Origin of the sequence: Microbulbifer aggregans (assembly GCF_020524005.1) — a bacterium.
GTDB lineage: Bacteria > Pseudomonadota > Gammaproteobacteria > Pseudomonadales > Cellvibrionaceae > Microbulbifer > Microbulbifer aggregans_A.
On sequence record NZ_JAIVKK010000009.1, the window covers coordinates 1 to 57,671 of the forward strand.

The window sequence follows — 57,671 nt, forward strand, 5'->3', positions numbered from 1 at the left end:
TCGATACCCAGTGTTGTAATAGCCATTGTGGCTCCTCCTATCCGCAAGTGTTTGTGTGGTAACTTCACTTTGGCACATTGCGATGCCGTCGGGGTAGGGGGAGTCCATAACATTCGTTACGTGATGGTAGCTAAGAATTGAAAATTGTATTTCTACCAGGAATGGATGGAACGGGGTTGCTCTTCAAAGAGTTAATTCTGAATATCCCGAAAGAAATAGACCGAGAAGTTGTTTGCCTTAATGAAATACAGGGCGTGAGCTACCGTCAGCAAGCTGAGCAGATTGCCGAAACAATTGGATCGTCAAGCGTTGTAGTTGTCGCTGAATCATATTCCGGAAGAATTGCGTATGAATTATGCAATATCCTAGGCGGCAGAGTTTCGAAGGTAGTTTTTATCGCTAGCTTTGTTTCCTGCCCCGGAAGGCTCGCAAAGCTTGCTGCCGTCTTGCCGGAGTATTTTCTTATGCCTAATCTGTTTCCAAACTGGCTTATGAGAATGCTATGTTTTGACGGCCGTGGTAGCAGGGCGCTAATGGACCAAGTTCGCCAAGCTATTGCACAGGTCGGGCCAGGCGCTTTAAAGCAGCGTCTATTGAATATTGCTGAACTTGATGAGCCAAAAGGTCATCAATCAACTGCAGCCGTGTATATCCGGCCAACAAATGATCGCTTGGTTGCATATGATGCAATCAAAGTTTTGGGTAATATTTATCCCCAGTTAAGTATCGAATCTGTGGAAGGCGGACACTTCATTGCACAAACGGCCCCCGAATCATGTGCGAGAGTCATAGTCCGTGCCACAACCACGTAACAAGGTGCTGCAGGGGACGTCTTACTTTATGCACCTTTTGCGCAGTCGCTGCGCTCCTATTTTCGCGCAAAAGGCGCATAAAGTAAGCCGTCCCTGAGCACGGCGTTATGTGTCAGTAGAGATATGGAAATCGAAGAGCATTTAATAAGTTACAAGCAGAGCATTAAAGTTGTTGGGTGGGGGCTGGTGGGCCTTTCAATATTCTTTTCCCTATCCAATAAATCAATAAACCCAGGGAATTTCGGAGAGTTCTGGTTTACGTTCTGTGTCATTAATGGCGCCTCCCTTTTGTGGTTGCTACTAGCCTTAGTAAGGCCAGGCTTTCGGAGAAGATCCGTAATTTCTGTCTTTACGCCCTTTTTAGGTGGTACCGTTATTTGGTTTGGCCTACTAGCTATCATATTTATCGGAGCAAACACATAACAAGCGGCTGTTATCGCCCCTTCGGGGCTGGGACGGCCTTTCCGCTGCTTTGCAGCTACAAGCCCGCCCCAAAGCCGGGCGTTATGGTGCCGGTCGGTAAAAATTAGTGTTTGTGTTGCTGGTATTTCTGCGCATTGTTTTGGGAATCCAGTACTCGGCTTTTTGCCAGTCACATTCAAGCAGTTTCGTTCCTAGAGCGTTCGCTTGGATTCATTAGAGGAGGGCACTCCGCTGCAGTATTGTGGAGTGCCAATAAGATATAAATAGGTTGGGGAAAGTGCGGTATTCTTTCCTCGTTTTTAAGGAGCTTCGGCGCATTCTGTGCATGTAGGTAGTTCGGAGCGCGTCAGCCATAACCAGGCGCTGCAGCCGACATCTTACTTTGAGCACTTTGTTGCGCAGTCGCTACGCTCCTATTTTCGCGCAACAATGCGCCCAAAGTAAGCTGCGGCTGAGCGCGGCGTTAGGCATAAAAATGCAGTCACCAATAATTCATTACATCTGCAATTTTACATTCTTGGTGATTGGGGCCTTTGGTCTTATGGACTGGTATACATTTGACGGAAAGGTTCCAGAAGATCTTACCCCGTATGAAGGAAGCGTTGCTTTTACAAAAGCTCTTGCAACTAGAAATAGTTACTCGGTTCAGTTCTCTCTTTCCGGAAGCTCAAGGGTTTTTTTGTATCCTAGTATTCTTCCCAACCCACAAGGCATAAAAATCAAGTTGGATTCATCAAGCAAGGTTTTTCTATTAGCCAAAGATGGTGATGTGTGGTCGCTAGCAATTGACGGAATCAATGTGCTAACAGAGGAAGAGTCGCTATCAGGTAGAGCTTCCAATAGCAGGATAGGTTTGTGGCTTGGGCTAGTTTGTCTAGGCTTTGCAAGCTACCTGCTACTAAGGAAAAGGAGACACAGGTAAATGCCTAACAAACAGCGGCAGAGCGACAGCCAACGCTACGCACATTTTGTGTTACTCGCTGTCGCTCAAACATTAACACAAAATACGCTCCGCGCTGGCTGCGCCTGCACTGGGCGTTATGTGTCCAAGTTACCCACGAGAAGTAGACACCTCACTACTACCAAACGAGGGTCTAACTATGAAAAAGAAAACGAAGAACAAGTACGGTCATTATCCCGAGGATTTCAGAAGAGAAGCAGTTCGCCGTTCTAATGATCCAAACACAAGTGCCGTCGAGGTCGCCAAAGAGCTCGGAATCCATCCTGGCCAGATTTACAACTGGCGGCGGCAGTATAAGCGGTTGTCTGAAAAGCAGTTCAACAGTCTTAATGGGGTGGATTACAGCATGGAAGAAAGTGAAGAAGTCCGTAAACTTCGACGGCAGATCTCAGATCTTAAAGAAGAGAATGAGTTCTTAAAAAAGGCGACGGCGTACTTCTCCAAAGAGAAGTGGTGAAGTACGCCTATGTTGATTCGCTCAAGGGTGAGTATTCGGTAGTTAAGATGTGCCGCTGGTTATCTGTGAGCAGAGCTGGCTACTATAAGTGGCGAAATCGTGGCCTGAGCCCACGAGCTCAACGAACGCTTCTGGTCGAGAAGGCCGTGGTAACAACGTTCAAGCAGTTTAAAGAGCGCTATGGTGCTCCACGATTGGTCGTAGAGCTGAATGAGGCTGGTATCCCTTGCAGCGCCAATCATGTTGCACAATTGCTTGCTAAGAATGGCCTGAAGGCCAGAAATGGCAAAGGTTACAAGTACTTTCCGAGCCCCAATGCCACTAACCACGTGAGTGACAACCTATTGGTAAGAGATTTTACTGCCAGTAAGCCGAACGAAAAGTGGGTGTCTGATATCACCTACATCAAAATCGAGAAGGGATTTGTCTACCTCGCGGTTATCATGGACCTATTCTCGCGTAAGATCATTGTCTGGTCGCTTGATAATACCATGACCAACCAGTTGATAATGGACGCATTCGAGATGGCGGTTACTAGTCGCAAAGTTGAGCCCGGATTGATACTGCACTCGGATCGAGGAGTCCAATACCGCTCCAGAGAGTACCAAGAGCTATTGCTCAATGAAGGTGTTCAGCCAAGTATGAGCCGAAAAGGTAACTGCTGGGACAACGCAGCCATGGAGTCATTCTTAGGTAGGATGAAGGTCGAGTCTATCTATGCAGAAGAATTTGCCAGTAAGCAGGAGGCCCTTTCCTGTATATTTGAATATATTGAAATGTTTTACAACACGGTGCGTAGACACTCGGCCAACGACCAGGTTAGTCCAAATGAATTTGAAGGGGCGTATTTTGAAAATTGCGCATAAAAAACTGTCTACTTTTCGTGGGTAAGACCAATTTTAAAGAGGGGAAATCGTGAGAGTATCTTTATTATTACTGATTCTGGTTTATTTGGTAGGGTGTAACGCATCGACACCATCTAAGTCTCAAGCAGAGACCAAACCCCTTAGCGATGTTGAGATGGGCGGTCTTAGAACTGTAGAAAAATTGGGCCGTATAATCTATGAGAAAGACGTACATGCCGCCAATGCAACCGATCTTTTATTGGGTAGTATCAACCCAGCCGATTACCCCAATTTTGTTGGGTGGGTGACTTATCCTAATGAATCAGGCTATACCGTTTCATTTTATAGCCGTGATGCCGATTCGTATTCCGTAATTTCAGATGTGGTTTATGGCTTATCATCAGAGCCCGAACTTATAATTAACCCTGATAGAAGTATTTCTTATCAAGAAAAATCCATGATTGATGCACGAATCAGAGCTTTACAGGTAGGAAAAAGTGACTGCTCAGATAGATTTAATTCTGTGGTGTTAGAGGGCGAAAATCCTAACCAATGGGATGTATACATTCTAGCTGCTACAACAGACCCAAATGCTGTGATGGTGGGCGGCAATGCTAAGGTATCCATATCAAAAGATACTGGAGAAATTGTTTCCTCGACGCCGCTTTCTAAGTCTTGCCTTGTTTTAAATAAAAAACCTGACGATATGCCGGAAGGCGCATCATTAGCAATGCTTACAATGACGCACATCGTTAGCGATTACCCAGTTGCGATACATCCATACTTAAATTTGATGCATGAAATTCCTTTTGCTGTTATGACAAAAAGGGGCTTATGGATAGTTGAGAACGGAAAAATAGAACTCAACGATCGAAAATAAAGTTAACAAGGCACTGCTGTCGGAAAAGTTTTCCCCTGCGCTCCAAACTTGCCGCAGAGCGCGGCGTTAAGTGTCCAAGGCAGAAATGACAAAATTAAAAATAGGAAACTTCGAATTAGGCCGTTGTGATGAAAGAGCCGCAGAATGGATGCATAGGCACGGCCAAGTTTTTCTTCGTTACTCCCTGGGGATAGTATTCATCTGGCTGGGAGCGCTAAAGCCGCTGGGACTAAGCCCGGTTAATACATTAATTACCAATACTGTATTTTGGTTTCCATCGGATGTTTTTATTCCGTTTTTGGGGTTCTGGGAAGTTGCGATTGGAGTTTGTTTGATATTCCGGCCTTTGCTCCGAGTTGCTCTGACCCTCCTATTTTTACAGTTATTTGGTACTGTGCTGCCATTGGCAGTGGTTCCTGAGGTTTGCTTTACCACGTTTCCATATGGATTATCTTTAGAGGGGCAGTACATAATTAAAAATATCATCATTTTGAGCGCAGCAATTGTGGTGGGTGGCGGCTTAAGCGAACAAAGTTCCCAGTATGCGCAGTTCAGTGCATCAAGCACTTAATAAGGCCGGGCAGTTTGTTCCTGGCCTGCAGCCCTCCGCGGGACAGTCTGCCCTGTACATATTTTGTGCAGGCGCGCGAGTGTCGGCGGGCATAATAAGTTTGTAAAATCAGGTTCAATTTTAGATAGTACTCAATATGTAAACGAGGAATTCTTGAATGACACCTGATACTTCCAATTTTGAATATTCGTGCTTTGACGTGTCCATTGCCGATCACGTAGCCCATATTCAGCTTTCCCGTCCAGATCAGATGAACACAATGAACAAGGCGTTCTGGAAAGAGCTGCCCAGACTGATTGATGCCATTGACGGTCAGTCGCTGGCCCGGGTCATTGTTATTTCATCAACCGGCAAGCATTTTTCTGCGGGGATGGATCTTTCGGTATTTTCCGACCCGAAAGCTGTTCCTATGACCGGTGACCCGGGGCGTATGGGGGAGAATCTGCGGCGGGTTGTAATGCAACTTCAGGACAGTTTGAGTTCCCTGGAAAGGTCCAGAGTTCCTGTACTGGCTGCTATTCACGGTGGTTGCATTGGCGGTGCGCTGGATATGGTGTGTGCGGCAGATTGCCGTTACGCGTCGGAGGATGCTTTTTTCACCATCAAGGAGACGGAGTTGGGCATGACGGCCGATGTCGGCACTTTACAGCGTTTTCCCAAGCTTGTTTCACAGGGGATGGTGCGGGAGCTGGCGTATACCGGACGGAAGTTCAGTGCTGCTGAGGCTGAGGCCATGGGGTTGGTGAATAGAGTGTTTCCTGATCAGGATTCATTGGTTGCGGGGGTATTGGAAATAGCGGCGCAGATTGCGGCAAATTCCCCTCTAGCTGTGGTTGGTTGTAAGGAGATGCTGAACTATAGCCGGGATCATTCGGTGGAAGACAGCCTGCGGTATATGGCAACTTGGCAGTCGGGTATGTTTCGTCAGGACGATATGATGAAGTCTTTTGTGGCGAAATCCGAGAAAAGCCAGCCCGCTTTTGAAGAGATTTGGCCTGTGTCACCACTGTTTGCCGAGTGACGGGTTGGCGGTAGTCTTACTATCCGTGCAGACTCAGCAGTTGTCTGCGATAGGTTCGGGGCGTGGTTCCGAACCAGTCTTTACATGCCCGGTTGAAGGCGGACTGTTCGGAGTACCCGAGCAGCCCGCTGATTTGGCTGAGCTTTAAGTTGGGTTCCAACAGGTAGCTCTTGGCCATAGCCTGTCTTTCTGCTGTGAGTAACTTTTCATAGCTGGTGCCCTCTGCGGCCAGCCGTCGTTGCAGAGTGCGCTTGTGTAGGGAAAGGTGTGCAGCTATCGCATCATTGCTGCACTGGCCGGTGGGCAGTAGGCCCCTTATCAGCCTGGTGACATCTTCAGAGAGTGATTCTGTATAGGGTGTTTGCTGAGAGTCCAGGTACAGCTCCGCAAGCTGCCACGTCTGGTGGTCCACGCTTGATAGTGGGATGGAAGAAATGGCGTCTGGTAGTAGGAAGCCGCACCAGCTCTGGTTGAACTCGACGGGGCTGTTGAATACTTTGCGGTAGGTTTCTTCACTGCCCGACTGTGTGTGGATGAAATATGTACAGGTCGGGGCGTGGGCTTCGCCGAGCAGTAGTTTCATGACTTGCATGGCGTTCGCCAGTCCCAGCTCATACGCCTGAACAGAGTAGGCTGTGGCTCCATCTTCTATCCAGTATTCAAGCTTGGTATAGCGTGAGCGACCCTGTGTCTCGGTACTGCTGCGTATCCCCAGCGCGGGGCAGTGCAGATGTAGATACCGGGCAATAGAATCGAGCGCTTCCCCGACCGTGGCAGAGCTTCGTGCAATCACAGATATCGGGCCTAGGATATCCATGCCCTGATATTCGGCCAGTACCAGGCCAAACTCCGGATACTCGAGTGTTTTGGCGGTGTCCTCGAATAGGGCGGCCATATTGCGGTAGATCACGAATGCGTTGTCGTCACGATTGGCTGCGCTGGGAATCTTGTGTCTGGCGAGCAGAGCTGCCGGGTCTCCGCCCAGTTTTCTGACAAGCTCGTCGAATCCCCACAGGTTGGTCGCTCTGATCAGGCTGGGCACCGGTGCTCCGTTTTCTGGCTGATGGGTATGGTCGCCGGTTTCTGGCGAGCGCGCTGTCGCAATTCGTCAAAAAATAGTCGTCATCTGTCAATATTGTCAAGCGACATTTCTGAAATATTGGGTTTGTCTGGTCATCAATACATATAAAAAAGGAGACCACCATGACAGCGATGCATTACGACACCATTATTATCGGTGCCGGGCTTTCGGGCATTGGTACTGCCTGTCACCTTGCGGCGGAACACCCGCAGAGAAGCCTCACCATTCTGGAACGCCGAGAAAGAATGGGGGGGACCTGGGACCTGTTCCGTTACCCCGGTATCCGTTCCGATTCAGATATGGCGAGCTTTGGCTTCGACTTCAAGCCCTGGTATTCCGACCAGGTGTTGGCAGAAGGTACGAATATCCGAAACTATGTGGGTGAGACCGCAAGGGAATTCGGCCTGGAAGAGAAAGTGCAGTACGGCCTGGCGATTACGTGCGCGGACTGGTCTGAGGCCAAGCAGCGCTGGACGGTCACCGCGTTGCACGAGGGCACGGGTGAAAAGAAAACATTTACCTGCGCGTTTTTGGTGAATTGTGCCGGCTATTACAATTTTGACCAGGGGCACCGACCCCACTTTGCGGGAGAGGAATCCTTCAAAGGTGAGATCGTTCACCCGCAATTCTGGCCAGAAAATTTCGACTATGCCGGAAAGAAGGTGGTAGTAATCGGCAGTGGTGCAACGGCCATTACCCTTGTGCCGAGCATGGCTGAAAAAGCCGCCGGTGCGACGATGCTGCAGCGCTCGCCCAGTTATGTGATGTCGGTGCCGGGCACTGACAAATTCTCCATGCTGCTCAATAAAGTCCTGCCGAAGAAATGGGTTTTCAATATCGCCAGAAAACGCAATATCCTGCTGCAACGAGGGCTGTATCTGGCCTGTAGAAAATGGCCAAATGCCATGCGCAAGCTATTGCTTTCGCATGTTCGCAAGCAGGTCGGTCCCGATTTCGATATGCGTCACTTTTCACCAAACTATAACCCCTGGGAGCAACGTCTGTGTGCGGCTCCTGATGGTGATTTTTTCCAGTCTCTTCGCTCCGGCAAGGCGGATATTGTCACTGATCATATTGATCACTTTACTGATAGCGGCATTGTGCTTAAGTCCGGCCAGCACCTGGATGCGGATGTGATTGTTACGGCTACCGGTCTGGATGTGCAGCTCATGGGTGGCATGGAATTCCGACTGGATGGCAAGCCGGTTAATGTACCCGGACAGATGATCTACAAGGGATTAATGGTGCAGGATATCCCCAATTACGGTTGGATTTTCGGCTATACAAATGCTCCCTGGACCCTCAAGGCGGATATCGGTGGGCGCTATCTGTGTCGACTGTTCACATACATGGAAAAACACGGGCTTGCCGTAGCGCGGCCAGTTGACACTGAGAATAATGCCAGCGGTACAGGAATGCTGGATGGCTTTGCCCCCGGCTATATGGACCGGGCCAAGGACCGAATGCCTCGGCAAGGGCGAGGCGCACCCTGGGTGGTGACCATGCACTATGGCAAAGACAAGAAAACTCTGACGCAAGACACCATTGACGATGGTGTACTGCAGTTCGAGCCTGCGGCTATGGGGGCCAAGGCTGATACTCAGAATTTCACGGCCACGGCTTAGCTGCCGTGGAGTGAATTTGGGATAACGCATATGAGTACAGTCGAGAGTGTTAGGCCGCCGGTGGTGCTGATCCATGGTATGTGGAGTACGGATGTTGCGCTGTCTGAGGTAAGGGAGGCTTTCGAGGAAAAAGGCTATGAGGTTGACGCGGTTTGCCTGCCTTTCCATAAAGCAAAAGCCGAGTATGACAAAGGGGATAAGGCTCGGTTAGCCCGGGCTTCCTTGCAGGACTATGTGGATTTTATCGTTACCCGGGTTGCGGCGCTTGAGGCGCCGCCCATTCTGGTGGGGCATTCGATGGGAGGGTTGCTGGCACAGCTGGTAGCGGCAAGAGTACCCGTCGACAAGCTGGTGCTGCTTTCTTCTGCAGCTCCGGGCGGCATCAATGGCTGGAGCTGGTCCGTCATTCGCACCCTGGGACGAAACCTGTTTTTGTTTCCGCTTTGGAAGCATGTTACAGAAATCAGGGCAAGCAACATCCGCTACGGTATTGCCAATTCCCAAAGTTCCGCTGTTCAGCAGCATATACTCGATATGGCTACTTACGAGTCTGGTATGGCGACATTCCAGCTTGGTGTTGGCGGTTTTTTCCCCAGTGGGTTTTCCCGGGTTGATGCCGAGGCAGTGCAGTGTCCGGTGCTGGTGATTGGTGGCGCTGCTGATCGTATTACGCCCATTAAAATACAGCGTGGCATTGCTAAAAAATATGCTTCACGTGCCCAGCTGGTGGAGTTGCCAGGAGTCTGCCATTGGACCGTTGGGGGAAGTAATTTTCCGCGAGTTAAATTCGCTATGTTCCGTTGGTTGGGTGATGATGTGGAATAGGGAGTAGATAGTAGTTGGCAGCTTTTAAAGCTGCTAGTGGCGCTGATGTTCCTGTTTTTTCTGGCTGCCTCGGTGTGCCGATTTGTCGGTCAACTAATAACTTGAAGATTTTTTTGACAGTATTTGCGCGTTTTTGTACGCCAGATTTGTCTGGTTTTGAAGTTGGTTACTTTTAATGTTTCAGTTTTGGTGGCACATTCTGCTTGAGTAAAAATGGCTAATGGTTGTGGCTTGCCGTGGTTAGGGTCGGGTTGTTAGCGTAGTTTAATGTTTTTGTAATATTTGTATTTGAAACCGCAGTACAACTTCTGATGTATTCCATTTTACAGGTGGGAGTTTGGCGGGCGAATATAAGCGTGAGTTTATGTTGGCTCCATTGCAGGGTGTTTTCTGTAAATAACGTATTTCTTTGTCAGGGAATATTCGAATAACTATTGCATTCCATTGCATGAAAACAGGGAGGTTTTTATGGGAGTGTTGCTTCTGCTTGGTAAGATCATGGGGTCGCTATTTTCGGTAGTGGCGATAGTCATTGGGTCTGCCAAGGCTAATCCAAGTTGGCATGTGCCTGCCTACAGCCCGATCGCGGAGTTTGTCACCGGATTCTTTTTGTTTTTTGTTGGCGTGACAGGCCTATTCTATATCTGGTGGTGATGCTGTTCAGACTTAGATGTAGCTGGAGCTATATTTTCCTGGGTAAAAAACAGTACGCGATCCTGAACCTGAACTCAGAACCCTGAATTGTTGCGCAGGTATGAAACCACCTCCCGTTGAGTACCTCTAAATTCGATACGTTCTGCATTGTCTTTAAGTTGATAGGCGTACATTGGGTCGTAGTAATCGTGTAAGAGCGCATAAATCCAGTTTCTGTGTAGATCAACACAACCTTTTTCGGCCTGTTCCTTCAGTGCTGTACGCATTACCTTGTCCAACTCTGCATAGCGCAGACCTCCAAGACGTTTGGCAATATTGGCCAGGCTTTGGGTGAGGGCGTCCGCGAACTCGGCCAGGCCCACATCCTGGCCATGGAGTTCGATAAATTCCTGGCTGAGATCAATCACGTAGGCTTTCAGTATGCGTTCGACCCGGCTTTCCAGGCTGTCTTCGAGCCAGACCAGCGGGTAGCTGCGCATGTTCTGGTGCAGGGAATAGGGCAGTGAGCAGCGGCCAATCAGGCGGCTTTCGTCTTCCAGGACAAACCGCTGCTGCCCGCGAGCCCGGCGTTTCAGGAAATCGATGGCCAGCGCATTTTCAAAGCTGATCTGTGAAGGCTGTGGGGTGGCGCGTTTACCGAAGCTGGAGCCGCGGTGATTGGCGTGGCCTTCGAGGTCGATGGCGTTGTCCAGTTGCTCCAGTACTTCTGTTTTGCCCGTGCCGGTCATGCCGCCGACCACTGTAAATGCGCAGTTGGCCACTGCGCTTTCGATCTCTTCCAGTAAAAAGGTACGCATCGCCTTATAGCCACCCACAATGCGCGGATAAGCGATGCCAGCTTCTGCAAGCCACTGTTGGGTAATCTGCGAGCGCAGGCCGCCGCGGAAACAGAACAGGTAACCCTCTGGGTTGGCTCGGGCGAATGCCGCCCAAGCGGCAATACGCTCTTCTTTTATTGGTCCACTGACCAGGTCGTGCCCGAGCGCGATGGCCGCCTGCTGGCCTTTCTGTTTGTAACAGGTGCCCACCCTCTGGCGCTCGTTATCCGTCATCAGCGGCAGGTTGAGGGCGCCGGGGAAGGAGCCTTTATTGAATTCCACTGGCGCACGGGTATCCATCAGAGGTAGATCGCGCAGGAATATGTGTCGGAAGTCGTCACTATCAGGGCGCGGCTTGCTATCAGCGGAATGATTGCGGGCTTTGCTTTTGGTAGTCATGCGATGGTTACCGCAAATTGGTTTTCTGCGGGGCTGCCTTCTACCTCGCGTGTCCTCAGTTCGCCAATTGCCTGTAGTTCGAGCCCGAGTTCTGCGGCGGCGGCAAGAAACTCCCCTGTGCCGGCTGGGTCCACTGCGATGAGCAACCCGCCACTGGTTTGGGGGTCTGCGAGCAGCTGTTTCTGTGACTCGGTAATGGGACCGATGCGGTGCCCAAAGCTGGCGAAATTGCGGCCGGTGCCTCCCGGTACGCAACCCTGCTGTAAATAGTGTTCAACACCTTCAATACGGGGTACGGCGTCGAAGTTGATACGGGCGCAGAGGCTGCTGCCATCGGCCATTTCTACCAGGTGGCCGAGCAGGCCAAACCCGGTAACGTCGGTCATCGCCTTGACCGCATCGATACGGGCAAAGCGGCTGCCGGCGCGGTTCAGGCTGCACATCAGGTCGCGGGCCACACCGATATCTTCAGGGCGCAATTTTCCCTGTTTTTCCGCCGTGGTCAGAATGCCGATGCCGAGGGGCTTGGTTAGGTAAAGCTGGCAACCAGCAGTGGCGGTGTCGTTGCGTTTCAATAAGCGCTTTTCCACTACACCGGTGACGGCAAGGCCGAAAATGGGTTCGGGGGCATCGATGGAGTGGCCCCCGGCCAGCGGAATACCTGCGGCGTCGCATACGGCGCGACCGCCGCGAATAACTTCTCGGGCTACTTCCGGCGGGAGCAGGTTTACCGGCCAGCCGAGGATTGCGATCGCCATCAGCGGATCACCGCCCATGGCGTAGATATCGCTGATGGCATTGGTGGCGGCAATGCGCCCGAAGTCGAACGGGTCGTCCACAATCGGCATAAAGAAGTCCGTGGTGGAGACCACGCCGCGCTCGTCGTCCAGCGCATAGACGGCGGCATCGTCGCGCGAGGCGTTGCCGACCCAGAGTTTTGGATCGGCCAGCTGTGAGCCGCTCCCGGCCAGGATCTGGTCGAGCACTGCGGGAGAAATCTTGCAGCCGCAACCGGCGCCGTGGCTGTACTGGGTCAGGCGAACCGGTGGGGTGGAGGTGGCAGTGTCGCTCATTATTGCTCCCGGGTTTGTTGGTGGGGAGATTCTAACAAGGATCAAATCGCTGGCGGTGTTTTCCTTGTCTGGTGGATACGTCGGTTGGCCTGATTATCATCTGGCCCGTACCCGCACCGCCATGACCAGTTTCAACGAAACTGTCTCCCCAGTCAGTAAAATCCCATGTTATGGCTTCTTGAAAACAAGAATGTTTATCAATAACATTTGCCACCAATAAATCTGGTGCAGTAGTGCCAGTTTGATAATCACCCGGTGCTAAATGGAAGCCCCTGATATGTCCAGCCTGCGTGCAACGAACACTTCTTCTCTGTCCCTTAACGGCCTGAGCGCAGCGATCAAGATCGCCTGTTTTGGCGTAGCTGGTTTGCTGGCTGGTACGGCCTGGGCTCAGACTGCTGATCCGGCGGTTGAGCCAGCCGCAAAGCCTGAAGCGATGGAAGAGGTCGAGGTTACCGGCGATGGTTCCCAGGTTGTGCTGTCCGAGGCGTTTGCCGGCGGTCAGGTGGCCCGTGGTGGGCGTGCCGGTATTCTCGGCAACCTGGACATGATGGATACGCCGTTTTCCAGCACCAACTACACCAGCGACCTGATGCTGAATCAGCAGGTAGTGAGCGTGGCGGATGTGCTGCAGAACGACCCCACTGTGCGCGTGGCCAAGGGCTTCGGTAACTTCCAGGAGCTGTACATGATTCGCGGCTTCCCGGTGTACTCCGACGACATGACCTACAACGGCGTATACGGCATCCTGCCGCGCCAGTTCGTGGCCAGCCAACTGCTGGAGCGGGTGGAAGTGTTCCGTGGCGCCAGTGCATTCCTGAACGGCGCTGCGCCTGGCGGCAGCGGTCTGGGCGGCGGCGTGAACCTGGTGCCGAAGCGCGCACCGGAAGAGGCGCTCAATCGTGTTACCGCGGGTATTGAAGGCAACACTAACGTATACGGCGCCGTGGATATTGCCCGTCGCTTTGGCGAGGACAACAGCTCCGGTATTCGCGTGAACCTGGTTGAGCGCGCCGGTGAGACCGCAATCGAGGATCAGGAGCGCGACCTCAGCGTCTTCTCGCTGGGTTACGATTACAGTGGTGAGCGCCTGCGCCTGTCCGCGGATCTGGGCTACCAGAATCATCATATCGATGCGCCGCGTCCGTCCGTTACCCCATACGGCGAAATCCCGAAAGCACCGGATGCCGACAGCAACTTCGCGCAGCCCTGGACGTATACCGACGAAGAACAGTTGTTTGGTGTGGTGCGCGGTGAATACGACCTGACCGATACCGTTACCGCCTGGGTAGCCGCCGGCATGCGCGATGGCAGTGAAGCCAATGTGCTGGCCAACCCGTCTACCGATGCTGACGGCGTAACTTCGGCTTACCGCTTTGACAATACCCGTGAAGACAAGGTGCTGTCCGCTGAAACCGGTATCCGCACCAGCTTTGATACTGGTTCTGTGGGCCATACGCTGACGGTTTCCGCTGCGACTTTTTCACTGGAGTCTGGCAACGCTTATGCGTTCTCCAACTTCTTCAGCGGCATTGTGGGTGACCTCTACAATCCGGTGGGCGCTGAAATCCCGGCCGCAGATTACTTTGTTGGCGGTTCGCTGGCGGACCCTGGCATCACAGAGAAAAGCGACATTTCCAGTGTGGCAATTTCCGACATGCTGTCGCTCCTGGACGATCGCCTGCTGGTGACGCTCGGCCTGCGCCAGCAGGATATCCAGACCCGCTCCTTCAACTATAACTCCGGTGATCGGCTGGCCAGCTACAACGACAGTGCGCTGACTCCGGTGGCGGCTGTTGTGTTCAAACCGAGCGAACAGGTTTCCGTATACGCCAATTACATCGAAGGCCTGATGCCCGGCGAAACAGCGCCGGAAACCAGTGGTGGCACCTTGGTCGCCAACGCCGGTGAAGTTCTGGAACCCTTCAAGAGCGAGCAGGTGGAAGCGGGTGTGAAGTACGACGGTGGCGCTATCGGCGGTAGCCTGAGTGCCTTTACCACCAGCAAGCCCAGCAGCTTTGTAGAAAATGGCGTGTTCGATACGTTTGGTGAACAGCGCAACCGTGGCCTGGAGCTGAGCGTTTTCGGTCAGCCATTGGACACTGTACGTTTGATTGGCGGCGCGACCCTGCTGGATGCGGAGATGACCAATACCGCTGGCGACGTATACGAAGGTAAAGATGCCGTGGGCGCGCCGCGCCTGCAGTTCAACCTTAACGCCGAGTGGGATCTCACCGCGGTGCCGGGCCTTACTCTGGAAGCCCGCGGTGTGCACACTGGTTCCCAGTACGCTGACGCAGCCAACACCATTGAGGTGGACAGCTGGAACCGCGTTGACCTCGGTGCGCGTTACCTGACCGAGGCGGCGGGTAAAGACCTGACCCTGAAAGCGCGGGTACAGAACGTGGCCGACAGCAACGACTGGGTTTCCGTGGGCGGTTACCCGGGTGCCAACTACCTCGTGCTTGGCCAGCCGCGTACTTTCCTGCTGTCTGCATCACTCGAGTTCTGATCCATGGGACTGGCTTTCTCATCCCTGCTGACGGGCGCCGGTGTGCTCTGCCTGTACGGCAGCTGGCGTAACTGGGTATCGCTGCAGCGGTGGGGAACCGCTGTGGGCTGGGCGTTGTTGCTGATATCCGGTATCGCCTGGGCACTCAGTCCGGCGAGTATCGAGCTGGGTATCAGTTATGCGCTACTGGCGTTAACCGCGGCGGCGTGGGTCGTGGTCGGTTTCAACCGTGAGCAGCGTCCCCTGCGAACCCCGGCACTTCCTGCAGTGAAAATTGCACTGCCAGCCCTGCCCACGATAGCCAGGCAAATCCTGTTACTTGTGGCTGTAGTGCCGCTGGCTGGCGCCGCGGCGATGTACACCAGTACCGCGCTGACGGCTTTCCTGCCGTGGCAGCAGGGCAATGCATTGGCCCTGGCCATGCTGCTCGCACCGGTCCTGTGGGGGTGCGCCGCTTACTGGCAATGCGCGGACTCCCGCCCACTGCGCCCGGCGGCCACGCTGCTTGTGCTGCTGGCGGCGAGTGCCGGCATCCTGAATCTGTAATACCGGTTAACCATGAAATTCAGTCTCTCCCCCTCACTGGTCAAAAGCTCCCTCGCCAGCCACTCCTGGATTGGCCTGCTGGTCGGCTTCCTGATGTACCTGATCTGCGTGTCCGGCAGTCTTGTGGTTTTTTCCGGGTACATGAAGCGCTGGGAACAGCCGGCCGTGGCCGAATTCCAGACCCTGGCGCCAGAGGCCGCCGCGCGTGCTTACAGTGATCTTCTTGCGCAGAAACCGGATATTTCCGGCGACATCCTGTCGATGCTGCCGCGGGAAAATCAGCCCCGTGCATCACTGGTTTCCGCCGGTGGTGTTTACTTCCTGAATGAAGATGGCAGCCCCGGTGGCAGTATTTCCACACCCTGGAGCAATTCCATGGTGAGTCTGCACGATGCGCTGCATATTCCCAGTGACTGGGGGCTGATTCTGGTCAGCGCCATTGGCGCCATGCTGTGCGGGCTGATTATTTCCGGTTTTCTTGCGCACCCGCGGATTTTCCGCGACGCATTCAATTTCCGCCTGGGCGGTTCGCGTCATCTGGAACAGGCCGATATTCATAATCGCCTGAGTGTCTGGGGGGCGCCATTCCATCTGGTGATCGCGGTGACCGGCGCCTGGTTCGGCATGGCGATGCTGATGTATACCCTGTTCGGCAATACGTTTTTCGATGGCGACCGCGAAGCGGCCATTGCCGCTATTCATGGGTCGTCCCCGGAACTGGAACAGCAGGTTGAAGTGGCCAATATTGGCCGGGCGATTTCCTCCATGGCCGACATCGCGCCAGGTGCACGCCCGATATTCATCAATGTGGAAGCGGCCAATTCCCCGCAGCAATATATCCTGCTCGGCGCTTATCACCCGGAAGCGCTGATTTACGCCGAACAGTACCGCTTCGATCAGGCCGGTAATTTCCTCGGCAAGGTGGGCTATACCGACGGCGAGCCCGGTAAACAGGTGATTTTCTCGCTGTACCGCCTGCACTTCGGGCACTACGGCGGCCTGCCGGTAATGGTGCTGTATGTGATTTTCGGTATCGCCCTGGCGGCGGTATCTTTAACCGGCATCAATATCTGGCTGGTGAAGCGCCGCAAGCGGGATTTCATTAATAACATCTGGGCCGGGCTGGTCTGGGGTACGCCTTTGGCCGTCGCGGTATCGGCACTGGCGGCAATCACACTGCACAGCGGCGCACCGGGCTATTTCTGGCTGCCGCTGTTGGCCGCAGTGTTATTCGGGCAGTGGCTGGATGATGAAGTACGGACCAAGGCATGGCTGCTGTGGATCAGTGCCGCATTGCTGGTATTGGTGACGCTTGTTCATGTCTTCTTGTTCGGTAGCGCGGGGCTTTCCGGTGCGTCGTTAGTGATCAATATTGCGCTCCTGTCGTTTGCGATTTTGTTTGCCTGTCTCGGTATGCGCACGGCCCGCAGGGGACAGCGTGTTTATTCGGACTCGCAACCGGTGCGTATCGCCTAACGTGCTTGCGGTTGCCCCGCCAATCCTTTTGAATGGTCTTCATCCTCTCTGGACGATAGTGAAGACCATTCAATGTCTGATCGCCTTTCCTGTTCACAAAGCACTCGTAGACAACTCAGTGGTGTATTACTGGGTCTGTTGATGTTTTTGCTGTTTGTACCTGCCGTCTCCGCACAGCCCACCGCGAGTGGGGATCATGTTTCGGTGCGCTGGCTAGCGCCGGAGACGTTTGCCCAGGGGCCGGAGACGATCGGTTTTTATTTCGAGGTGGATCCCGGCTGGCACGTGTACTGGCGCAATGCCGGCGATTCCGGTGCGGCACCGCGGTTTGACTTTATGGGCGCCAGCGGTGATGTGGGCGAAATACAATGGCCATTTCCACAGCGCCTGCCGATCGAGCACCTGACCAATCTCGGGTACGAGGGCAATGTTGCCTATCTGTTTACGGTGACCCCCAATGCACCGCGTATGGAGCTGGTGGTCAGTCTGGAATGGCTGGTATGCAAGGTCGATTGTATTCCCGGCTACGGCAACATGACGCTGTCGCGACCGGTTTCCACCAGTGCCAACTGGCTTTCGCAGGACCTGGAGTTGCGGGATCAATTTGCCGCTCGTGTGCCGCAGCCGGGCACGGCATCTACTCCTCTGTGGTCAGTGACTTCGGTCAGCGCGCCGGAGCGGGAAGAATCCCTGCAACTGGTACTGGCCGCAGAAAGCACGGGCAAGGATCCGGCCGCACCGGAGGTGTTCCCCCTTGATGGCGCGCTGCTGACGGCGGCGGCGCCACGCGTTGAAAAGAACGCCCGGGAAATTCGCTATACGTTCGAGCGGGTACCCGGCGCAGCAGTGCCACCAGCTACCGGGTTTGTCATCAGTGACGGCAGGCGCGCCTGGCAGCTCGACGATTTACCTGTTGAGGTGTCTGCGGGTGCGGGCGTTCCCACCCCGGTCGACACTGGCCAGCCGCTCTGGCTGCTGTTGCTGGCTGCGGTTGCTGGCGGCGCAATTCTTAATTTGATGCCCTGCGTTTTCCCCGTATTGTCGATCAAGCTGCTCGGGCTGGTTGGCCCGGGAGAGACTGTGTCCGGGCGTGTCAAAGAAGGGCTGCGCTATGCGGCCGGTGTACTGGTGACGTTTGCCGCGCTCGGTGCGCTGTTACTGGTACTGCGCGCCGGTGGCGCCGCCATAGGCTGGGGATTTCAGTTACAGTCGGCAACGGTGGTGCTGGGGCTGATTTTACTGTTCTGGGTCATGGCGCTTTCGTTCAGTGGCGTCTATGAATTCGGGCATCAATTGATGAACCTGGCGGGGCACAGTCGGGGCGGTGCTTTTGCGACAGGAGTGCTGGCGGTTTTCGTCGCCGCGCCCTGCACAGGTCCGTTTATGGGGGCGGCTTTAGGGGCTGCTACGCTGTTGCCGGCCTATGCTGCCATGGCAATTTTTATCGGACTGGGTGTGGGCCTGGCGCTGCCATTTGTATTGCTGTGCGCGTTCCCGGGGCTACTGAACCGATTGCCTGCGCCGGGACCGTGGATGGAAACCCTGCGCCAGCTACTCGCGTTCCCGCTTTATGCCACCGTAATCTGGCTGCTGTGGGTACTGGGGCGTTTGGTAGGCGAAAGCGGCTGGTTGATCGGTACCCTGATGATGCTGGCGCTTGTGTTTGCGCTCTGGCTCGGGCGGCATCACTTCCGCTCAAGCAAGTGGTTGGCGTGGGCCCTGGTGGCGGTGGCGTTGGTCGCCAGCTTTGGCGCAGTGCATCGACTTCAGCAGAGCACGCCTGCCGCGCAGAATAACCCGGTGCAAACAACAGAGGGCTGGCAGCCATATAACCGGGTTGCCATTGGCCAGGCGCAGGCTCGAGGTCAGGCTGTTTTTATCGACTATACCGCTGCCTGGTGTATCACCTGTCAGGTGAACAAAAAGCTGGTGCTGGAGTCGGATGATGTTGAGGCACTGTTCCGCAAACACAATGTGTATCTAGTGCGGGCCGACTGGACGAACCAGGATCCGGAAATCACCCGGGCGCTGGCAGAACTCGGGCGTAACTCGGTGCCGGTTTACGCATGGTACCCGCCTGGTGCGCAAACGCCGGAGCTGCTGCCACAGATACTGCAGGCAGACATGATCGAAGCTCTGTTCGCGGAGGATGAGAGTTCGGAACGCTAATTCAACCAAAGAGGAAGCAATCGTGAAGGCACAGGATACCCGTAGTAAACGTTCGGTTCGCAGCTGGTTTGGTCAATGGTTTGGCAGTGTGGTTCTTTTTGCGATGCCGGCATTGGCCCTGGCGGTGGCGACACCCGGTGAAAAGGCGCCGGACTTCAGTGAGGTGGATGCGACGGGAGAAACCCGGTCACTGAAGGACTACGCAGGGCAGTGGCTGGTGCTGGAATGGTTCAACAAGGACTGCCCCTATGTGCGCAAGCATTACGGCAGCGGCAATATGCAGGCGCTGCAAAAAAAGTACACGGATAAAGAGATTAACTGGCTGACAGTGATCTCGTCGGCCAAAGGTAAGCAGGGATATCTGGAACCGGCACAAGCGCTGGAGGTGGCTGAAAGTCACAAGCTTAACGCCAGTGGCCCTTTCCTGCTGGATACCGATGGCAACATGGGGCGAGCCTATGGTGCCAAGACCACGCCGCATATGTTCATCATCAATCCTCAGGGCGATGTCGTTTACGCAGGTGCCATCGATGATAACGATTCAGCCAATCCAGCGGTGATTCCGAAGTCCAATAACTTCGTTGCAGCGGCATTGGATGCCTCGCTGGCCGGCCAGGCGGTGCCGGTGACTTCCTCCCGCGCCTATGGTTGCAGTGTGAAGTACTGACGGGATGGATGGGCCGCAGAGCGGGCGGCAAGGAATGGGATGGGTGAGTCTGAATTCCCTGCCCGGATATACCTTACCGCCCGTTTTTTTTAGGTGGTACCTACTGGAGGTTGCCGAGCACCTCGACCATGGTTGAGGTGAGCTGGCTCAGGTCTTCTTTGCTGATGACATAGGGCGGCATGGTATAGACGAGCTTGCCAAACGGGCGCAGCCATACACCCCGCGCGATCAGCTGTTCCTGCAGCGTTTTATTGTCCACTGGATTTTTCATTTCCACCACGCCGATGGCACCGAGCACGCGTACGTCGGCCACACCTTTGGCATTCTTCAGTGGTGCCAGTTCTTCCCGCAATTGCGCTTCGATATTGTTCACCTGCTGTTGCCAGTCGCGCTGGAGCAGCAGTTCGATACTGGCATTGGCTACGGCACAGGCGAGGGGGTTACCCATGAAGGTTGGGCCGTGCATGAACACGCCGGCTTCGCCACTGCAGATGCCATCGGCGACTTTGTCGGTGCACAGGGTGGCGGCGAGGGTCATGGTGCCGCCGGTCAGGGCTTTTCCGAGCGTCAGGATGTCTGGGGAAATTCCGGCGTGTTCGCAGGCAAACAGTCTTCCGGAACGGCCGAAGCCGGTGGCGATTTCGTCAGCGATCAGCAGCAGGTCATATTGATCGCAGAGTTCACGCACTTTACGCAGGTATTCCGGGGAATAAAAACGCATGCCGCCAGCACCCTGGACGATGGGTTCGAGGATCACGGCGGCGAGCTGCTGGTGATTTTCTTCGACGATTTTGGCGAGCTCGCCGATATCTTCATGGCTGCAGGGTTCGTCGAATTTTGGCTGTGGCGCCGGGGCGAACAGGTGCTGGGTAAGCTGGCTGGCAAACAGGTGGTGCATGCCGTTGACGGGGTCGCAGGTAGCCATGGCTCCGAAGGTGTCACCGTGGTAGCCGTTACGCAGTGCGAGCAGTTTGCTTTTTTCCGGTTTGCCCTGTGAGTGCCAGTATTGCAGCGCCATTTTGATGGCGACTTCGACGGAGACGGAGCCGGAATCGGCGAGGAAAACCTTGCGCAGCGGTTCCGGTGTCAGGGCGACGAGCTTTTTGCACAGTTCGATGGCCGGCTCATGGGTGAGTCCGCCGAACATGACGTGGCTCATTTTTTCCATCTGGCTTTGCATGGCGGCGTTTAGTTCGGGAACGTTATAGCCGTGCATGGTGCTCCACCAGGAACTCATCCCATCGATCAGCCCGCGTCCGTCTTCCAGATAAATCCGCACGCCTTCGGCGCGGGTAATTGGATAGACGGGGGGCGGGTTGATCAGCGAGGAATAGGGGTGCCAGATATGGTTTTTATCGAAATCGAGATCCATCATGGTTCTGTGGGTGGTGTTCTATTGCAGGTTTGGGGGCGGCCGGTCGCCGGGGATTTATTTTCAGAACCGGGCTAGGCGCCCCCCTCTGAACCCATCCCTGGGCGCTGCGTCGCAAACATCCTGTTTGCGACGCTTCTGAAAATAAATCCCCGGCGCCCGACCTTCACATTAGAGTTTTTTACTTCGTAAATAGGTTTTATATCGTCATTTTGGCGCGAAGAGCCTGTGCCGGACTTGATCCGGTACCGGAATCCAGCGCCTCACGGCGCTTATCAAGCCAACTCTCGCAAAACCTTTAAAGGAGGCTGGCTCACCGCACTTCTGCACGCCAGCGTGCCAGCAGTACCTACCAGCAGTGCGCCTGCCAACGGCCCCAACAGCCACAGGCCTGGATGCAGGTTAAACGGCAGATCAAACACGCGCTGCGACAGTACCGCCAGCGATGCCTCGGTGCCAGCCGCGGCGAGTAAGCCGGCGGCGATACCGATCAAACCGAATTCAATCATCAGGCTGCGTACCAGCAGCTGCCGGCGGCCGCCCAGTGTGCGGATTACGGCGGCTTCTTGCAAACGCTCGGCGATGCTGGCGCGCACGCCGGCGATCAGTACCAGTACACCGGCCACCAGCATCAGGCCGAGGACGGATTCGATGGCGATGGCGACCTGGCTGATGGTTTCGCGGATGTTATCGATGATTTTATCCAGCTCGATAATGCTGAGGCTGGGGAAGTCTTTTACCAGTTCGTTCACGAACAGTTTGTCTTCCGGCGGCAGGTAGAAACTCTGGATGTAGGTCGCCGGGAAGTTGTCGAGGCTTCCGGGGGCGAACAGCATGAAGAAGTTGGGGCGCATGCTGTTCCAGTCGAGGGTACGGAAGCTGGTAATCGGGGCTTCGGTTTCTAGGCCGCCGATGGAGAAGCGCAGTACATCACCCATTTCAAGGCCGAGGCGGGCGGCGACTTCGACTTCCACCGAGACACCGTCGCGATTGCTTTCATTCCACCAGTCGCCGGCGACGATTTTGTTGTCGGCGGGCAGGGTGTCCGTCCAGCTGAGGTTGAGTTCGCGGCGGATGGAGCCGTCTTTCTGTTCGCGCTCGGTTACTTTGGTGCCGTTTACGGCGATCAGGCGTCCGCGCACCATAGGATAGAACTCGGTCCCTTCGAGCTTTTCATCCGCGATTTTGCGCTTTACCTGCTCGAGCTCAAAGGGCGCGATGTTCATCAGGAAGTGGTTGGGCGCGTTTTCCGGCAGCTGCATTTTCCACTCATCGATCAACGCCGTGCGCGCGTAGAACATGGCGAGCATGGCCAGCAGGCCGGTGCCAAAGGCGGCGATCAGCAGGGTGTTGAAGCTGGCGCGGCGTTGCAGGCTGCCCAGCGCAATACGCCAGCTGCCACCGAGCGCGGCGAGCCGGCCGCGGACCAGCAGGCGGTTGACCAGCGCGCTGCCGGCCACCAGCAGGGCGAGGCCGGTAAGCAGGGCGGCGGTGATGGCAAGGCTGCCGGAGAGCCACCAGATCAGAAGCAGCATGCTCAGGGGCCCGGGAATCAGGCCGAACCACTCGCGCTTGTCCGGGTTGCTCCAGTCCTGGCGCAGGGTCTGCATGGGATCGGTCTGGGCGAGGCGGAACAGTGGTGGCAGGGCGAAGCCGATCACGCAGGCGAGGCCGGTGGCGATGCCGACCAGCAGCGGTTGCCAGCTACTGGGCGGCGGCGTAACCGGGAAGAAGCCCTGCAACAGGTTCACCGCTTGTGACTGCACAAGGGAACCTATGGTGAGGCCGACTGCGGTGGCGATCAGGGTCAGCGCGGCCATCTGGCCGAAGTAAATGGTGAGAATTTTGCGCTTGCCCGCGCCGAGGCTTTTCATCACGGCGACGTAATTTGCATGGCGCAAGCCGTAGCGGCGCGCGGCGAGACCGACGGCGACGCTGGCGAGCAGCACGGCGAGGCTGGCGGCGAGGTACAGGAAACGCTCGGCACGATTCAGAGCCTGCGCGACGCGCGGCTGTCCCTGCTGCAGGTCGATGATGTGCTCATGCAGGGTCAGTTTGGGCTTTAGCCATTTGAGGTAGCGATCCAGTGCGGCATCGTCTCCGGCCAGCAGGTAGCGGTAAGTGACGCGACTGCCGGGCTGGAGGATGTTGGTGGCGGCCAGGTCGTCGGTATTCATCATCAGCCGGGCGCCCATGGAAAACAGGTTGGCGCCGCGATCCGGTTCATGGTCGATGATGCCGTCGATAAGGAAGCTGCTGTCGCCGAGCTGCAGCTCGTCGCCGATATCCAGTTGCATGAGTGGCAGCAGGCGGGCTTCCAGCCAGACTTTACCGGGCTCCGGTCCCTGGCGTGTTTCCCGGGATTGAGCCTCTGTTGTGGGGCGCATCTCGAGGTGGCCCACCAGCGGGTAGCCGTCACTGACGGCTTTCACGGAGGCGAACTGGAATTCATCCCCCGCCGACAGCATGGAGGCGAAGGTGACGGTCTCGGCCCGCTCGAGCCCCAGTTCGTCGGCCTTTGCGAGCCACTCTGCCGGCACTTCCTTGCTGCTTTGCAGTACCCGCTTGGCGGCGAGGAAACTCTGGGACTGAATGTGCATGGCACGGGTGAGGCGGTCGCTGAAGTGCGCGATGGCGGTGACACAGCTGACCGCGAGAATAAGCGCGGTGGCGATGAGGGCCAACTCGCCGCCGCGCCAGTCACGGCTGAGCAGTCTGAGGGGCAGCATCAGGCAGATACCTCCGAGAGGTTACCGGGCAGCTCTTCGGTGGTAATTTCACCGGCCGCCATGCGCAGATGGGCGCCACAGCGTTCGGCCAGGCGCTGTTCGTGGGTTACCAGCACCAGGGTGGTGCCGGTTTCGGCGTTGAGGTTGAATAGCAGGTCGATGACCTTTTCGCCATTATGCGCGTCGAGGCTGCCGGTGGGTTCGTCGGCGAACAGGATGCCGTTACTGGTGGTCGAACCGCTACTGGAAGTACTGTGGTCGATAGGGGCAATGCTGCAAAACGCGCGGGCCAGTGCGACCCGCTGCTGTTCGCCGCCGGATAACTGGCGCGGGTAGTGTTGCAGGCGGTGACCGAGGCCGACGCGGTCGAGAAATTCTTCCGCCCGTTTGCCGGCATTGCGCTCGCCACGCAGCTCGCTTGGCAGCATGACGTTCTCTCGTGCGGTAAGTCCGGGGAGTAACTGGAATGTCTGGAATACGAAGCCGACGCAGCGGGCGCGGAGTTCGGCACGCTGTTCTTCGTCCATGGCGGTAATTTCTTGGTTGGCGAGCCAGATCCTGCCTTCGGTGGGGCGGTCGAGGCCGGCCAGCAGGCCCAGCAGGGTGGATTTGCCGGAGCCGGAGGCGCCGGTAATGGCGAGGCTTTGGCCGTGGGGCAGTTGCAGTGAAATGTCGTTCAGCAGTGTGAGTGGCCCTTCACTGGTGGCGACTCGATGGTGAAGGTGTTCAGCTTTTAGCATGATCGACATGGCAAGTCCCTGTAATTCCTGCAAAATGCGGTTCAAGTTTTATCTGGAGAGTATGACATGGCGGCAGATTTTTTCCGGTACTTGGCGGGCGGTTTTGTCCCGCGCTGTTTGCGGTTCGTCGCGTTGATCCCGTTACTCATGGTTGTTTACGTTGGCCAGGTAGATGCGGATGAATCGAGGACGCTGGTGGTGCTGGGGGACAGTATCAGTGCGGCCTATGGCATTGATGAGCGCGAGGGTTGGGTACAGTTGCTGCGCAACCGGCTGGCGGAGAAAGATCTGGATATTTCGGTGGTGAACGCCAGTGTGAGTGGGGAGACCTCGGCGGGTGGCCTGGCGCGTCTGCCGCGTTTGCTGAGTGAGCACAGCCCGGATTGGGTGGTGGTGGAGTTGGGCGGCAATGACGGTCTGCGTGGATATCCGCCAAAGGCGTTGCAGAGCAATCTGTTGCGGATGGTGAAGTTGGCGCGGGACGGTGGTGCAGAGGTATTGCTGCTGGGTATGCAGATGCCGCCAAATTACGGCAAGGCGTATACGCGGGCGTTTGCGGCGGTGTATCCGAAGGTGGCGGAGAAGGAGAAGGTGCCGCTGGTGCCGTTTTTCCTGGAGCCGGTGGCGCTGGAGGAGGGGACTATGCAGTCAGATGGCATTCACCCTACGGCCAAGGCCCAGCCGGCACTGCTGGATCACGTGTGGCCCTGCCTCGAGACCATATTGAAAGGCAATGGGGATATCCGGTCCGATAGCCTGTGCACTTCATGATCGAAAAGCGTACAATCGCGCCCTGATTTTTAGACCCTACTCCTTGGTTGGTGGGGCTCTGAGGTGTTTCGCTTTGTAGCTGGTTCGGTGGCGGCACTGCCGCCGCGCAAGCCATTGCGGGACACGCTACGAGTTCATCCCTGAACGCTCGGCTGTGGCCGTCCATGGCCACAGACGGTCCCGCAATGGCTTGCCCGGCGTCAGCGCCTTCGCATTTGCGTTTGAGCTTCGTAGTTAATTTTTTGTAGGTTGAGCAAAGCCGCAGGCGTGCCCAGCTTCTTGATGGTTCTGTATTTGAGATTTACCCATGTCTGACCTGGAAAACCGCCGCGACCGGCTGGAATTCAACAAGCTGCAAAAGCGCCTGCGCCGCAATGTGGGCAAGGCGATCGCCGACTTCAACATGATTGAAGAGGGCGATAAGGTGATGGTGTGCCTGTCCGGTGGTAAGGATTCCTATGCGATGCTGGAAATCCTGATGAACCTGCAAAAGACTGCGCCAGTTAATTTTGAGCTGGTGGCGGTCAATATGGATCAGAAGCAGCCGGGTTTCCCGGAGCATGTGCTGCCGGAGTACCTGCAGTCCGTTGGGGTGCCTTACCACATCGTCAACAAGGATACGTACAGTGTGGTGAAAGAGGTGGTGCCGGAAGGTAAGACTACCTGCGGTCTGTGCTCGCGCTTGCGTCGCGGTACCCTGTATGGCTTTGCGGAGGAGATCGGTGCGACCAAGGTGGCGCTGGGGCATCACAAGGACGATATCGTCGAGACGTTGTTCCTGAATATGTTTTACGGTGGCCGCCTGAAGGCGATGCCGCCGAAACTGCGCGCGGATGATGGGCGCAATATTGTGATTCGTCCGTTGGCGTACTGCCGCGAGTCAGACCTGATTGCGTTTGCGGAGCACAAGCAGTTCCCGATTATTCCGTGCAACCTGTGCGGCAGTCAGGAGAACCTGCAGCGCCAGGCGATCAAGGGCATGCTGAATGACTGGGAGCGTAAGTTCCCGGGGCGCAGCGATAATATTTTTGCGGCGCTTACCCGGGTGTCGCCGTCGCAGCTGGCGGACCGGGATCTGTATGATTTCGAGAGCCTGGAGCTGGATCGGTCTGAGCCGGCGCGTGAGGTGGATGCGCGTTCTATCGAGCAGTCTGTGGATTCCTGGATTCCTGAGGATGCTCGCGAGGAGGAGCAGGTTGAGGCTGCGCAGCCAATGTATATTGAGGCTCGCAATCTTTAACTGCACCTTCTTGAGCCACGCTCTCTTTGCTTAGCGCTTCATTCACTGCCGTGGCATTTGCCGCGGCAGTGTCGTTTTGGGGCAGGCACTTTTCCGCGGGTTTGATTAGCCGGCAGTAGCTGTCGACGAAGTCCCGCAGGCTGGCGCTGGGGCCGTGGTGGAAGTATTTTTTCCACAGTTTGGCCATTCTGGGCAGATCTTCACGCTCCACTTGGTCGATGCCTGCTGCGCGGTAGATGAGCCAGGCGATGGCGGTTGCGTAGCGCAAGTTGGTGGCCAGTTCGGCGTGGGGGTGTTGCAGGAAGTCGCGCTGGCTGGCGAGACCGCGTACCTTTGACGCAAGCGCTGGGAAGTTGATCAGGTATTCATCCCAGATCTGTCGGTGGGTAGTGGGCTGTATCTGGAATATACCCATGCCGTGGCGCCGGCCGAGCTTGAGGTGAAACCCGAGTTCGGATTCCTGGGCTGCGGTGCCGAGGAGCAGGGCTTCCATACCCGGTGACCAGGCGCGTAATTGCTTCAACGTGGGACGAACTACCAGTAACCGCAGTTCGTCTAGACAAATACCCATAGTGTTGTCGATTCTTCCCTACAGCCGGCATGTACTACCGGGATGGTGAGGCGCATGAACATTCCGTTTTCTGCGTCCTGTTACACCCAATGTGTAGTTTGCGGATTGAGCAAACGCCAGCAAATCGGTAGATTTGCGCGCAATTAAGACCAATAACAACAGGCAGAGCCTAAAATTTCGCCTCAAAAGGCTATCTCTGCCAAAACAGACGGGGATCTCTACATGTCCGGACAATGGCTTGTCGCTCTAACCTTTATCGCCTATCTGGCGTTCATTCTGGCGATTGGTGTCTACGCCTATCAGCGCACCAAGAATGCGAGTGATTACTTTCTTGGCGGGCGCTCGCTGCCGCCTGCGGTGGCGGCGCTGAGTGCGGGGGCGTCGGATATGAGTGGTTGGCTGCTGCTGGGACTGCCCGGTGCGGCTTACGCCACGGGGCTATCTTCTGCATGGATTGCCATCGGTCTGTTCAGTGGAATTCTGCTGAGCTGGATCACCATGGCCCGCCGCCTGCGGATTTATTCTTACGCGCTGGATGATTCGCTTACGGTACCGGCCTATCTGCATCGGCGCTTCAATTTGGCGCACCCTTACCTGCGCACGATCAGCGCATTTTTCATCCTGTTGTTTTTCCTGTTCTACGTGGCGTCCGGCCTCATTGCCGGTGGCAAGTTGTTCGAGACGGTGTTCGGGTGGGATTATCAATGGGCAGTATTTATCGGTGCTGCGGCAGTGATTTCCTACACGTTGTTCGGTGGCTTCCTCGCGGTTTCCTGGACGGATGTTTTCCAGGGACTGCTGATGAGCCTGGCGCTGGTTATTGTACCGGTGATGGTTATTTCGGATGAGGGCGGCCTTGGTAATGCCTGGTCCACCATGCAGCAACAGCACCCGGAACTGATGCACTGGATGAGCGATAACACCGGCGCAACACTTACCACTGCCGCCATTTTGAGTTCGTTGGCCTGGGGGCTGGGTTACTTTGGCCAGCCGCATATCCTTGCGCGTTTTAAGGCGCTGCGGCACCCCGATGACATGCCGGCTGCAGCTACCGTGGCGGCAGTCTGGTCACTGGCAGGATTTCTCGGTGCTATGGCGGTGGGGTTATTCGGGCATCTGGAACTTTCGCAGACGCTGCCAGATGGCGAGCGGATTTTTATGGCTCTGGTCGAGGCACTTTTCCATCCGTTGGTCGCAGGTATTCTGCTGGCTGCGATTCTTTCGGCCATTATGAGTACGGCGGACTCGCAGTTGTTGGTATCTTCCGCCGCGCTTGCCGAAGATATTTACCATGTGTGGTTCGGGCGCGAGCTTTCGTCCGAGCGCCTGGTGGTGGTGGGCCGCTGGGCGGTGATCGGGTTGTCCCTGATCGCGGTCGGGATCGCAATGGACCCCGAGTCCAAAGTGCTGGATGTGGTGGCTTATGCCTGGGCCGGGTTGGGGGCAGCGTTTGGTCCGACGATTCTGATCAGCCTGTACTGGTCGCGTATGACTGGCGCCGGTGCCATTGCCGGTGTAGTGGTCGGCGGGCTTACCGTTTTGATCTGGAAACAGCTTTCCGGTGGTATCTTCGATGTCTACGAACTGCTTCCGGGCTTCATACTCTCTGCAACTGCTATTGTTTTAGTTAGTGCTGTGACGCATTGCCCCGATCAAGTATCAACGCGCCACCGTCAATTGCTGGGGCAGTAGCACTCTAAACTCACAGTGTTTGGCGTGAATATTCACGCCTGACCGGTGGTGCCGCGGTTGGAGTATCTGGAGTGATCGAAGTACACCTCGGTGATATCACTCGGTTACATGTCGATGTAATCGTCAACGCAGCCAACCAGCGGCTTTTGGGCGGGGGTGGTGTTGACGGCGCCATTCACCGTGCCGCGGGCCCTGAATTGCTGGAAGCCTGCCGCCAGATTGGCGGCTGCCCGGTGGGTGACGTGCGTGCAACCCCGGGTTTCCGATTGCCGGTAAAGCGTATTTACCACACCGTAGGACCGGTGTGGCGGGGCGGTAATCTGGGTGAACCGGAGTTACTCGCCAGTTGCTATCGCCAGTGCCTGGCACTGGCCCGCCGGGAAAATATTCACACCATCGCCTTCCCCGCCATCAGTTGCGGAATTTACGACTACCCCCCAGAGCAGGCCGTGGAAATTGCGGTCGAACAGGTGCAACAACACCTGGATCGGGATGGTGGGCCGCGCCATATTATTTTCTGCTGTATTGATGACGACATGGCTGAGCTCTACCGCCTGCAGCTGGATGCGGTTGTGCGTCGGTAGTTAAACGCCGGTTAATTGGTACGCACACGCATTGTTTGAGCTACGCGAGGGAGCAAATAGTGCGTGTTGCACGGTTTTTTTTGAGACTTAATTAGCACTGCCGTAACAGTCACGCCCGCGAGCAAAAAATTATTCAAGAAATTATGCAATAAATGGAGTTCATCACAGCACTTTGCTTTGCCGTGCTGTGTACATCTTTTAGAATTTCGCCCCTAAGGATTCACGTGGCAAATGATGGCCGCGTACTGAAAGGGAAAATTCATGCAAATTCTTGTTGAGAACCAGCGGGGGGACCGCTTTAGGGTTAGTGAAGGTTGGGCGACCGCCCCCACTTCATTTGATAACGACGCTGCTGCGGGTCTTCTCGCCTCTTTTTCCCCATCGATTCTTGATCAGATCTACGATCAGTTTCTTGCCTCACGATCCCTTGCTCTCGCTGTTCAGCATGGGCAGGATCAGCTGCTCGCATTGCACGGCTCTGATGCCCCGTCTCATTTCAGTGAAACGCATCGCGCGGTGTATGTCGCGGTTCGCCAGCATCGCCTGCTGGTCGAGGTGGCGCCATTGCGAGAGGAAGAGCTGGATGCTCGCTTGTCCAAACTGCGCAATGGCATCCGTATGGGACTGCAGAAAGTCATCGCCGAAGAGCGTGCCGAGGCCGCGCGAATCCAGGCTGTACATGAAAAGCGCAACAACTTGGAAAAAACTGGCGCATACGTGGCGCACACGGCCAAGGCTCTGGGGCAGGCGGCCTGGGGGCTCGCGGTATGGACCAAGGATGTTGCCGACGTGGCGGCGCTGGTCAACCCGGTGCGTCAGCAAACCGCGCTGTTGAATGCGACCTACGACTACTACGTACACGACAAGAGCTATGACGACTCCGGCAGGGAGTATCTAAGCAAGATCAAAAAAGAGCTGGTGGAAGCGCTGGGGTTTGATCCAACCACGATCACCGCAGAGCAATTGGAGCAGGCCTTTGATATTGCGCATCTGATTTACGATGACCCGACGCTGCGCAGCGATATCAGCCGCTTTGCCAAAGACTATGCCAAAGCCCAGCATAGCCTTGAGATCGCCGAGTTTATCGGGGGCGGGCTATTTGAAATCATTCTTACCATTATCCTCACCGCAGTAACCGGGGGCGTCGGCGCCGTCGCCGCGATGGCCAAAAATGCCCGTCTGTTGACCCTGTTCAAGGGCATCGGCGATTTAATGGTGGAATTTGCCCGCTACCTGCGCCGCCGCAAGGCGCTGGCCAAAACCCGCGGGGCAAAATCCGGCGGTGCCTCGCTGTCTGATCTCAAGTCTACCGAGGCCACGGTGCCGGCGGTTGCCGATGCAACCAGCGGTGGAGGAAAGTCTTCCGGAAAATCCGCAGCCGCCAAACAGTCTGACGGCAAGGCGTCTCAGCAACCGGCCGGTGATCCCAACGAGCCGGATAAAAACAGCACTGATACCGGCCGCAACCACAACGGCGACAGCTCGCAGTGCAATGGCAATACCTGTTCGGGCGGTGATCCGATTAACTTAAAGACCGGCGAAGAGTTCCTGACGCTGGTCGATGCTGTGCTGGATGGCCCGCTGCCGCTGACCATGGCGCGCACCTACCGCAGCAGCAACCACAATGACTTCGGCCTCGGGTACGGCTGGACCCATACCCTCGGCGAGCGCCTCGAATACCGTGGTGCCGGAAACCCGCTGCATTTTCACGACAACGAAGGCCGGGTCATTGCGCTGCCACATCCGGGCGGCAGCGGACTCAGCCACAACGTAGTGGAAAAGCTGAGCCTCAAACGCATCGCTGACAACCACTGGGTCATCACTCCCTACGGTGCACCGGCCGGCTTGCAGAAACACTTCAAGGCGCTGAACCCCGGTGACAACCGCTTGGCTCTGTCGGAAATCCGCGACGGCTACAACAATTTTTACCGCTTCCACTACGTCGAGAAGCAGCTGATCTGCGTCGAAAGCAGTCTCGGCGAAGCGCTGCATATTTCCCCCATCGATGGCCGCATCGGCGAACTTAAAAAAGAAACCCGGGACGGCCGTATCCAACTCCTTGCGCGCTATGAATACAGCGCCGAGGGCGACCTGATTCGCGCGACCGATGCGGAGGGCTTCAGTGAGGCTTATGCGTACCAGGGCCACGTGATCAGCAAGCGTACCCTGAAGACCGGTTACAACTTCCACTTTGAGTGGGATGCCGAGGGGCCCGGCGCGCGCTGTCTGCGCCAGTGGGGTGACGACATCAATGGCCAGCCCACCTATAACTACCGTTTTGTATGGGATGACGATGGAAAGGGCGTAAATGTCATCGATACCCGCGGTGGCGAGGAACGCTACCGCTTTAACGAGCGCGCGCTGCCGATCTACCATCGCGACCAGGAAGGGGGTGAGACCCTCTACGAATACAATGCACTCGGCCAGCTCACTGCAGCGCAATTGCCGGCCGAAGAAGGCCAACAGCGGCAAGAGCGTTACGAGTACGACGATTACGGGCGCCTGGTCGCCAAGACCGACGCCAGCGGCGGTATGCACCGTATCGAGTACAACGCCGAAGGGCTGCCAGCCAAGATCACTGACGCCGGCGGTCGTGTTTGGAAACGCGAGTACAACACCAGCGGCCAGATCACCGCGTCGACTGATCCGCTCGGCCACAGTACCCAGTACACCTACAACCCGATTGGCCTCGTCGGTAGTGTCACCGACCCATTGGGCAATACCACCCGCTACCTGTGGAACCCCCAGGGCAAACTGGCTGCGGTACACGACCCGATGGGGCGCTCGCAGCACTACCGCTACGATATTGCCCAGCGCCTGACCGAAGTCCAACACGCGCCTGAACTCAGCACCCGCTACGAATACGACAGCCAGGACCGGATCAGCGCAGTGATCGCCCCGGACGGCGGGCGCACGGAATACCGCTATAACGCCCAGGGGCTGGTAGCGGATATCACCGATGCCGAAGGCCGCAGCACCCGCTATGACTATGACGGCCTCAGCCAGGTCACCGCGCGTACCAACCCGGATGGCAGCCGCCTGCAATATCAGTACGACGGCGAGCGCAACCTAGTTGGCCTGATCAATGAAAACGGCGAGCAATACCAGCTCAAATACGACCTGAAAGAACGCCTGATTGAAGAGGTCGGCTTCGATGGCCGGGTCACCCGTTATGCCTATAACGCCGCTGGCCATCTCGTCGGCAGCCGCGCAGTCACCGATAGCGAGTCAGGCAAAGGTATCGACACCCTGTTCGAGCGCGATGCGTTCGGCAGGCTGTTACAGGAAACCACCCCGGACGGCGTAACCAGCTTCCGCTACAACCGCATAGGCCAGGTGACCGAAGCGGAAAACGCCCACCGTAAACTGCGTTGGGAATACGACGCCTGTGGCCGGGTAATTGGCGACTGGCAGGATAACGCCGAAATCCGCCACCGCTACGATGCCGCCGGCAACCGCATCGCCAGCGTACTCCCCGATGGCGAAGAATTGCGCATCGGCTACAACGCTGCCGGCCAGTTCGAAAGCCTGCACCGCCGCCCGGCAGGTGCAGAGGCAGAACAGCTACTGGCGCAGATCAGCCGCGACGAGCTGGGCCGCGAAACCCATCGCCAGCACGGCAATGGCCTTGCCACCGAAAGCCAGTACGACCCCCAAGGCCGTCTGCAAAAACTGCGCCTGGGCAAGGGCGAAGGCCCGGTAGAAAACCCCATCCTCGAACGCGCCTACGGCTACAACCGCAGCGGCCAGCTCACCCATATCGGCGACAGCCTGCGCGGCGACCGCCAGTACCACTACGACGCCCTCGACCGCCTGACCCAGGTCGAAGGCCCCAACCCCGAACACTTCGTTCACGACCCGGCACACAACATCCTCGCCGCGGCCGGTAGTGCTGATGAGGCAAAACAAGAAGCCGGCTCGACCCAGGTTAGCGGCAACCGCCTGAAGTTCCGTGGCGACACCCATTACGAATACGATGTCCACGGCAACCGTATTGCCGCGCTGCGGGGCAAGGGCCAGAAGCTTCAAACCCGCTACCGCTACAATAGCAAACACCAGTTGATCGCGGTTGCCCACTACCGGGTAGACGACAAGGGCGAAGCGCAGCTACAGAACGAAACCTGTTATCAGTACGATGCACTCGGTCGCCGCATCAGCAAAAAGGGACTGGCGCAGACGACTGATTTCCTGTGGGATGGCGACGTTCTTCTACAGGAGCGAGCCCGGGATACGGAGACTGGGCAGGATCTGAAATCCCGTAACTATTACTTCGAACCAGCCACATTTAAGCCTATCGCTTTGAGTGAAGGTGGTGACGTTTACAGCTACCACCTCGATCAGCTGGGAACCCCGGATGCGCTAACCGATGCGGATGGGGGAGTAGTTTGGAGTGTTAGCTATAAGAGCTATGGCAACGTAGCTATTGCCCACAAGGAAGAGATATTCCAGCCAATCCGGTTTCAGGGGCAGTATTACGACGAGGAAAGTGGATTTAGTTATAGCCGGTTCCGGTACTATGATTCAAATTTGGGGAGTTTTTTAAATCAAGATCCCATAGGCCTGTCAGGCGGTGTTAACTCTTATCGATACGTGCCTAACCCCCTCTCTTGGATTGACCCATTTGGATTAACCTGTAAGCAAGGAGTTGCGAATATCAAAATGTACAAAGAGGGGCGGCAGGTTCATTTTGTTGTAGAGGTGCAGTATAACGGCCAGAAGATGGTGACAGAACAGCAAAGTAGTGGAAGGCAGGGAGGTCCAACCGAGATTCAAAATGAAGACTTTTCTGAAATTTTGGGGATGAAACCGGATAAAATAATTTCTACGATACTTCCTGACGCGCAGGCAGCAATTGATTATCAAGTGCGTAGGTCGAATAGTCCTGATGGTCCCTATTGCGTAGATAATAACAGTTGTCTTACACATGTTTTTGATGTTTTGCGCGAAGGAGGGAAGGAAGGGGTTCCAAATAATTCCAAAAGGCTAGTGGCAGGGAAGTATTTGAAGAAATTGGAGGTGGAGTAATGGATAATAAGTGCCAATATGAAGAGTTGGTTTTTATGGGGGGGAAGATAATTTCCAATTTCCGAGGGAAAATTTCGCAAGGAGGAGACGTCTCGTGGCGAGAAGAGGCTGTAATTTCCTGTGAAATTTTGCTTGATTATTTGAGTGAGCGCCGGAATCTTGAGAAGGCGCTTCTTTTATCTAGAATTTTTGAAGACAGGTATTCTGAGTATAAGCCGCCTGTTATTTCACATTGGTGTAGGAAGGTTAGAGAGACTCTGGAAAACGATAGAAAGCTATAAATTATTAGTGGTATGCAGGTTTTTTTGGCTGGAGTTGGCTTCATTCATATCCTGGGTTTGGTGTTATAAGGTTAAATTGTGTGAATCTTAGATCATTGGTTCGCTTTTATTGGTCTTACCCACGATAAGTAGGCACCCTAACTATGCACTTTTGTGCTCATAATCCGCAGGACTAATATGCCCAATAGCGGAGTGCCTGCGTACTCGGTTATAGAGCACTTCGATGTACTCGAAGATGCCGATCTTCGCGTCCTCGATACTCTCGTACCGTTCCGCGCATATTAGTTCGACCTTCACATATGTTCAGAGTCCAGTGGGTTGGATTGACCCTCTTGGTCTAAAGGTTAAAGAAGAAGGATGTTCAGTTACTTCTCGGCCTACGCATACTGCGAGCGGGGAAAGAATTGTTTATTTTAAAAAAGAAGATATTAAGTTCAAGAGGATGTATGGGGCAGAATATCAATTCTATCTGGATGCTGAGGAAGACTATTTGGAGTTAGCTTTCACATCGGTGGGTGTGGATTTAGAGTCATTGGAGTTTTATATAAATAATAGATTTAATCGGGGTGTTTTGCTTAAAGGAGATGGTTTTGGTCTTGCGAATGAGATTATTAGCAAATCTATAGATATATATACGAAATGCCACGGTTATCCCCCGAAGTTTCTGGATGGGGCAATAATTAAGAAGAATCTACAAAATTTTCAAAAAGAATTTAGCGAAATTCGTGCTTCTGGAAGCGTTGCAGGTGGAGAGGCTAATATGCACTCGGAAGCCATAAAGCGAATTTCGTTCGGGCGTGAGAGGGTAAAACTGGGTTATGATGATATAGAAGTAACTGCGTGGGGAAATCAAAATGTCGAAGTGGATGGTGAGGTGTTGTTGGATGTTCCGACAAAAGTGAAAATAACGGCAAATAAACGAGATGTTGGCAATGGGTAACTTGGTTGGTTATTTAGATGGTTGGTAAAGTCGAGTTGGTGGAAATATTGTTGGGGGCCATGTGTGAAGACCCCCATTATCTTGAATTAAGAAATATGGCCGCTCAAAGAAAAATAGCGCTTTGGTTAAAAGAGGAGTGGGTTTGGGTTAAGGATCTAGAAGTCACATTGAAAAAAATAAAATCAGAGATTGGAGAGAGTGAGGAAGTTCAGAAGGTGGTTGTTGATTTGCTCTTTAATAGTAATGCATGCCTTATGCAGTCTGATAAAAATGAGTTAAATAGTCTTGTTGGTGAAGCTAAAAAAGCTTTAGGTGAGTTAAGTAATCCAGTTTGATTATATTTTCTTGGTGTGAAATATCGGGCTTGGTCAAGCGAGCTTGTGATTCTTTTTATATCGATAAAGTAGAACGTGCGGGTGCATGGATTCGACACATTCTCTTCCGTGAAGTTGGTAGAGGCCTTTTTAACTGCTCGATTCCGAGTTGTTATTGGAGAGCTATCCCTTAGCGTCACAACCCAATAGCAACTAGGGTTCGGATTCGGCGTGCGTATTGTGGGCCAGTGGTTCAACGAGTACGGCGAGAACCACCAGAATGCCAATAAAAGATCATCCGTTATGTGATGGTTTCAGTGGTATCTGCAACGGCAGGGGGCCTTGACAGGTCTATTTTCCAGTCAGAGAGGGTGGCCAAGATTGGCCGGAGGTGGCGCTGGTGCCGACGAAGTTATTTTACCTGCTGATGTCTGGACTGCTAGCAGGGTATCCAGTACGAGACCCGGTTTGCTTGAGTTGCTGACATGGTGCCAGAGAATCGGCAGCAGGCGTCTTGATAACGATAACCTGTGCCGTTCGTATAGTTTAGACCCCCTTTAACTCCTTCCGCTTGTCACACTCTTATTCTGCTACTTTGTCATGGCAGTGCTCTTGCCTATCTCGCTGATGCAGTTTGGCAGCTCCTCCTGTTTTTGGTGTGCTTAGGGTCGCTGGAGTTTGTGATGAACCTAAAACTTCAGTTCTTCGTAACTGAGATACAAAAGAGTTTATGGTTGGGTGGAGCCGATAGTCTAAGGCTGATTTTCCTGATTTGGAGTGAAATTCATGAACCGAGAAAGTTTGTTTAAAAAGGATTTTCAGCGTAAAGAGAATGTCTGCTCTCATTTGAGTTCTGCGAGGGATTCTAATTCTCTGCAAGGACATAGGGCTTACCCTTTGTGTGTTCAGACATATGATGATGGTTATGAACTATTTTGGTATTGCTCTAAATGCATTAAAGAGTATGGTCTTTCGACTTCTGGGGTGTATGTCTACGACGAGGAAGATGATCTGTTTGGTGTTATTGGGGCTATAGAAGGTTTTGAAGTTGGTGATGACCTTGATATGAACCCGTTCAAACGATTTTTCGATGAGCAGTCGGGTTCCATGCTGAGTCTTGAGGAGTTTAATCTGCTGGAGTATGACTTTGATGACCGTCAGCCTTTAGCTGAATCTAGGTTGTTAAAAATCCCATTTGGAGCAATTAAAAGGAATTCATGATTGATGAAATGAATACATGAATAGAGCTGACTCAGCCAACCCTGGTCAAGGGAACTCCACCTAAAGTGAGCATTGTGACTGCTCGGTTCTTTTCAATTCTTGAAGTACTATCGTTCCATAGCCAGCCCAAATAACAACTAAGGCGAGAATCCAACATGCGCACAGCAGATCAATGGTTCACCGAGTACGGCGAGAGCCACCAGAATGCCACCAACAAGGCCATCCACTGGGTGGCGGTTCCCCTGATCTACGCGACAGTCGTGGGCCTGTTCTGGTCTATTCCCCAGCCCGAGTGGATGGCCCAGATTGCATGGTTGAACTGGGCGGTGGTAGCGCTGGTGCCGACGATGTTGTTTTACCTGCTGATGTCTATGCCGCTGGCGCTGGGTATGGCTGCGCTCTCTGCCATTTGCCTGTGGTCCTGCAGCGCGCTTCAGGCGGCCGGGCAGAGTGTGCTCTGGTGGTCGGTTGGGGTGTTTGCTCTGATGTGGGTGTTCCAGTTCATCGGACACCACGTTGAAGGTAAAAAGCCTTCGTTTTTTAAAGATGTGCAATTTTTGTTGGTCGGTCCGGCCTGGGTGATCGGTTTTCTTTATCGTAAGGTCGGGATCAGGTACTGAGTTTACCCCTCCAAATGTCGTAAACCTGACGCCAGTGAATCGATCGCTGGCGCCAGGATGGCGATGTCATTCTTAGGGTGGTGGCGGAAAATCCCGTCCTTCTATCTTCTCTATTCTGCCTCTGTATCATGACCATGGTCGTGACTTTTTGGCTTTTCGAGCTTCGCCGCTTCTCCTGTTTCCCCTCTGTGCACTTTCTCACGCAGCCCCTGTACGATCTTGAAGAAGATCGGGACCAGCAGTGTGCCGGCGACGCACGCCATTATGGTGCCGCCCATGATGGCAGTGCCGAGTGATATCCGGCTGGCGGCGCCGGCGCCTGATGCAATCACGAGAGGGATGGAGCCCACCACGAATGAAAGGGTTGTCATGATGACCGGGCGGAAGCGCAGTTTTGCCGCGGTCACCGTTGAGTCGTGCAGTGATAACCGCTCCACTTCCCGCTGGGTTTTCCCAAACTCGACAATAAGGATCGCGGTTTTTGCTGCCAGTGCTACCAGCAGTACCAGACCAATCTGGCCATACAGGCTGAGGGGTTCCTTGGCGATCAGCAGCGCGGCGATGGCGCCGACGATGGCGATGGGCACCGAGAGGATAATCGCAAGCGGCGTCAAAAAGGATTCGTACAGGGCCGCAAGGAACAGGAAGGTAAATATCAGCGACAGCACCAGCGCGATTGTGGAGGCATTGCCGGATTTGCGTTCCTCGTAGCTGGAGTCGGACCAATCGTATTTGAAGCCGTCGGGCAGTGTCTCTATCGCCACACGTTCAAGTGCGTCCATGGCGTCACCCGAACTGAAGCCACCGGCGATATTTGGGCCGCCACTTACTTTAGCTGAGTCGTAGGTGTTGTAGCGTTTGAGGGTTACCGCACCGAGGACCGGCTCTGTACTCAGAATGGCCGGTAGTGGGATTGGTTCGCCTTTTTTGTTGGTGATATAGATTTTCTCCAGATCTTTTTCCTGCTGGCGGAACCTGGATTCGGCCTGCACCATGACCTTGAAGGTTTTGTTGTACAGGTTGAAGTCGTTGACGTAGATGGCGCCAAGCTGGGTTTGCAGTGTCAGGAATATGTCGCTGATTTTTACTCCCAGTGTCTTCGCTTTCACCCGGTCGATGTCCAGGCGGATCTGCGGTGAGCCCGCCTTGAATATCGAGAAGGCACGCGCGATTTCCGGCTGTTCCGTGGCGGCGGCGGAGAAATCTTGCACCACTTTGAACAACTCCTGAGCGCCGACACCTTGGGTGTCTTCGAGCATGAAAGAGAAGCCGGCCATGGCTCCCAGGCCGGGAATTGCGGGCGCACCAAAGACCAGGATCTGGGCTTCAGGCAGTTGAGCAAATTGCGCCTGGTATTTTTGTTGCAATGCCTGTTGTGACACCTCAGGTGCTTTGCGTTCGTCCCAGGATTTGAGTTTGGCGATTACCATGCCGGCGTTTGATTGCAGCATGACGTTAAGCAGGCTGAACCCATTTACTGACAGTACTTTGTCGACGGCTGGATCCTTCATCAGTACTTCATTGATCTGGTCGATGACCTCAGCGGTACGCTCAAGCGCGGCAGCTTCGGGCAACTGTACGTCGATCATGAAGTAACCCTTGTCTTCATCCGGGATAAAGCTTTTGGGTACGGATTGGAACAGCAGGAACAGGCTGACAAACAGGCCGGCAATGATCGCCAGACTTATGATCAGGTGCCGGGCGAGCCAATCCACGATTTTGAGGTAACCGTTGGAAACCTTTTCAAAACCCCAGTTGAAGCCGCGGATCACCGGATTCGGTTTGCTGTGGCCTTCCTTCAAGACGGTCGAGCACAGCGCGGGGCTCAGTGTCAGTGCGTTAACCATGGAGATCAGCACGGATACGGTAATGGTGGTACCGAACTGGCCGAACATTCGCCCCGTCATTCCCGGCAGTAACATGGTTGGCCCGAATACCGCCACAAGTACCATGGAGGTCGCGACAATCGGACCGGATACCTCCTTCATGGCTTTGGCTGTAGCGGCACGCTTGTCCAGCCCTTCTTCGTGCATGATGCGCTCGACGTCTTCGACGACGATGATGGCGTCATCTACCACCACGCCGATGGCGAGAATCAGGCCGAACAGGGTGACCGTATTGATGGTCATGCCCATGGCGTAAAGGACGGCGAGTGTGCCGATAATCGATACCGGCACCGCCAGGGTCGGTACCAGCGCCGCGCGCACGTTGCCGAGGAACAGGTAGGTGACGATGATGACCAGGATCACAGTTGCGATCAGGGTGAAAACAGTTTCTTCGAGGGAAACCGCAATAAATTCGGTGGTGTCGTGGCCAATGACCGCTTCAACTCCCTCGGGGAAATACTGTGAAAGTTCCTCCACCTTGGCTTTGACGTTCTCAGCAACTTCGAGCGCGTTGGCGTCTGACAATTTGTAAATGGCTAGAAGAACACCTGGGCCGTTGTTGTATTCGCCGTAGCCTTTATATATCTGAGCGCCTAGCTCCACCCGCGCGATATCCCTGACGCGAACTACACCGCCTTTTTCATCGGCGCGCAGCACGATATCGCCAAACTCTTCCTCTGAGGTCAGTCGGCCTTTGGTGGTGAGGACATACTGGAATTGGGTGGAATCGGGAGATGGCGGAGTACCGAGCTGGCCTACCGCTGCCTGGATGTTCTGCTCCTGAATCGCCCCGAGCACTTCCGGCACGGAAATCTCCAGGTTGGCCATCTTCACCGGATCGAGCCAGATCCGCATGCCGTAATCCAGTGGGCCGATGATTTTCGCCTCACCCACGCCGGGTACGCGCGCGAGTTCATTGAGCAGGTTCAGTGAGGCAAAGTTGGACAGGAAAACGCCGTCAAACCGGTTATCCGGGGAAAAAAGGTTGACCACCATCAACATGTCGGAGGAGCGCTTGCGCACCTTGATACCGCGTTTCAGCACTTCCGGGGGGAGGGACGGTTCTGCGAGTGCCACCCGGTTCTGTACATCCACCTGCGCCATGTCATCGTCGGTATCCATGTCGAACGTCATGAACAACGTATAGGTGCCATCACTGCCGGAGTTCGAGGTCATGTACACCATGCCTTCGGCACCGTTCACCTGCTCTTCAATAGGGATCGCAACGGCATTTTTCACCGTCTCGGCATCTGCACCAGGGTAGACGGCGACCACCGAAATTTTCGGCGCCGCGATATCCGGGTACTGATCCACCGGCATGACAATCGCCGCGAGCAAGCCCATAAAAGTGATCAGAATGGCGATCACAAAGGCGAAGCGCGGACGACGGATAAAGAGATGGGTATTTTCGCTCACAGCTTACTTTCCCGCGCTACTTGCCGGTTTCATAGGGGGTGTAGACATCGCCCGGTTGGTTCCGCTGCCTCACTTCCATGGTTGATCTCTGGTATTCCTGGAATGCTTCCCGCTCCTTACGCAGCTGTTCACGCAAAGAATGGGGCGGAGGCCGGAGGTTCTGCGGTGTGGCGTCTTTGGACGGTTCGATTTTCACCGGTGTGACTTCGACAGCATCACCCGGGCTGACTTTTTGCAGGCCCTCCACGAGAACTCTGTCGCCAACCTTGAGCCCTTCACGCACGGCCCAGTTGGGGCCTATGCGCATGCCAACCTCTATATTGGCCCGCTTTACCTTGCTGTCTTTGTCCAGCAAGTAGACATAGTGTCCTTGCTGGTCCTGGGATACTGCCTTTTGCGGGATCACGATTCGCTGTATTTCTTCCAGCAGTTTTCCGTGTAGAGTCACATTCTCTTCGGGAAGAAGCAGGCCATCTGGGTTGTGGAACAGGACGCGTGCAGCGACTGTGCCTCGGGTTGCGGCTGCGGTAGCGTCCCAGGAAAAAAACTCCCCTTTGTAGGGGTATACCGTGTCACCCGGCAACACGATGTAGAGTTCCATATTTGGAAGGGCGCGACCTTGCTGCTTCAGTTTGTCCAACGCACTGTAAAACTCGTTGTAGGCCTTCTGGCCGATGTGGGCGAGTACGTATACAGGGTCTGTTTTGATGAGCTGGGTAATAGGCACCGAATTGGGTAAGATGAAAAAGTCGCCCACGGCGTAGTTGGGGTGTCCCACACGCCCTGAAAAAGGCGCGACTATCGAGGTATGCGACAGATCCTGTCTCGCCTGATGCAGTGTGGTCTGCGCTTTATTCAGCTGCGCTTCCGCCGCCAGCATGGTGGACTTTGCGGTGTCGAAATCTTTTGCGGAAATATACCCCTGAGGGCGCAGGTTTCGCGCGCGATTGAAGTTCGATTTCGCGTCTTCGTAATTTGACATCGCTTCAGCGACAGCAGATTCGGCGGTAGCCACCGAGGTTTCGAAAGGATAGGGATCCAGCCTTACGAGCTCTTCGCCCTGCTTGAAATATTTTCCGGGCTCGATGTTCTGGTAGAGGATCCTCGAGGCGACCAGCGGGAAAATCTGCGCAGTTTCCACAGCTTCCACTACGGCCGGCACTTCAAAGCTCGGCCTGAAACTCATGCGTTTGGCCTCGACAACCTCCACCTTTTTCGGTGGTGGGGTTGGTTTGGCCGCTTCCTTTTCCCCGCAGCCAACGGGAAGCAGGCACGCCACGAAAATAAGATTCCGCCAATGGAGCTGGTTACGTAGAGTTTGGTACATCATTTCCCGCAACTTGAGTTAATAAACCTATCTCCATTAATCCTAGAGGGCGGGGCGTCAGCTGGTGGAAACTTGGTCAATAGTTGGCGCGGAAATTATTTTTCGTGCGCGCGTTGCTTTCCCAGGTGCCGGCCTGAGCTGGAGCGAGGACTGGGCGGATGGAATTGATAGCCAATTTTTCAGGCGGACTTGCTCGTTGGCAGCCCGGATGGGCTGCACTGTGAGAGTGGGCGAGGTGGGGAAAATGGCGGGGAGGGATTAGTAACGCTTCAGCGGTTGTAGTGAACAGGAACCTCCAGGGTTTCTTTTACCTGCTCCATCACCACATAACTGGTGCACTCCTGTACCTCTGGCAAGGTGAGCAATGTCTCTCCGTAGAATTTACGGTAAGCGCTCATATCCGCTACGCGCGCCTTGATGAGGTAGTCGAAGTTGCCTGATACCAGGTAGCACTCCTGCACTTCCGGCAAAGCGGACACCGCATTGCGGAACTCTTCAAAGGCATCCTGTGCCGAGCGGTTTAGTCGTATTTGCACGAACACCACGAGTGCAGCATCGAGAAATTCCGGGTTGATCAATGCGGTGTAACCCTGAATCACCCCATCGGATTCCATCTTCTTGACGCGTTCCACGCAGGGGGTGGCGGTTAGACCTACCTGGCGGGCCAGTTCCGCGTAACTTGTGCGGCCGTTTTTCTGCAGTACTCGAAGGATATTGCGGTCGATCGTGCTTAATTCGTTGGCGCGGCGCTTCATTGCACTCTCCTGGTGTCGGTCAGGGATTCCTGGCCCATTTGGGTGTGAACAGTATGTTTCGATCAGTCGCGAATAAGGCTTGATTTGGCTGTGACGCCAAACTGTGCCATCCGCTGGATGAAAAGTGTGCAGGATAGCAGTGTTACCAGTGGAATCCACTGATTCCTGAAGAAAATTTACAGAGAACAACTTTAAAGGCGGCCCTATACTAGCTGAAAGCAAAGAAAAACGGGGCGCAATTGTCTGCGTTCATGGAGCCTTTAGGAGAAGTCGTTATGTTGATCGGTGTACCGAAAGAGATCAAAAACCACGAGTACCGCATCGGTCTTACTCCGGCGAGCGTTCGCGAGCTGGTAGGGCATGGCCACGAGGTGATCGTGCAGAAAGATGGCGGTTCCGCCATCGGTTTTACTGATGAAATGTATGAGCAGGCTGGCGCCAAGATCATCGACAGCGCGGAAGAGATTTTCGCGACTGCTGAAATGATCGTGAAGGTGAAAGAACCTCAGCCGCACGAGTGTGAAATGCTGCGTCCGGGCCAGCTGCTGTACACCTACCTGCACTTGGCACCCGATCCCAAGCAGACCGAGCTGCTGGTGAAATCCGGTGCGACCTGTATTGCTTATGAAACCGTAACCGACCGCTTTGGCGGCCTGCCGCTGCTGGCGCCGATGTCTGAAGTTGCCGGCCGTATGTCCGTACAGTGCGGCGCGCATCACCTGGAAAAAGCCCAGGGCGGCCTGGGTGTACTGCTGGGCGGTGTGCCCGGTGTAGCCCCGGCCAAAGTGCTGATTATTGGTGGCGGTGTGGTTGGTACCAACGCAGCCAAAATGGCGCTGGGTATGGGTGCTGACGTTACCATTCTGGATCGCTCCCTGCCGCGTCTGCGCCAGCTGGACGACATTTTCGGCGGCGCAGTGCGCACCGAGTACTCCACCAACGATGCGATCGAGCAGCATGCGCTTGAAGCCGACCTGGTGATTGGCGCAGTTCTGATCCCCGGTGCTGCAGCGCCTAAACTGCTGACGCGCGATCACATCAGCCGCATGAAGAAAGGTGCGGTGGTTGTGGACGTTGCGATCGACCAGGGTGGTTGTTTTGAGACTTCCAAAGCCACTACCCACCAGGAGCCGACCTACGTGGTTGACGGCGTAGTGCACTACTGCGTGGCCAACATGCCGGGCGGTGTTGCGCGCACCTCGACCATGGCGCTGAACAACGCAACTCTGCCGTTCGCAGTAGCGTTGGCCAATAAGGGTGCGAAGCAGGCGCTGCTGGACGACGCCAACCTGCTGGAAGGCCTGAACGTACACGCCGGTATGGTGACTTACCAGGCCGTAGCCGATGTTCTGGGTTATGAGTACGTGGATCCCAAGCTGGCCCTGCAGAAATCTGCAGTGGAATCCGGGGTAGCGGCTTGAGCCGACGCCTGATGAATTATTTAGAGCCTGTTCTCTTCTTGGGGCTGTGAAGCCCCGCTCTGTGAGACCCGGCAGTGTCCGACTGCCCTTTATAGCCGCGCTAATTAGCGCGGCTTTTTTATGGGTGAAACTTTTTTGTTGAGCTGCGGTGGACAGCGAGGGGGTTAGCGAGCAGGGAACAGCCTGCTGAGTAACACCGGCAAGGCAGTCTCTACCCGCAGAATGCGCGGGCCAAGGTGTACCGAGCTGAACCCCTGCTCCTGAAGTTTCTCTACCTCGTAGGGGATGAAGCCACCTTCCGGGCCGACGGCCAGTGTTGTTGCGGTGTCGATATCGACGGGGCAGGGAGTGTCAGTCACCGGATGGGCGACCAGCTTGACTGAATCGGCAGCGATGGATGGCAGCTCGTCTTCCACGAACGGTTTGAAGCGTTTGCGCAACTCGATTTGCGGCATCGCCGTATCGACGGCCTGTTCCAGCCCCAGAACGCACTGCTCGCGCAGTTTGTCCTCCGCCAGCCAGGGGCTTTGCCAGTAGGATTTCTCCACCCGGTAAGCGTTGATCAGATACAGTTTTTTTACCCCGAGTGCCGTCGCGTGCTGAATCGTGCGCTTGAGCATTTTGGGGCGCGGCAGGGCGAGAATCAGGGTGAGAGGCAGGCCCGGTGGGGGTGCCTGCTGCAGGGAGACGCCGAGCTCAATCCGCTCCGCGTCGGCGTAAAGTACGGTGGCGCTGCCGATTTGTCCGTCGACCAGGCCCACTTTCAATTGCTCGCCCGCCTGCGCCCGGTGTACTTCGCTGATGTGTTGATGCCGGCGGCCAAAAAGTACCGCGCGTCCCGGTGCGACAAAATCCGAATTTTCGAGAAGAATAAGGTTCAAGACCAGGTCTCCACAGCGGTCAGTATTCAGCGGATATGGCAGTGCAGTAAATGGTCGCTGACTTGGCAGCGGTGTCCTGCTTATGTATCGCTTACGCGCGGGCCGTAGCCACGGCACCTTTGCCGATACCCTCGTAGGCTCGAACAGTGATCTCGGCGCCCGGGTTATTTTCAGCCAGGGTGACCGCAATATACTGGGCCAGCTGCTCTACGGTTGTATCGCACTCGAGGATCTCGCAGCGGTTGGACGGAATGCTGAGTGTGAAATCCCCCTGGCGGGCCCTGTAGGCAAAGTGCAGTTGTGCTCCTTGCTCCTGCTTCATGTCTTCGCGGGTGCCAAGGTAGATATCCGCCCAGCGAGATGCCCATTCCGCTTCGAGCGCAGTGGAGCGTTGTCCATTCACATCAATACGGATCTGCGAGCGGTGGCCATGGGCAATCCGCTGGCAGTTGCCGTCGTGTTTTTTCAGGCCGTGGCTGTAGTGGTAATACGGGGTGGCGATTTCTTCAGTAGAAAATGACAGATTGAGCTTATCCACGCTGGTGGGGAACACCCCGGCCAGTTGCTGTACGCACCATTGCGCGACAGATTCGGGATCAATCTGCTCCACTTCGACCAGGGCAAAGGCCTGCTCAGGACCGCTGACGGTTACCGCATCCGCGGAATCCAGCTGCCACGTGATGTCGACGGTTTCGCCTGTCCGGGAAAGGGAGAGGTAAGGGGACCGGGTGGGTACAAGCAGGCGGTGGTCCAGCTCTGTGTCCAGCCAGTTGCGTAGCGTCTTTTTGACGATACCAAAGTCCACCACCATGCCCTGATGGTCCAGCGCGCCATCGAGCGCGGCATTGGCCAGCCAGGTTTCGCCGACGATACCGCGACGGTGGTCGAGGTAACTGAAATCAACGTTGGTTAGGCTGTCGACAAACAGGTGCATAGAACTTCCGACTACGAAAATGGAGGGATAGGCCCGGTTTTGAGCGCGGCACAGTATAGCTTTTTGGCAGTGGAAATTGTCGCCTACGGGAGAGGATTTTGCTTTCGTCGGAGAAGATTCCCAAAAGGGGGTGGCACATGGCGCTTTGAGTCTCTATAATCGCGCCCTCTTCGAGTGCAGGGGCTTTCAAGGAAGCCGCAAAAACTGACTCGATGCGTTATGGCGGCCCTTCCGGTCTCCTCGCAATGATCAGCTGTGAACTCCGCCAGGCCCGGAAGGGAGCAACGGTAGCAGTGACATCATGTGCCGGGGGTGTGCTGGTTGGGCTGCCTCCAATTTTCTCCCCCTCCCTCATGCTTACTCCATTCAGACTTCGTGTCCGTATGCATTCTGCTATTGCGTTCTGCGCCGTAATTTACTTGCGAGACATTTCCCCATAAATCCGTGTGAGCGGGGAATTTTGTGCCGATCTGGGTGTAGTGACCGCCATCGCACCCCGAACACGGGACCCCGTGTGCTATAAAACGGCGACAGAACCAATAAGTCGTGCGCTCGGTCGCACTAATGCCGACCCACTGATAATACAAATAAACAGAGGACGCTGATGAAAAAGCTAGCGCTGGTCATTGCCGCAACAATGGCGGTTTCCGCATGTGACAACCGACAATCGGACCAGGGTGCGGTACCGCAATCGGGATCGCCCTCCGCCGCGGCGCAGGTTTCCTACGGTGCGGATGATACCTCTGCCGGCACCGTGGCGCGTGCAGCCACAGAAGGCAGTATCAGTCTTTCCCCTGAGGGTGCCAGGGCGTTTCTCGACGATGCCCAGGCCCGGCTGGAAAAAATGGCCGAAGAGGTCAGCCACGCAGGCTGGGTGGCATCCACGTACATCAATCTCGACTCCCAATATACGGAAGCCCTGGCCGTGGAGCGGTACACCACGCTGGCCGTTGAGCTGGCTCAGGAAGCGGCGAAGTTCGACAACGTCGAGCTCGATCCTGAGACCCGCCGTATGCTCACCATGCTCAAGCAGGGCCTGGTACTCCCTGCACCGAAAGATCCGGAGTTGACCGCCGAGTTGGCACAAATCGGCTCCAAGATGCAGGGGATGTACGGTGCCGGAAAATACTGTACCGGAGAAGGCGACAAGGAAAAGTGCTACACCCTGACGGAGATGGGCCAGGTGATGGCCAAAAGTCGCGACCCGAAGCTACTTAAAGAACTCTGGGTTGGGTGGCGCAAAGTGGCGCCACCGATGAAGCCGCTTTACGAGCGTCAGGTGGAAATCGCCAATGCCGGTGCGCAGGAGCTGGGATACGACAACCTCAGTGTGATGTGGCGCTCCAAATACGATATGCCGCCGGACGCTTTTGCCGCGGATATGGACGCGCAGTGGAGTAAGGTAAAACCTCTGTACGAAGCGCTGCACTGCCATGTACGCGCCAAGTTGAATGAGCATTATGGGGATGGCGTGGCGCCCGCGCAGGGCAAAATCCCGGCGCATCTGTTGGGTAATATGTGGGCTCAGGAGTGGGGCAACATTTACGATATTGTCAAAGACGACGATATGCAGGCGCCTTACGATCTCACCGAGCTGGTAGTCAAATCCGGCATGAGTGAGAAAGATATGGTCAAGGTGGGGGAGAAATTCTTTACCTCCCTGGGCTTCAAGCCGTTGCCGGAAACGTTCTGGGAGCGGTCCCAGTTTACCCAGCCTCGTGATCGCGACGTTGTATGCCATGCGAGTGCCTGGAACCTGGATGGCAAGGACGATATCCGCATCAAAATGTGTATCAACAAAACTGGTGAAGACCTGATTACTATTCATCACGAGTTGGGGCACAACTTCTATCAGCGTATCTACAACACCCAGCCGTTCCTGTACAAAGAGGGTGCCAACGATGGCTTCCATGAAGCCGTGGGGGATACCGTCGCACTGTCCATTACGCCGAAGTACCTGAAACAAATCGGTTTGATGGACGAGATTCCCGGTGAAGATAAGGACCTCGGTTACCTGATGCAGCAGGCGCTCGATAAGATTGCCTTCCTGCCATTTGGGTTGTTGGTCGACAAGTGGCGCTGGCAGGTTTTCAATGGCGAGGTGAAGCCGGGTGATTACAATAAAGCCTGGTGGAAATTACGCGAAGACTATCAGGGTATCCAGGCTCCAGTGCAGCGCAGTGAAGCCAACTTTGATCCGGGTGCGAAGTACCACATTCCCGGTAATACCCCATACGCGCGCTACTTCCTGGCTCGTATTCAGCAATTCCAGTTCCACCGCGCGCTGTGTGACGCGGCTGGTGAAACCGGGCCGCTGCACCGCTGCTCCATTTTCAAAAATGACGCGGCAGGCAAAAAACTGCGGAATATGCTTGCCATGGGTGCCAGCAAGCCCTGGCCGGATGCGATGGAGGCCCTCACCGGGCAGCGCGAACTGGATGCTGCCGCGATCGTAGATTACTTCCAACCGCTTATGGTTTACCTGCAGGAGCAGAATAAAGACCGTCAGTGCGGTTGGTAATCTTCAGTCCAATAACAAGCCCGGCTATGCCGGGCTTGTTATTGGGCGCGATTTACCGGGTTAGAAACTGGCTGCCGCGGTTAGCCACAATTTGTCTGTGTTCACGCTGAAATCGTCAGCACTGTAACGGCTGTACTTGAGGCTGAGATTGATGCCCGCAAGGGTGTAGGCGGCGAGGAATCCCTGCTCGCTGCCCAACTTGTCCATGCCGGATGCGCCGGTATCGTCCGAGTTCATCTGGTGGTAGTTAAGCGCGAGTTTTACCCCACCGACAGTGGTTGCAGCAGACACGTAGACGTCCTCGATACCGCCGGCAATATTGCCGGTGCCTCCGCCGAGAAACTTGTCGTTCCAGCCCTGGAATTTATGCAGCGTTGCGAGTGGTGTGATGAACTGGCCATTGTTGCCATCCGCTCCAAGCAGCTCGTAACCCGCCGACAGCGTTACCGAGCCGATTTTGTAGTTGCCTTCAGCCAACACATAGTCCGCGTCATAGTCTGCCGGGTTGTTCGCTGCGGCCGATTGGGTCGCGTATTCCAGAGCATAGCCCAGGCTTCCCGTGCTACCAGCAAAGCGTACTCCGTAGGTATCCGTGGAAAAGGCCGCGGCGTCTTCATTGTCAATCAGGTATGCGTAACCGCTGAGTGTGCCCACTGGCAGGCCGGCGTACTTTGCATTCAGCAGGTAGCTGTCATTGTCATGATCGCCCACAGGGCTGTCTTCACCGAAAATTCGATTTACATTGTGAATATGGGCGAGAAGCAGCGTGGTGTCGCTCAGGCTGCTGTTGGTCAGGCTGAATCCATCGTAGGTCTGTTCGTTTTGTCGGAAACCGACGCCGCCGACGAAGCGCTGGTTGTCGAGCAGGATGCGCTGGCGGCCATACTTTAAATTGGTACCACCAAACTGATAGGCGAGAAAGGCCTGGTTTACCTCGGTGCCCTCTGGGTCGGCTACGCCGCCCTCGAAATCGGTCGCGTGAGTAACATCGTCCATTTCCAGTGTGGTGCTGAACCCGTTGTAGCTCGCGGAAGCGAATGTCAGTCGGGTCTTCAGGCTGGTGAGATTGACTTGGTCTGCACCATCGACGTCAACCAGCTCCGTGCGTGCGCGAAAGCTTAGCGTGACTTCGCCCTGTGCAAGTGCATCCGCAATACTGGCTACTCCCGAGGGTTCGCTTTCGACGGTTTCCTGAGACCAGGCTGGCAAAGCAACGGGGCTGGTGGCCAGTGCGGCCATGGTCGTTGCCAGGCGCAGTTGATTGAAAAAACGGCTGTCAGATAGCTTGTTCAATGGATTGCTCTCCCGGTTTAAGTTGTTGTTTTCTGTTTGGTATCAATCGTTGTTAGAGAAGGTGTATCAGGCGGCGTCGACTACAGCATCCGTCCGTTCCGTGTTCTTGTTTTTTGTTTTGTCTGGCTCGCTGCCGGTATCGACGCTGTTCGTCTCGGTGTTCAGTGCCGGCGCGGTGCGGACATCAGGTTTGCTGTGGCGTTCGTGCAGAAATTTCAGGACCTGCGCGCGGTACCGGTTGTAGTGGGTGTCATCGGCCAGATCGAGCCGGTGGCGTGGTCGTTCCAGGTCGATTTTCAGGATTTCTCCGATGGTGGCAGCGGGTCCATTGGTCATCATCACAATGCGATCCGAAAGCAAAACCGCCTCGTCAACATCGTGAGTAATCATGATCACGGTATTGTTGAGTTCGGCCTGAATTTCCATCAGTGAGTCCTGCATGTGCGCGCGGGTCAATGCGTCCAGGGCGCCAAACGGTTCGTCCATCAGCAACACCTTTGGTTGCATAGCCAGCGCGCGCGCAATACCAACGCGCTGTTTCATGCCGCCGGAAATCTCCGACGGACGCTTGTGTATTGCGTGCCCCATATGGACCAGGTTCAGGTTGTGCTCAATCCACTCCCGCATCTCCACTTTACTTTTGGATTTTCTGAATACCTGCTTCACTGCGAGTTCCACATTTTCATAGGCGGTAAGCCACGGCAGTAGAGAGTGGTTTTGAAATACCACCGCGCGCTCAGGACCCGGTTCCAGTACTTCCTTGCCATTCAGAATTACACCGCCACGGGTAGCCTGGTAGAGGCCGGCAACCACGTTCAGTACCGTGGACTTCCCGCACCCTGAGTGACCGATCAAAGATACAAATTCTCCCTGTCGGATTTTCAGGTTGACGTCCTTTAGGGCGGTAAAGGCGCCTTTGGGGTTCGGGAATTCCATATCCATATGGCTGATATCCAGTAAAACGCTCATGGGGTGCTCCAGGAGAAGTTGCAGGGTGAATTTTGTGTGATATGCGTAGAGCTTTTCGCTGATCGTTGGTTTATTCGTGCGAGTTACTGACTGGCGACTTTGTCCCAGGATACGAATTTCTGCAGTGTCAGCATGCCGCGGTCCAGTAGAAAACCAATGACGCCAATGACCAGTACTGCGGCCATGATTCGGGCCAGTGAGTCCGAACTCCCGTTCTGGAACTCGTCCCACACAAACTTTCCGAGGCCGGGGTTCTGGGCAAGCATTTCCGCTGCGATCAGTACCATCCAGGCAACCCCGAGGGACAGTCGCATACCGGTAAAAATCATCGGAATGGAAGCCGGCAGCACAATTTTCTGTACGTGCTTTAGGGCTGGAAGGCGCAAAACCCTGGATACATTCACCAGGTCGCGATCAATACCTGCAACACCCACCGCTGTGTTGATGACCATTGGCCACAGGCAGCACAGCGTCACAGTAATCAATGAGTTAAGGAAAGATTTGGCAATAATGGGGTCCGGTGATGTGTACAGAGCAGAGACCACCATGGTCACCAATGGTAGCCAGGCCAGTGGTGACACTGGTTTGAAGATCTGGATGATCGGATTGACCGCGCTGTTAAGTGCCGGGCTGAGTCCGATGGCGATACCCAGTGGAATGGCAATGGCAGCAGCCAGCAGGAACCCGCTCATGACTGTTACCAGGCTGGTACCGATCTGGTCGATAAATGTTTCCTTGCCGGTATAGGCGCGGAGTTTCGGTATGTAGCCGGGATCTTCCGCGACGCGTTTCGCATTGCGGATTTCCTGGCGTTCGTAAAATGCACGCTCTTTTTCTCTGGAACGCTGATGTTCCCGATACAGCGCCTCAAATTGATCTGCCACGGCTGCCGGTCCGGGGAACTTTCCGAGTGAGGTGTCAATCTGCCGGGCGCTAAAAGACCAGAGCAGCAGGAAAACCAGAATACCCGTCAGTGGCAGGGCCATGTATTTAGCGGAATTACTGAGCAGGCTACCGTCCAGCCGGGGAAGACGGAGCGCGGCAAGTCTGCCATTGCCTAGGGTTGTGGATGCCATAGTGCGGTTACCTCGCTGGGTCAGTTCGATAAATAGTTTTTAGTGCCGGGCCTTCGTGGCCCGGCTTCCCGTAGCGGGGTGTCACAGTTTTTGGCCCGACTTCAGACCAATGGGAAACTGATCGATATAGGCATTGGGTTCGTGGCCGTTGTAAACAATGCCGTCGATAAAATGCGTTTGTGGCGCGCGGTAACCGTCTTCGGTTGCGAAATCCGGGAACTGGTTTTTGGTGGCCAGCTTTTCATTGATCAGAGATTTGGCTGCCGCTTCGTAGATGTCCGGGCGATAGACTTTGGCTGCCAGCTCCTGATACCAGGAGTCCGGTTTGTCTTCCGGTATCTGGCCCCAGCGGCGCATCTGGGTGAGGTACCAGATGGCATCGGAGTAATAGGGATAGGTTGCGTGGTAGCGGAAGAAGACATTGAAGTCGGGCACCGTCCGTTTGTCGCCTTTCTCGTATTCGAAAGTGCCGGTCATACTGTTGGCGATTACTTCGTAGTCGGCACCCACGTAATTGGACTGCGACAGAATCTCGACCGCCTCCGGACGGTTCGCGTTGTTGTTTTCATCCAGCCACATGGCGGCGCGAATCAGTGCGCGGGTAATACGAACCGTCGTATTCGGATATTTTTCGGCAAACTCTTTGGTGATACCGAATACTTTCTCGGGATTGTCTTTCCAGATTTCGTAGTCGGTGACGACCGGTACACCGATACCTTTGAATACGGCTTGTTGGTTCCAGGGCTCGCCGACGCAGTAGCCATAAATGGTGCCTGCTTCCAGGGTCGCCGGCATCTGCGGTGGCGGTGTTACCGAGAGCAGTGCGTCTGCTTCCAGTTGCCCGGAAATATCACCTTTGTGCGGGGCGTAGTAACCGGGATGGATGCCGCCGGCAGCGAGCCAGTAGCGCAGTTCATAGTTGTGAGTGGATACCGGGAATACCATCCCCATGTTGAAGGGTTTGCCGTCAGCCTTGTATTTCTCGACCACAGGCTTCAGCGCATCCGCCTTGATCGGGTGGACCGGCTTTCCGTCGGCCTGCTTGGGAATGTTCGGCTTCATCTGCTCCCAGATCGCATTGGAAACGGTGATACCGTTGCCGTTCAGATCCATGGAAAAGGGCGTAATGATGTCGGCTTTGGTACCGAACCCCATAGTGGCCGCGATGGGCTGCCCGGCCAGCATGTGTGCGCCGTCGAGACGGCCATCGATTACTCCATCCAGCAGTACTTTCCAGTTCGCCTGTGCCTCAATAGTTACGTAAAGGCCCTCGTCTTCGAAGTAGCCTTTTTCGTAGGCGATAGCGATGGGTGCCATATCGGTGAGCTTGATAAACCCGAAGGTGAGCTCTTCTTTTTCCGGGTATCCGAGTTCTTTGGTGGCTGCGGAAGAGGTGCCCGCGCATAATCCTGTCGACAGCGTCAGTACGCCGATAAATTGCGAGATGGATTTTTTCCACTGCATGTCGAAAATCTCCTTTGGATCAATTGGTTGATCGAGGCGTTGTATAAATGACTTTCTTGAGCGCAAAAAAAAGCGCCCATCGACTGGCTGCCATTTGGCAGGAATCGATGAGCGCCTGTGCTCAGAGGTAACGCTTAGCGCGTTACCGAACGTTTTATTGGCAAGCTATTGCGACTGCAAACTAGAAACGGAATAAGAGCTAGAGTGCGCAGCAGCCTGGTTAATTCTTCTATCGGGCATCGTGGGACGCCCACAATCCTCTCTGCAGGGATTGTGCCAACTGTTTATCTGTTGACCGGTTGCTGGCGGCCAGTTCCTTAACTCGGTATATCGCTTCCAATACTTTCGGATCGTTTTGATTTACGCAACTTGCTGAAATTTCTACGAAATATTCAGGGGCGAGCGCTGCAGGTTGTATTTCCGGTATGACAAAAAAACGCACAGGAAACTGATCGGAGGATTGATTGTATTGGCGGTCCCGACCCGGCCATCGACTCAATGCTGTGCGTTTTGCGCTTTCGAGGTGACGGCGAGGCGATGTTTTGGTGCGTGGATGAAGGGCGCAGCGCGTGCGAGAAGTGTGGTAGTTACGTATTAAAAAAGGGGCGGACATCTCTGTCCGCCCCTTTTGGTACGCCAGTCTAAACCTCGTGACTTCTTATCAGAAGCTGTAGTTCAGCGATACACCGGCCAACCAGGCTTCCAGGTTTGTGGTGCCACCATTGAAGTAGGTACCCAGAGTGAAGTCGCTGGATACTGGCAGTGCCTGGAACTCCTGGATGGGCTCGTCGTCACCCCACAGGTATGCAACGCCGCCATCAATGCTCAGTTGGTTATTGAACTCGTAGGTGCCACCAAAGGTTACCCACTGACGGTCGGCATCCGGAATAGACAGGGTGCGCCAGGTAACATCGAAACCTGTTGCCAGGGTTTCTTCGTCATACAGGCCATCGCGGGCTGCGCCTTCGTCATAGGCGTAGCCTACACGCCAGGTCACCTCATCACAGGGGTAGTACTCCAGGCCCAGGCTATAGCGCCAGCCGGAGCTGAAGTTTTCTTCCTTGATGTGGAAGGGGTTGTAAGCGGAAATAGGCGTGCCATCAACCCGCTGATTCGGGAAATAGGCTTCCAGGCGCTCGAAATCGTCCCAGTCGGTCCACATGGCGCCGAAGGCGATACCCCAGTTGTCATTGAAGCGGTGATACACACCGAGTTCAACGGTATCCGGAAGGTCCAGGGTCAGGTCCGCTGGCTCACCATTGAATGTGCCAATAATTTGGCCCTGGCTATTATAGGCCGGCAGCAAATCCGAATTTACGTCTGCATCAATTTTCGGGTCCAGCTCTGACTGGTAGGAAATGCCAATATGTGTGCGCTCATTGATGCGCCACAGCGCACCGATGCTCCATCCGTAATCCCAGTCGTCCCCGTCAGCATCGAGAAGGTAGAGGTCGGAAAAGCTGGGATCAATTGCGAAATCAGACGGTACTTTCGATTTCAGGGTGGCGTCTGCGTACAGGAAATTTGCAGAGACACCGATACTGAAAGTGTTGTTGTAATCAAACGCCACCGACGGTGCGATATTGACCGAGATCAGCTCGGTTTTGTCGGCGATATGCGTAACTGGCCAGCTGGACTTGAAGTCTGTTTCCAGACCGTAGTCGGTATTCATCGCCAGGCCGAAAGACCAGCAGTCATCAAAAGGTACGGCGATGTAAGCGTTGGGTACCCAGGCGCTGCTCGCGTAATCATTTGCTTCTGCGTAAATTGGTTCGACCAGAGGGAAGGGACCGTTGGCGGTCAGCGCGTAGTATTCGGTGTAGCCCGCGGCATCAATTTCCGGGTTTACGTAAGTCACGCCACCAGAAATAGTGATGGTGTCAAACAGTGCGGAGCCTGCCGGGTTGCGTGCCAGGATAGCGGCGTTATCGCCGATGGCATTTTCGGCAGCGAAGGCGCGGCCCAGGCCAGAGGCGCTTGATTCCTGAAGTGCAAAACCAGCGGCTAAAGCACCGTTGGATACTGTGCCGATCGCTGCGGCCAGTGCGGCTCTACGCAAAATTTTGATAGTCATGAGGTCCCACTCTTTTGCTGAAAATAATGCCAACGCAGTTCATTCTTTCCATGGGCACTGGCAGTGAAGCATTTCCGGAAAAATTTTGCATCAAGCAAACCTATTCCTGATAGGGAGAGTCTAGCAGTGCGAATTTTATGCGCTGGGGAGAAACGGCGACTTTATAGTGGCTGCGAGCAGAAAAATCTACGCTTTGGCGTGATTTTTTTAGGGAGTGTGAAATATATTTTTTATCAATTATTTTCGCTGACGGGTTTTCCCTCAATGGATAATTTGGTCAGGGTGATTTGGTAGCTTTTGCCATTATCTTCCTGTTGTTGAAGTTTTATGAGGGCGTAGTTCCATTGCGGCGCAAACCAGATGTTGGTAACGCGTTCCGAATCCTGTGCGCGGATCCGCTGTACCTTGATGGTGTCGATCATGCCCATCGGTGTTTTGATTTTTTCGTTGCCGGTGACGCGAAACTCGTAGTGGCGAATTTTCTTGCCATCGGCAACGTCGTATACCAGTTCTTTTTTTCCGGCCGCTACGTCCAGAGCCAGTTGCAGCTGGTAGCTGATTTTGTCCTGGATATCGGCCGGGGCGTTATCGATGCTGCGGGCTTTGTTGTAAACGTTGATGACCCGGCGTTGATCGCTTTCAAAGCTGAGCGCTGTATGGCGATCCTTGCCAAGACCACTTTTTTTATAATCGTAGTGTTGCGGCACCAGCCGCCCGCCCTGTTGCGCAAAACGGGAGTACTCTTCGATTTTCGCGAACATCGAGTTGGCGGAGAAATCCAGGCGCCAGCTTTCAGGGGTGCCCGTCAGCTTGCGTTCGGCAGTGACCCCGAAGCCACTGAATTCGGCCTGATAGACGGCGGTGAATGGCTGTAATACTGCAGACGCAGTAGAAGCAGAGGGTGCCTCCGAGCGGGTGTTATCCACGGTGGTGGTGTCTGCTGGTGAGGAATAGGCCGCGGGATGGAAAAACAGTACGGCTGAAAATGCTGCGATGGCAATGCGGAGCAAGATTGCACCTCCGGTCTTATGCTTAATTCCATTTGCACAGACCGGAAGTGTAGCCGGTCCGTCTATTCTGCTACCGGGTCTCCGGCGTCGCTGAAACGGTGGCCGCTGCGGGGCAGGAGCTCGCCGTTCAGTTCGGTTCGGTCGCCGGCCATCCGCAAGCGACCCTGGGCAAACCAGCGGGCTGCAAGCGGATAAATTTTATGTTCCTGCACCTGAACCCGTTGCGCAAGCGTTTCCGGGGTGTCGTCTGCCAGCACCGGGACGCTGGCCTGGATAATGGCCGGGCCACCGTCCAGCTCCTCGGTAACGAAGTGCACGGTAACACCGTGTTCGCTGTCTCCAGCGTCGAGGGCGCGCTGGTGGGTGTGCAGGCCCTGGTACTTTGGCAGCAAAGATGGGTGAATGTTCAATAGCCGTCCGCTGTAGTGGCGCACAAATCCCGGTGTGAGGATACGCATGAAGCCGGCGAGGATAACGAGGTCGGGCTGATAGGCATCGATACTTTCGATCAAGGCCTGATCAAAGCTCTCGCGATCCCCGTAGTCCCGGTGGCTCAACACCTGCGTCTCAACACCGGCATTGCGGGCGCGAGTAAGGCCGAAGGCGTCGGCCTTGTTACTGATTACCGCTTGAATGCCGTACTCACTGTCTGCCTTGGCAGCGTCATCCAGCAGGGCCTGCAGATTGGAGCCACTACCTGAGATCAGGACTACGATACGACAGGGGCCG

48 protein-coding genes and 1 other RNA gene (1 of these 49 running past the window's edge) are annotated in these 57,671 nt (G+C 55.0%); 29 read left to right on the forward strand and 20 right to left on the reverse strand.

Going from position 1 to position 57,671, the window contains the following annotated elements:
* The first annotated feature begins 137 nt into the window (after positions 1-137).
* The 7 genes from LC093_RS15555 (at position 138) to LC093_RS15585 (ending at position 5,970) form a co-directional block, all read left to right on the forward strand.
* Entirely contained in the window at positions 138-812 is a 675-nt protein-coding gene (locus tag LC093_RS15555; protein ID WP_226666860.1) for an alpha/beta fold hydrolase, read from the forward strand.
* 898 nt (positions 813-1,710) lie between these two features.
* Entirely contained in the window at positions 1,711-2,157 is a 447-nt protein-coding gene (locus tag LC093_RS15560; protein WP_226666864.1) for an LPXTG cell wall anchor domain-containing protein, read from the forward strand.
* A gap of 178 nt (positions 2,158-2,335) precedes the next feature.
* Positions 2,336-2,653 carry a transposase gene (locus LC093_RS15565; RefSeq protein ID WP_226666875.1) on the forward strand — a complete coding sequence of 106 codons (318 nt, stop codon included), beginning with the start codon at positions 2,336-2,338 and terminating at the stop codon, positions 2,651-2,653.
* Complete coding sequence (locus tag LC093_RS15570; protein WP_319004937.1) at positions 2,650-3,519, forward strand: IS3 family transposase; 870 nt, start codon at positions 2,650-2,652, stop codon at positions 3,517-3,519. Before LC093_RS15565 ends, LC093_RS15570 begins: the two co-directional genes overlap by 4 nt.
* A gap of 49 nt (positions 3,520-3,568) precedes the next feature.
* Positions 3,569-4,378, forward strand: a complete 810-nt coding sequence (locus LC093_RS15575) for a hypothetical protein (RefSeq protein ID WP_226666884.1) — start codon at positions 3,569-3,571, stop codon at positions 4,376-4,378.
* Positions 4,379-4,448: 70 nt separating this feature from the next.
* A complete protein-coding gene (locus LC093_RS15580) occupies positions 4,449-4,949 on the forward strand; it encodes a hypothetical protein (protein WP_226666888.1) in 501 nt (166 codons plus the stop codon).
* 157 nt (positions 4,950-5,106) lie between these two features.
* Positions 5,107-5,970: a crotonase/enoyl-CoA hydratase family protein gene (locus tag LC093_RS15585; protein WP_226666894.1), complete on the forward strand. Its 864-nt coding sequence runs from the start codon at positions 5,107-5,109 to the stop codon at positions 5,968-5,970.
* Positions 5,971-5,989: 19 nt separating this feature from the next.
* On the opposite strand, the gene LC093_RS15590 is transcribed toward LC093_RS15585, so the two are convergent.
* Positions 5,990-7,012: an AraC family transcriptional regulator gene (locus LC093_RS15590; protein ID WP_226666900.1), complete on the reverse strand. Its 1,023-nt coding sequence runs from the start codon at positions 7,010-7,012 to the stop codon at positions 5,990-5,992.
* Between the two features lie 161 nt (positions 7,013-7,173).
* Here LC093_RS15590 and LC093_RS15595 point away from each other — a divergent pair, with 161 nt between their 5' ends.
* The 4 genes from LC093_RS15595 to LC093_RS15610 all read left to right on the forward strand — a co-directional run bounded on the left by LC093_RS15595 (position 7,174) and on the right by LC093_RS15610 (position 10,155).
* Positions 7,174-8,676 (forward strand): flavin-containing monooxygenase, encoded by a 1,503-nt coding sequence (locus LC093_RS15595; RefSeq protein WP_226666904.1) that lies wholly within the window; start codon positions 7,174-7,176, stop codon positions 8,674-8,676.
* Between the two features lie 60 nt (positions 8,677-8,736).
* Positions 8,737-9,501 carry an alpha/beta hydrolase gene (locus tag LC093_RS15600; protein WP_319004938.1) on the forward strand — a complete coding sequence of 255 codons (765 nt, stop codon included), beginning with the start codon at positions 8,737-8,739 and terminating at the stop codon, positions 9,499-9,501.
* 14 nt (positions 9,502-9,515) lie between these two features.
* Positions 9,516-9,677 carry a hypothetical protein gene (locus tag LC093_RS15605; protein WP_226666917.1) on the forward strand — a complete coding sequence of 54 codons (162 nt, stop codon included), beginning with the start codon at positions 9,516-9,518 and terminating at the stop codon, positions 9,675-9,677.
* Between the two features lie 292 nt (positions 9,678-9,969).
* Complete coding sequence (locus LC093_RS15610) at positions 9,970-10,155, forward strand: hypothetical protein (RefSeq protein ID WP_226666921.1); 186 nt, start codon at positions 9,970-9,972, stop codon at positions 10,153-10,155.
* Between the two features lie 74 nt (positions 10,156-10,229).
* Here the strand turns inward: LC093_RS15610 and mnmH are convergent, their stop codons facing one another.
* Positions 10,230-11,372 carry a tRNA 2-selenouridine(34) synthase MnmH gene (gene mnmH, locus LC093_RS15615; protein ID WP_226666926.1) on the reverse strand — a complete coding sequence of 381 codons (1,143 nt, stop codon included), beginning with the start codon at positions 11,370-11,372 and terminating at the stop codon, positions 10,230-10,232.
* Entirely contained in the window at positions 11,369-12,445 is a 1,077-nt protein-coding gene (gene selD / locus LC093_RS15620; RefSeq protein ID WP_226666932.1) for a selenide, water dikinase SelD, read from the reverse strand. Before selD ends, mnmH begins: the two co-directional genes overlap by 4 nt.
* Here selD and LC093_RS15625 point away from each other — a divergent pair.
* The 6 genes from LC093_RS15625 to LC093_RS15650 all read left to right on the forward strand — a co-directional run bounded on the left by LC093_RS15625 (position 12,435) and on the right by LC093_RS15650 (position 19,815).
* On the forward strand, positions 12,435-12,665 hold the full coding sequence (locus LC093_RS15625; protein WP_226666937.1) for a hypothetical protein: 231 nt from the start codon (positions 12,435-12,437) through the stop codon (positions 12,663-12,665). The two genes, selD and LC093_RS15625, sit on opposite strands and share 11 nt — an antisense overlap.
* A 57-nt stretch (positions 12,666-12,722) precedes the next feature.
* Positions 12,723-14,957, forward strand: a complete 2,235-nt coding sequence (locus LC093_RS15630; RefSeq protein WP_226666942.1) for a TonB-dependent receptor — start codon at positions 12,723-12,725, stop codon at positions 14,955-14,957.
* A gap of 3 nt (positions 14,958-14,960) precedes the next feature.
* The gene (locus LC093_RS15635) at positions 14,961-15,503 is read left to right on the forward strand and encodes a hypothetical protein (RefSeq protein ID WP_226666947.1); all 543 of its coding nucleotides are present in this window, start codon (positions 14,961-14,963) and stop codon (positions 15,501-15,503) included.
* 12 nt (positions 15,504-15,515) lie between these two features.
* Positions 15,516-16,979, forward strand: a complete 1,464-nt coding sequence (locus tag LC093_RS15640) for a PepSY-associated TM helix domain-containing protein (protein ID WP_226666953.1) — start codon at positions 15,516-15,518, stop codon at positions 16,977-16,979.
* A 72-nt stretch (positions 16,980-17,051) separates the two neighbouring features.
* Positions 17,052-19,148 (forward strand): protein-disulfide reductase DsbD family protein, encoded by a 2,097-nt coding sequence (locus LC093_RS15645; protein ID WP_226666967.1) that lies wholly within the window; start codon positions 17,052-17,054, stop codon positions 19,146-19,148.
* A gap of 22 nt (positions 19,149-19,170) precedes the next feature.
* Entirely contained in the window at positions 19,171-19,815 is a 645-nt protein-coding gene (locus tag LC093_RS15650) for a thioredoxin family protein (RefSeq protein ID WP_226666971.1), read from the forward strand.
* Positions 19,816-19,915: 100 nt separating this feature from the next.
* Here LC093_RS15650 and bioA read toward each other — a convergent pair whose 3' ends face one another.
* The 3 genes from bioA to LC093_RS15665 form a co-directional block, all read right to left on the reverse strand.
* On the reverse strand, positions 19,916-21,190 hold the full coding sequence (bioA, locus tag LC093_RS15655; RefSeq protein ID WP_226666977.1) for an adenosylmethionine--8-amino-7-oxononanoate transaminase: 1,275 nt from the start codon (positions 21,188-21,190) through the stop codon (positions 19,916-19,918).
* Positions 21,191-21,462: 272 nt separating this feature from the next.
* Positions 21,463-23,916 (reverse strand): ABC transporter permease, encoded by a 2,454-nt coding sequence (locus tag LC093_RS15660; protein ID WP_226666983.1) that lies wholly within the window; start codon positions 23,914-23,916, stop codon positions 21,463-21,465.
* Positions 23,916-24,665, reverse strand: a complete 750-nt coding sequence (locus LC093_RS15665) for an ABC transporter ATP-binding protein (protein ID WP_226667435.1) — start codon at positions 24,663-24,665, stop codon at positions 23,916-23,918. The genes LC093_RS15660 and LC093_RS15665 overlap by 1 nt, the downstream gene beginning before the upstream one ends.
* Before the next feature lie 57 nt (positions 24,666-24,722).
* Between LC093_RS15665 and LC093_RS15670 the strand changes: the two genes are divergently transcribed.
* Both LC093_RS15670 and ttcA read left to right on the forward strand, forming a co-directional pair.
* A complete protein-coding gene (locus LC093_RS15670; protein ID WP_319004939.1) occupies positions 24,723-25,427 on the forward strand; it encodes an arylesterase in 705 nt (234 codons plus the stop codon).
* A gap of 307 nt (positions 25,428-25,734) precedes the next feature.
* Positions 25,735-26,667 carry a tRNA 2-thiocytidine(32) synthetase TtcA gene (gene ttcA, locus LC093_RS15675; protein ID WP_226666989.1) on the forward strand — a complete coding sequence of 311 codons (933 nt, stop codon included), beginning with the start codon at positions 25,735-25,737 and terminating at the stop codon, positions 26,665-26,667.
* Here ttcA and LC093_RS15680 read toward each other — a convergent pair.
* Entirely contained in the window at positions 26,567-27,238 is a 672-nt protein-coding gene (locus tag LC093_RS15680; protein ID WP_226666994.1) for a hypothetical protein, read from the reverse strand. The genes ttcA and LC093_RS15680 overlap by 101 nt on opposite strands.
* A 222-nt stretch (positions 27,239-27,460) precedes the next feature.
* Between LC093_RS15680 and putP the strand changes: the two genes are divergently transcribed.
* The 3 genes from putP (at position 27,461) to LC093_RS15695 (ending at position 34,539) form a co-directional block, all read left to right on the forward strand.
* On the forward strand, positions 27,461-28,930 hold the full coding sequence (gene putP / locus LC093_RS15685) for a sodium/proline symporter PutP (protein ID WP_226666998.1): 1,470 nt from the start codon (positions 27,461-27,463) through the stop codon (positions 28,928-28,930).
* A gap of 71 nt (positions 28,931-29,001) precedes the next feature.
* Complete coding sequence (locus LC093_RS15690; RefSeq protein WP_226667004.1) at positions 29,002-29,514, forward strand: O-acetyl-ADP-ribose deacetylase; 513 nt, start codon at positions 29,002-29,004, stop codon at positions 29,512-29,514.
* Positions 29,515-29,775: 261 nt separating this feature from the next.
* Positions 29,776-34,539 carry an RHS repeat-associated core domain-containing protein gene (locus tag LC093_RS15695; RefSeq protein ID WP_226667005.1) on the forward strand — a complete coding sequence of 1,588 codons (4,764 nt, stop codon included), beginning with the start codon at positions 29,776-29,778 and terminating at the stop codon, positions 34,537-34,539.
* A 422-nt stretch (positions 34,540-34,961) separates the two neighbouring features.
* Here LC093_RS15695 and LC093_RS20575 read toward each other — a convergent pair whose 3' ends face one another.
* A complete protein-coding gene (locus LC093_RS20575; protein ID WP_226667006.1) occupies positions 34,962-35,117 on the reverse strand; it encodes an IS3 family transposase in 156 nt (51 codons plus the stop codon).
* Between the two features lie 16 nt (positions 35,118-35,133).
* Between LC093_RS20575 and LC093_RS15705 the strand changes: the two genes are divergently transcribed.
* The 4 genes from LC093_RS15705 (at position 35,134) to LC093_RS15720 (ending at position 37,915) form a co-directional block, all read left to right on the forward strand.
* A complete protein-coding gene (locus tag LC093_RS15705) occupies positions 35,134-35,760 on the forward strand; it encodes a hypothetical protein (RefSeq protein ID WP_226667018.1) in 627 nt (208 codons plus the stop codon).
* A gap of 17 nt (positions 35,761-35,777) precedes the next feature.
* Positions 35,778-36,095, forward strand: a complete 318-nt coding sequence (locus tag LC093_RS15710; protein WP_226667019.1) for a hypothetical protein — start codon at positions 35,778-35,780, stop codon at positions 36,093-36,095.
* Positions 36,096-36,860: 765 nt separating this feature from the next.
* The gene (locus LC093_RS15715) at positions 36,861-37,295 is read left to right on the forward strand and encodes a hypothetical protein (protein WP_226667020.1); all 435 of its coding nucleotides are present in this window, start codon (positions 36,861-36,863) and stop codon (positions 37,293-37,295) included.
* A gap of 155 nt (positions 37,296-37,450) precedes the next feature.
* Positions 37,451-37,915, forward strand: coding sequence for a DUF962 domain-containing protein (locus tag LC093_RS15720; protein ID WP_226667023.1), 465 nt, complete (start codon positions 37,451-37,453; stop codon positions 37,913-37,915).
* Between the two features lie 110 nt (positions 37,916-38,025).
* On the opposite strand, the gene LC093_RS15725 is transcribed toward LC093_RS15720, so the two are convergent.
* The 3 genes from LC093_RS15725 to LC093_RS15735 form a co-directional block, all read right to left on the reverse strand.
* A complete protein-coding gene (locus tag LC093_RS15725) occupies positions 38,026-41,217 on the reverse strand; it encodes an efflux RND transporter permease subunit (protein WP_226667025.1) in 3,192 nt (1,063 codons plus the stop codon).
* A 16-nt stretch (positions 41,218-41,233) separates the two neighbouring features.
* Entirely contained in the window at positions 41,234-42,496 is a 1,263-nt protein-coding gene (locus tag LC093_RS15730; RefSeq protein WP_226667027.1) for an efflux RND transporter periplasmic adaptor subunit, read from the reverse strand.
* 317 nt (positions 42,497-42,813) lie between these two features.
* Positions 42,814-43,299 carry an Lrp/AsnC ligand binding domain-containing protein gene (locus LC093_RS15735; protein WP_226667030.1) on the reverse strand — a complete coding sequence of 162 codons (486 nt, stop codon included), beginning with the start codon at positions 43,297-43,299 and terminating at the stop codon, positions 42,814-42,816.
* A 275-nt stretch (positions 43,300-43,574) separates the two neighbouring features.
* Here LC093_RS15735 and ald point away from each other — a divergent pair, with 275 nt between their 5' ends.
* Positions 43,575-44,720 (forward strand): alanine dehydrogenase, encoded by a 1,146-nt coding sequence (ald, locus tag LC093_RS15740; RefSeq protein ID WP_226667034.1) that lies wholly within the window; start codon positions 43,575-43,577, stop codon positions 44,718-44,720.
* A gap of 164 nt (positions 44,721-44,884) precedes the next feature.
* Here the strand turns inward: ald and LC093_RS15745 are convergent, their stop codons facing one another.
* Complete coding sequence (locus LC093_RS15745) at positions 44,885-45,601, reverse strand: 16S rRNA (uracil(1498)-N(3))-methyltransferase (protein ID WP_226667038.1); 717 nt, start codon at positions 45,599-45,601, stop codon at positions 44,885-44,887.
* A gap of 91 nt (positions 45,602-45,692) precedes the next feature.
* Complete coding sequence (locus LC093_RS15750; protein ID WP_226667040.1) at positions 45,693-46,535, reverse strand: 6-carboxytetrahydropterin synthase; 843 nt, start codon at positions 46,533-46,535, stop codon at positions 45,693-45,695.
* A 229-nt stretch (positions 46,536-46,764) separates the two neighbouring features.
* Here LC093_RS15750 and ffs point away from each other — a divergent pair.
* Positions 46,765-46,861, forward strand: an RNA gene (gene ffs / locus LC093_RS15755) — signal recognition particle sRNA small type.
* A 278-nt stretch (positions 46,862-47,139) separates the two neighbouring features.
* Positions 47,140-49,056, forward strand: coding sequence for a M2 family metallopeptidase (locus LC093_RS15760; protein ID WP_226667045.1), 1,917 nt, complete (start codon positions 47,140-47,142; stop codon positions 49,054-49,056).
* Positions 49,057-49,116: 60 nt separating this feature from the next.
* On the opposite strand, the gene LC093_RS15765 is transcribed toward LC093_RS15760, so the two are convergent.
* From LC093_RS15765 to purN, 7 genes are all read right to left on the reverse strand, one after another.
* Entirely contained in the window at positions 49,117-50,349 is a 1,233-nt protein-coding gene (locus tag LC093_RS15765) for an alginate export family protein (RefSeq protein WP_226667051.1), read from the reverse strand.
* Between the two features lie 66 nt (positions 50,350-50,415).
* Positions 50,416-51,318: an ABC transporter ATP-binding protein gene (locus tag LC093_RS15770; protein WP_226667055.1), complete on the reverse strand. Its 903-nt coding sequence runs from the start codon at positions 51,316-51,318 to the stop codon at positions 50,416-50,418.
* 83 nt (positions 51,319-51,401) lie between these two features.
* Positions 51,402-52,394 carry an ABC transporter permease gene (locus tag LC093_RS15775; RefSeq protein ID WP_226667056.1) on the reverse strand — a complete coding sequence of 331 codons (993 nt, stop codon included), beginning with the start codon at positions 52,392-52,394 and terminating at the stop codon, positions 51,402-51,404.
* Positions 52,395-52,475: 81 nt separating this feature from the next.
* A complete protein-coding gene (locus LC093_RS15780; RefSeq protein WP_226667057.1) occupies positions 52,476-53,858 on the reverse strand; it encodes a CmpA/NrtA family ABC transporter substrate-binding protein in 1,383 nt (460 codons plus the stop codon).
* A gap of 661 nt (positions 53,859-54,519) precedes the next feature.
* A complete protein-coding gene (locus tag LC093_RS15785; protein WP_226667061.1) occupies positions 54,520-55,932 on the reverse strand; it encodes an OmpP1/FadL family transporter in 1,413 nt (470 codons plus the stop codon).
* Between the two features lie 233 nt (positions 55,933-56,165).
* Positions 56,166-56,942, reverse strand: a complete 777-nt coding sequence (locus LC093_RS15790) for a DUF3108 domain-containing protein (RefSeq protein WP_226667066.1) — start codon at positions 56,940-56,942, stop codon at positions 56,166-56,168.
* A 62-nt stretch (positions 56,943-57,004) separates the two neighbouring features.
* On the reverse strand, positions 57,005-57,671 hold the 3' portion of the coding sequence (purN, locus tag LC093_RS15795; RefSeq protein WP_226667071.1) for a phosphoribosylglycinamide formyltransferase. The gene runs 29 nt beyond the window's last position; the window shows 667 of its 696 coding nt (coding positions 30-696); the start codon falls outside the window, past its right edge; it ends in the stop codon at positions 57,005-57,007.

Coding starts and splice junctions, on each gene's coding strand:
- ald (WP_226667034.1), top strand. CDS start 43,575: ATGTTGATCGGTGTACCGAAAGAGATCAAAAACCACGAGTACCGCATC.
- LC093_RS15585 (WP_226666894.1), top strand. CDS start 5,107: ATGACACCTGATACTTCCAATTTTGAATATTCGTGCTTTGACGTGTCC.
- LC093_RS15715 (WP_226667020.1), top strand. CDS start 36,861: ATGAACCGAGAAAGTTTGTTTAAAAAGGATTTTCAGCGTAAAGAGAAT.
- LC093_RS15640 (WP_226666953.1), top strand. CDS start 15,516: ATGAAATTCAGTCTCTCCCCCTCACTGGTCAAAAGCTCCCTCGCCAGC.
- LC093_RS15645 (WP_226666967.1), top strand. CDS start 17,052: ATGTCTGATCGCCTTTCCTGTTCACAAAGCACTCGTAGACAACTCAGT.
- LC093_RS15670 (WP_319004939.1), top strand. CDS start 24,723: ATGGCGGCAGATTTTTTCCGGTACTTGGCGGGCGGTTTTGTCCCGCGC.
- LC093_RS15775 (WP_226667056.1), bottom strand. CDS start 52,394: ATGGCATCCACAACCCTAGGCAATGGCAGACTTGCCGCGCTCCGTCTT.
- bioA (WP_226666977.1), bottom strand. CDS start 21,190: ATGATGGATCTCGATTTCGATAAAAACCATATCTGGCACCCCTATTCC.
- LC093_RS15695 (WP_226667005.1), top strand. CDS start 29,776: ATGCAAATTCTTGTTGAGAACCAGCGGGGGGACCGCTTTAGGGTTAGT.
- LC093_RS15565 (WP_226666875.1), top strand. CDS start 2,336: ATGAAAAAGAAAACGAAGAACAAGTACGGTCATTATCCCGAGGATTTC.
- LC093_RS15720 (WP_226667023.1), top strand. CDS start 37,451: ATGCGCACAGCAGATCAATGGTTCACCGAGTACGGCGAGAGCCACCAG.
- LC093_RS15785 (WP_226667061.1), bottom strand. CDS start 55,932: ATGACTATCAAAATTTTGCGTAGAGCCGCACTGGCCGCAGCGATCGGC.
- ttcA (WP_226666989.1), top strand. CDS start 25,735: ATGTCTGACCTGGAAAACCGCCGCGACCGGCTGGAATTCAACAAGCTG.
- LC093_RS15760 (WP_226667045.1), top strand. CDS start 47,140: ATGAAAAAGCTAGCGCTGGTCATTGCCGCAACAATGGCGGTTTCCGCA.
- LC093_RS15680 (WP_226666994.1), bottom strand. CDS start 27,238: ATGGGTATTTGTCTAGACGAACTGCGGTTACTGGTAGTTCGTCCCACG.
- LC093_RS15560 (WP_226666864.1), top strand. CDS start 1,711: ATGCAGTCACCAATAATTCATTACATCTGCAATTTTACATTCTTGGTG.
- LC093_RS15660 (WP_226666983.1), bottom strand. CDS start 23,916: ATGCTGCCCCTCAGACTGCTCAGCCGTGACTGGCGCGGCGGCGAGTTG.
- LC093_RS15635 (WP_226666947.1), top strand. CDS start 14,961: ATGGGACTGGCTTTCTCATCCCTGCTGACGGGCGCCGGTGTGCTCTGC.
- LC093_RS15735 (WP_226667030.1), bottom strand. CDS start 43,299: ATGAAGCGCCGCGCCAACGAATTAAGCACGATCGACCGCAATATCCTT.
- putP (WP_226666998.1), top strand. CDS start 27,461: ATGTCCGGACAATGGCTTGTCGCTCTAACCTTTATCGCCTATCTGGCG.
- selD (WP_226666932.1), bottom strand. CDS start 12,445: ATGAGCGACACTGCCACCTCCACCCCACCGGTTCGCCTGACCCAGTAC.
- LC093_RS15610 (WP_226666921.1), top strand. CDS start 9,970: ATGGGAGTGTTGCTTCTGCTTGGTAAGATCATGGGGTCGCTATTTTCG.
- mnmH (WP_226666926.1), bottom strand. CDS start 11,372: ATGACTACCAAAAGCAAAGCCCGCAATCATTCCGCTGATAGCAAGCCG.
- LC093_RS15710 (WP_226667019.1), top strand. CDS start 35,778: ATGGTTGGTAAAGTCGAGTTGGTGGAAATATTGTTGGGGGCCATGTGT.
- LC093_RS15770 (WP_226667055.1), bottom strand. CDS start 51,318: ATGAGCGTTTTACTGGATATCAGCCATATGGATATGGAATTCCCGAAC.
- LC093_RS15665 (WP_226667435.1), bottom strand. CDS start 24,665: ATGTCGATCATGCTAAAAGCTGAACACCTTCACCATCGAGTCGCCACC.
- LC093_RS15595 (WP_226666904.1), top strand. CDS start 7,174: ATGACAGCGATGCATTACGACACCATTATTATCGGTGCCGGGCTTTCG.
- LC093_RS15780 (WP_226667057.1), bottom strand. CDS start 53,858: ATGCAGTGGAAAAAATCCATCTCGCAATTTATCGGCGTACTGACGCTG.
- LC093_RS15630 (WP_226666942.1), top strand. CDS start 12,723: ATGTCCAGCCTGCGTGCAACGAACACTTCTTCTCTGTCCCTTAACGGC.
- LC093_RS15750 (WP_226667040.1), bottom strand. CDS start 46,535: ATGCACCTGTTTGTCGACAGCCTAACCAACGTTGATTTCAGTTACCTC.